Source organism: Zunongwangia atlantica 22II14-10F7 (assembly GCF_002094855.1).
Lineage (GTDB): Bacteria > Bacteroidota > Bacteroidia > Flavobacteriales > Flavobacteriaceae > Zunongwangia > Zunongwangia atlantica.
In genome coordinates, this window is the sequence record NZ_ARYN01000001.1 from 230,687 (window position 1) to 288,357 (window position 57,671).

Consider the following 57,671-nt stretch of genomic DNA (forward strand, 5'->3'; position numbering starts at 1 on the left):
AAAAAGTAGAAGAAATGCCAACAGAATCCTGTCAATTCTTTTATGAATGTGATAATTGCAAACAAATACTTAAACCAAAAGAAGGAGATTGCTGCGTATTCTGTTCTTACGGTACTGTGGCCTGCCCACCAATTCAAGAAAATAAAAGATGTAATAATTCAAGTTGTTGCTAAACATTATAATGGACAAATTATGAATATGGAACAGTACAAATTACCTACTGATTTAATCTTGGATATTAAATCCAGATTAAAAACTTTGAGTGGTCAAATAAACGGCATTGTTAAAATGCTTGATGAAGGAAAGGACCCCGAACAAATAAACATACAGTTCAGATCCATTGATAAGGGGATTCAAAAAGCACATTACTTACTGCTGGATGAAGTCTATCGAAAAGCACTTGCTATTGGAATTGTAAAGGCCGTGGACTCTTGCCCAGGAAATTGTGGCAATGAAGATAAAATTGAATATTTAAAAAGTGAATTCCCCAATTTGGAATTATCCGATTTGACCAATCGCTTAAAAGAAATCCAAACTATTGAAACCAGATTAAAAAACTACAACGAAAAAAAAGGTTAAAAAAAGTTTGGTGACCCCCTACCTCACGTTCTCATCTTTGTTCCATTATTAATTTAAACTTAAATAAGATGAAACGACAAATCGAGATTTTTACAGCAGGTTGCCCGGTATGCGAGCCTGTGGTGCAATTAGTAAAAGAGACAGCAGGAAAGGACTGCGAAATCACACTTCATAATCTGTCCGAGCAATGCGAAAGTAAAATCTGTGTTTCAAAAATGAAGGAATATGGGGTTACAAGAGTTCCCGCCATTGCTGTGGACGGAAAACTACTGAATTGCTGCACCAAAATCGAAATCACAAAAGAGGATTTGGTAAACGCGGGAATAGGATGTTGTTAGGTATGGCAATTACTAAATGGAACAAAAAAACATCTATGGGGACTGCTGTATTTTCAGCAGTTTCCCTTAAACTATGCTGCTGGGGTCCTTTGCTACTTACAAGTGTAGCTGGTATTAGTGGAAGTTCTGTCTATTTTTCTTGGCTTATTGCCTTGAAACCTTATCTGTTGGTTATAGCATTTTTGTCATTGGGACTGGCCTTTTATCAGGTTTATAAAAAAAAGAAGGTGGACGATTGTGGTAACTGTGATATGGCTAAGCCATCATTTTTTAAGTCGAAATTCTATTTGTGGTTGGTTACAGTGTTTGTTGTTGTAATGACATTGGTTTCTTATTATCCACAAATATTTCATTCAACGGAGAAAGTAGGAATTGTTGCAACAAACAATACCGATATTCAAACTGTAAAGTTGAATATTGAAGGGATGGTATGCTCGGGTTGTGAAGAAAACATCAACCATTCGGTAAACAAAATTGACGGGGTTACAAATGTATCTACGTCTTTTGAAGAAGGGACTTCAATTATAGAATTTGATACCACTAAAACGAATGTCGATGAGATAAAAAAGGTCATTCAATCAAAAGGGTATTTGATTACAAATAGTAGAGACTGATAGACACGTATCCATTGCGGTGATAAAAGATAAATTAAAAACGACTTATCCAATTGGTAGTAATAATTCGTGAAGAGTAAATTCTACAAATCATTCAGCATATAACGTAACACATTACAGTCTTTTAATCCTGAAATTTGTAACATACAAATAAGAACGGATTTATGGAGACAATCAACATATTTGAAACCAAAAAGAAGAATCATAAACAGGGTGTGAAAGAATCATTTCCAGTTACGGGAATGACCTGTGCCTCTTGTGCAGCGAGTGTTGAATCTGTATTAAAACACACAGAAGGTGTGTTTGATGCAAGTGTTAATTTTGCCAATAGTTCCGTTCTTGTGGAATATGACAAGGAGTTGAGTCCAAATCAACTTCAAAACGCGCTTCGTGAGGTCGGTTACGATATTATAATTGATGCCGAAGACCCTTCGGAAGTACAGCAAGAACTTCAGCAAAAGCATTATCAGGACATAAAAAACCGAACCATCTGGTCGGCGATACTTACGCTACCCATTTTTGTGTTGGGAATGTTCTATATGCAATGGGAACCAGGCAAATGGATTTCATTGGTATTGGTCTTTCCAATTCTTTTTTGGTTTGGGCGCAGTTTTTTCATCAATGCCTTCAAGCAGGCCAAACACGGTAAAGCAAATATGGATACCTTGGTGGCGTTGAGTACCGGAATCGCCTTCCTCTTTAGTGTATTCAATACCTTTTTTCCTGAATTTTGGTTAAGTCGTGGCATCGAGCCTCACGTATATTACGAAGCGGCTACCGTGATTATCACCTTTATTTCCTTGGGGAAACTATTGGAAGAAAAGGCAAAATCAAATACATCTTCAGCCATTAAAAAACTAATGGGGCTTCAGCCTAAAACCCTTAAAATTATTGAGAATGGGGAAGAGAGGGAAATCCCTATTTCATCCGTACAGGTTGGTCAGACCATTTTGGTGCGTCCCGGAGAAAAGATTCCCGTGGATGGCGAAGTTTCCAAGGGAAGCTCATATGTAGATGAAAGTATGATTACTGGAGAACCCGTTCCAGTTCAGAAATCCCAAGGGGAAAAGGTATTCGCTGGTACCGTTAATCAAAAAGGAAGTTTTCAATTTACCGCTGAAAAAGTAGGTGGAGAAACCCTGCTTTCCCAAATCATTAAAATGGTTCAGCAAGCGCAAGGGAGTAAGGCACCCGTTCAAAAACTGGTCGATAAGATTGCCGGTATTTTCGTTCCTGTGGTATTGGGTATTTCCATTGTAACCTTCATTGTCTGGATGTCAGTAGGAGGCGATAATGCCTTTTCACAAGCCTTATTGACCTCTGTAGCAGTATTGGTAATCGCCTGTCCTTGTGCTTTGGGATTGGCAACACCTACCGCCATTATGGTGGGAATTGGTAAAGGCGCAGAAAATAATATCCTTATAAAGGATGCCGAAAGTTTAGAACTCGGTCATAAAGTGAATGCTGTCATTCTTGATAAAACAGGTACAATTACAGAAGGAAAACCTTTAGTAACTGATATATTTTGGAAGGATAAACTCGAAGATATCAACGAATACAAAAAAGTTCTTCTAGCTATTGAAGCACAATCAGAACACCCTTTGGCGGAAGCTGTAGTCAATCACTTAAAAGATGAAAATATTGAAAAAGCAGAAATTACTTCCTTCGAAAGTATTACCGGAAAAGGTGTAAAGGCGCAACAGCAGAATGGTTCAAAATATTATGTGGGCAACCATAAACTAATGGTCGAAAAGGATATTCAAATCGACGCTACTTTAATGCAAACAGCAGAAAGTCTCGAAGAAAAAGCAAAAACAGTCATATTCTTTGGTAACGAAGATCAAGTGCTGGCGATACTCGCCATTGCAGACAAGATTAAGGAAACTTCAAAAATGGCCATAGCAACACTTCAAGAACGAGGCATTGAGGTCTATATGCTTACTGGAGATAACAATAAAACCGCATCTGCTGTCGCAAAACAAGTAGGAATAACAAATTACCAAGGAGAAGTGATGCCTTCGGACAAAGCGGCTTTTGTCGAAAAATTACAGGCGGACGGAAAGATAGTAGCAATGGTGGGCGATGGTATCAACGATTCGCACGCCCTGGCGCAAGCCAATGTGAGTATTGCTATGGGCAAAGGTTCGGATATCGCAATGGATGTAGCAAAAATGACCTTGATAACATCAGATTTACAATCTATCCCAAAAGCATTGGAACTATCAAAAAGAACCGTGTTGGGCATACGTCAGAACTTATTCTGGGCATTTATTTACAACATTATTGGCATTCCAATTGCAGCGGGAGTTCTTTATCCTGTAAATGGGTTTTTGTTGGATCCGATGATTGCAGGTGCAGCAATGGCATTCAGTAGTGTATCCGTAGTTGCAAATAGCTTAAGACTTAAACGAGTAAAACTTTAATAATAAATAAATTCAATACTATGAAAACTTTAAAATTTAAAACAAATATCAATTGTGGTGGGTGCGTATCAAAAGTCACCCCTTTTTTAAACAAACAAGAAGGTGTAGAAAGTTGGGAAGTAGATACCTCTAATCCTGATAAAATCCTAACCATTGAAAGCGATGGTGTAACCGAAGAAGATGTAAAGGCGACTTTGCAAAAAGTGGGATTTAAGGCCGAACCTGTAGATTAATACGTTTTTAATATGGCTTATATTTTTATTTCGGTTGTGATTGTTCTTTTTGCTGTTCATTTTTATAGAAAAGCAAAACGTCATAGTGTAAAGCCATTTCCAGAACATTGGCATAAATTATTGACGGATAATGTGCTGTTTTATAGAAATCTATCAAAAGACGCACAGCTAATTTTTCAGCAAAAAATGATGCTATTTTTAAGTGAGGTCTATATCGATGCTGTGCAGTTTGAACTGGAAGAGTTGGATAAGGTTTTAATTGCAGCAAGTGCCGTCATTCCAGTTTTTGGCTTCAAGGAATGGCACTACACAAATTTAAGTGGCATCCTTTTATATCCTGATAATTTTAATGAGGATATGCAATTTAGCAGTAAGGATAACTCCATATCTTATTTTCTGAATTAATGAAAGTAAATGATTATTTATATCCTGCAAAAGATAATGGTTGAGGGGTACCAAAAATTAATTGTAAAAATATACCTTTTTACGAAATACTCAACATCACAGAGCTGATTGTCGATTACTTTAAAAGACAAAACCTTCACCAGACAAGTCAATGCTCTTATATATTAAAGGACATGGTTCTATAAATAATGCAGAATACCAACAACTTGAGAATATATCAAAAAAAGTACGGTTACCCGTGATTTACAGTAACTGATAAATAGAGAGTTCATTGAAAGAAAAGGAACAACAGAGAAGGGAACTTCTTATAATGTCCGCTCCAAGACAGCATGGGATCATATATAGGCCAAATGGGTCATAAAGGTTTTCATACTTTTTCCTTTTATAAATAACCTATAAACTATCAGTTACTTTTAAAGACTTCATTACAGATTAAGCAGCCAGTATATCAGCCAAAAGTTTTAAATCCTCTATTAATTGGTTCGAGTTTTGTACCATAGGGGTCACTTTATTGATAACTCGAAACCGCATAATTCTACAGAATTATGCGGTTTTTTTATGTTCGCAATTTGATCTAAATAAGCCAAGCGCTGATATTAGAGGTTTTTTGTGTAAATTTTTAAATAAGATTATTTTATAAATTTAAAAATTTATAAAAGTTTGTTGTAATTGGTGAATTAATTATCTTGTTGGAGTAATTTTTCTTTGCATTCTAAAAGTTTGAATGTTAGAAATAGCGGTTTAGTAACAAAATAATTCTCAAAACCAATGCGAATTCTTCTAAAGTGCTTGATGTTTATTATGTTAAGCTTCAATTTATGCTTTTCTCAAGGCAATGAATCAAAAGTTTTTTATAAGCCACTAATTTATCCACAACCGGCTTCAGTAGAAATAACTCAGGGAGAGTTTTTAATTACTTCTTCTGTAACGCTTGTGAAATCAAGCGATCTTCCTTCAGAAATTGAGAGTTTAGTGGTGCAGGCATTAAAAAATTCAGGAGTAAAATCTATAAAATCGGCTACAGAATTACCAGATAATCTAGATCATACTTTTATCGTACTAGGATTGAATGAGTCTAAAATTATTCAGCAGGCTTTAAAGAAAAGCAATGCCGAGATTGTAGATAAGAAGGAGTCGTATACGCTATCCGGAGTTTCTATAGGGAGTGGAGAACTTATTACGCTTGCTGGACATGACGAAAATGGATTGTTTTATGCCGGACAAACTTTTAGCCAGTTAACAAAACTGGAAGCTGTTCCCAATCTTGTAATTCAGGATTATCCGGCAATGCCAATTCGAGGTACTATCGAAGGTTTTTACGGTAAGCCCTGGTCGATGCAAAGCAGGCAATCACATTTGGAATTCCTTGGTAGCGTAAAGGCGAATACTTATGTATATAGTCCTAAAGATGATCCTTATGCCAGAGATCAGTGGCGCGAAGCTTATCCAAAAGAAACCATCGACGAATTAGCGAAACTTGTTGAAGTTGCTCAAAGTAATCATGTGAATTTTGTTTACGCGATTTCTCCCGGGCCAACGATTTGTTTTTCAGATCCTACAGATCTTGAATCTCTAAAAAGTAAATTCAAGAATTTATATGCAATAGGTGTTAAGAATTTTTATGTGGCCCTGGATGATATTGAATACACGAAATGGAATTGTGATAAAGATGAAGCGTATTACGGCGAATCTGGAAAAAAAGCAGCCGGAATTGCCCAATCTGAACTTTTAAATAAGTTGCAGGCTATATTGGATGAATTAGATTCAAGTATGAGTCCGTTGATCATGGTGCCAACAGAATATTACGATGCAAAGGAAAGTGAATATAAAAATGCATTAATTGAGAATTTAGATCCAAAAATCATTATACAATGGACGGGAACAGATGTTGTGCCGCCAAGAATTTCTAATAATGATGCCAGCCAGGCCACCAAAGCTTTTGGTAGGAAAACTTTATTGTGGGATAATTATCCTGTGAATGATTTTGGACAAACAAAAGGTAGATTGTTAATGGCGCCATACCGTTTTAGAGAAGCTGGTTTGTCTAAAGAATTATCGGGGATTTTATCGAATCCTATGAATCAGGAAATGCCAAGTAGGGTGACGGTTACCGGTGTGGCTTCTTTTGCGTGGAATGATACTGCTTACGATCCAGATATCATTTGGTATAACGCTGCGCGAAACCTGGCAAAAGGCGATATAAAAGTAACTGAAGCTTTATTGAAGTTTTTTGATACGCAACATTTAGCGCCGACTTTTGGTAGCCAGCCGTGGCAGGAACAGGCGCCGCGTTTAAAAGCTTTACTGGATAAAGTAAAGATCGAAATAGCTTTTGGTGATGCTGAATCTAGAAAAAATGTGCTGGCTAAACTTATGCATTATGCAACCGAATTTAAAGAGGCTCCGGCACTTATTCGGTCTACTGTGGATCCTATTTTTATTGAAGAAACTAAACCCTGGTTGCAGGCAATGGAATTGTGGGGAGAGTCTCTTATGCTTACTACGGAAGGATTAAAAGCAGCAATGACTGAAAATGCAGAAGCAAATACTTATTTTGAAAAAGCTGATGAATTTGCTAAAAAAGCAGCTGAAATTGAAAGTATTCCCGGAGCTACAAGATTCGACGGAAAAATAAAAATAGCCGATGGCGTTTTAGATACATTCATAAAAGAAGCGCCAAGCTTAATCTCAGGTTTCTAATTCTGGAAATTTAAAACGAAAATTGAAAGCCATGCAAAGTTTAGAATTTGTATGGCTTTTTATCTGGAGTGGAATGAACTGCGAAAGTATCGATCGCCAATCTTCGAGATTCTTCCCATAGCGTCGTATTCAATATCTAAATCGCCAATTTCTTCTACGCGATTATTTAGGTTATATTCGATATTTTTAGAGCTAGTTTTATCGATTCTTCCTTTTAGATCGTATTCAATTTTGGTGTTGCCAATCTGGTCTATTTGGTTTTTAAAGTTGTAGGATATCCTCTTATTTCCGATTTTATCTACAAGATTTCTGAAGTTATAATCAATTTCTAAGTTTCCTACTTTCTCAATTTTTCCTTGAAAATTATAGGAAATCCCATACTTTCCAATTTTATCGATCTTATTTTTTAAGTTGTATTCAATCTTAATATTTCCAAGTTTGCTTATGCGATTTTGAAAATTATAATCGATCGAATAGCCGTTAAAATAACTGATCTCATTATTAAAGTTTAATTCAAAATCATTCCAAAGGCTTTTGGGTAAATTTTGCTGAAGTTGAAGATAGCTTCGTTTTTCTTCAAGAACAATTACAGGATCTTCTTCCAATTTTACTCCAATAGGAATATCTTCGATAAGATGCAGGTAAGTAATTTTTCCTTCAGTATTAATAATGATGCGGTCTACCTGAATAAAAACGCTTCCATCTAAACCTAAAACCGGCTCGATAGTTTGAGAAAAAAAATGTCGTGGTGTGACGATAAGGAACAGAAAAAATAGAAAATAGTGATGATATTTCATGTTCGCTTTTTGATTGGTTTAAAAAGCGAATACAAAATGCATGCCTGTTTTTTTATATTTCTACACTTTTACCATTACCGGTAATAGCTTTGCTTCCGTTTAAGTAAAAATCAACACGGCCAAGGTAAAGTCCGTAGCAACCAACCTGGTTAATCATCACATTTTTATCGGCTTTGTTTTTTACGATTGTTGGCTCATCTAAAAAAGTATGCGTATGGCCACCAATAATAAGGTCGATATTCTCGGTTTTTGAGGCTAATTTATGATCATCTACTTTTTCGCTGTCATATTTATACCCTAAATGCGAAAGGCAAATTACCAGATCACAGTTTTCTTCGTTTTTTAAGGTGTTGCTCATATCTGTCGCCATTTCGATAGGATCAAGATATTTTGTTTCCTTATAAAGTTTATCGTTTACCAAACCTTTAAGTTCAATTCCAACACCAAAAACGCCAATTCTAACTCCGTTTTTCGTAAAAACTTTGTAAGACTTGGTGTGGCCGTCCATAATGGTATTGCTGAAATCGTAATTCGAAATTAAAAAATCGAAATCGGCATGAGGAAGTTGTGCGTACAAACCATCAATTCCGTTATCAAAATCATGATTTCCTAAAGTTGAAGCATCATACTTTAGTTTACTCATTAATTTAAATTCTAATTCGCCGCCGTAAAAATTAAAATAAGGTGTACCCTGAAAAATATCTCCAGCATCTAACAAAAGCGTGTTAGGATTTTCTTTTCTAATCTTTTCTATAAGTACGGCTCTTTTGGCAACGCCGCCCATATTTGGATTACGGTGGTGATCTGGCCCAAAAGCTTCGATATGGCTGTGCACATCGTTTGTGTGCAAAATGGTAATATGTTTAGGAGCTTCAGAAAAACTAAGCGAAGATAATCCGCCTAATCCTACAAATGCTGAAGCTGCTGATGTTTGCTGAATAAAATTTCTTCTTTTCATGGGGAATCAATTCAGGTTAAGAGTTTGCTAGTAATCCTCAATGAGGCTAAGCTATTCTTTAATAAATCTGTCGTCTTGTTTTGCTTTTATCGTGTCGATCTTATGGAAATAATCGATAATCGCATTTCTAAGTTTATAATCGATATCATATAAATTAACCGGATCGCTAAAAAAGTACATGCTATCGCCGCCCTGCTGTAAATAATCTGATGTCGCTACAAAATAATTCTGCTCTGGATTTATCGATTTTCCGTTTACGCTGGCGCTGGTTATCTTAAAATCTTTATCCATTTTTATGTTGATACCACTAACCGGGTGTGCCGATTTTCCTTTTTCAAGATAAGTAAGCAGTTCCATTACTTTTTCTCCGCTTAATTCAGTCACCACGATTTGATTTTCAAAAGGCATCATGTTGTAAGCATCGCGAGTGGTAATTGCGCCTTTATTTAATTCAGCTCTAATTCCGCCGTAATTAAGCAACACAAAATCTATAGAATTTCCGGTGCGACTTTTAAAAATAGGATTAGCCTGTTCCATCACAATATCGGCCATTAAATTACCAATTCCGGTATTCATTCCTTTTTCGCCTTTGCTTAAAACGCTTGGATTGTAGGCCAAAGTGCTATCCAATGTTTTGTTTAGGTGTTCTTTAAAAGGAGCGATAAATTCTTCAATTTCAGGATCGCCGGTAATCGTACTGTCTATTGGGATTTCTTTGCCCTCAATAGTTTTTTGGGAAACTTCTGAATCAAATTTGCAGGAAATAAGACTTAAAAAGCAAAAGATGAGGGGAATCTGTTTAATAACTTTTTTCATAGTAACTTAATTGCGTGGCAAAGGTACGTAGATTACAAACGTAGGCGCCATTTCTTCAGAAGAAATTAAAGTAAAGCCAATATTGTGTAATTATTGTAACAAAAAAAACAAACCTGTTAAATATGAAAACTCAGCTTAAGATTGAAGGCTTCTCGCTAGGAAAATTTTATGAGAAATTATTTACATTTGCTGGCCAATATCACCGCAGTGTTTAAGAATTTTAAATATTTTTTAGCTGAAAAGAAGCTTTCGAAACAAGATTCGGAAGTTATTGCTGAAAAAAATGAGAAATTTATCACGAAAGTGGGCTTGGTAACTACCGCTGAAGCTTTCGAAGAGGTAAAGCCACTTTTACAACTTCAGCAGCAGTTAAAAATTGCGAAAAGCGATTTTAAAGTTCTTGTTTGTACTGCAAAACCAGCTTCTGTAGAAGATGAGCGAGCGATTTTCTTTGCTCCTTCAGAAATAAAAGCGGACGGAAATATCCAAAATGAAGATGTAAAGGATTTTCTTAAGTCGAAATTCGATGTTTTTATCTCTTTTTCTAAAAACGATAACAAACTAAAAAATCTGGTCTTTAAATGTGTAAAATCAGCTTTAAAGGTCGATCATAAAAAAGAAAGTCCATTTGCAGATCTTACGGTCGAGACAGAAGATGTTGCATTGTACCAACAGGAAATCCTGAAATACTTAAAAATACTAAAACAAATACGATAAATGAGCGCGTTTGTAGGCACGGGAGTAGCTTTGGTAACTCCGTTTAAAAATGATCTAAGCATAGATTTTGAAGCTTTAGAGCGATTGGTAGAAGACCAGATTGCTAATGGTATCGATTATCTTGTGGTTTTAGGAACTACAGGAGAATATTCTACGCTTAATAAACAGGAGAAGGAGCAGGTGATCGATTGTATCGTAAAGACAAACAGTAATCGTCTTCCTTTGGTTTTAGGAATAGGAGGTAATAATACCATGGCTGTTGTAGAGCAGTTAAAAACTACAGATCTTTCAGCTTTTCAGGCAGTATTATCGGTTTCTCCTTACTATAATAAACCATCTCAGGAAGGAATCTTTCAGCATTTTAAACTGGTAGCAGAAGCTTCACCGCTTCCTATCATTTTATACAATGTGCCTGGTAGAACAAGTTCTAATATTTTGCCAGAAACTATTGCCAGGATTGCGAATGAATGTGATAATGTAATTGGAGTAAAAGAAGCCGCCGGAGATATTGTGCAGGCCATGAAATTAATTAGCCTTGTACCTAAAGATTTTAAGGTGATCTCTGGTGACGATATGATTACCTTACCAATGACGCTTGCTGGTGGAGCTGGAGTAATTTCTGTAATTGGACAGGGATTTCCGGCAGAATTTTCACAAATGGTGAAATTGGGATTAGAAGGTAATGCCAAAGAAGCTTATCAATTACATTATAGAATAGCACCTTCTATAGATCTTATTTTTGCTGAAGGAAATCCGGTAGGAATTAAATCTTTATTAGAGAAAAAAGGAATCTGTTCTAAGAATGTGAGACTTCCATTAGTTAATGCTTCGGAAGGATTACAAGCTAAGATTGGAGATTTTGTACATAATTTGCAAGCTGAAGTAGTTTAAAGGCAACTTCAGATTTTAAAATTTTGATTAGTAAGAGCTGCTTTTGGGCAGCTTTTTTACATTTAAAAAGGATAATTTTTTTTCCGAAGAAAAATAAACCTCGCTTAGGTATAATAAATAAAGGCTTTTACAGTTATTCTTGTACGAGCGGAAAGTTTTTTTTATAATTCCAAAAACTGTACTTTTGCAAGATGTTTTTACAAATGATGAAAAAAGGATTACTATTATTAGGTTTACTTTTTGTACTTCAGTCGTGTGGTGACTACCAAAAGGTTTTAAAAAGCGAAAATGCAGGTGAGAAATACACCTTTGCAGAAAACCTTTACAACGAAGCTAAAGCTGAAGATAGTAACCGAAAATATAGAAAAGCGATTCGTCTTTTCGAACAAATTTTACCGCAGTATCGTGGTAAGCCTCAGGGAGAAAAACTAAGTTATCTTTTTGCTGATGCTTATTATCAGGTAGGGGATTATTATTTATCTAGTTTTGAGTTTGAGCGTTTTGTACAATCGTATCCAAATAGTGATAAAGTAGAGGAAGCTTCTTTTAAATCGGCTAAAAGTTATTTTGAAGAATCACCTCGTTTCGATTTAGATCAAACAGATACTAACAAAGCGGTTGAAGCTTTACAGAGCTACCTTAATAGATATCCTGAGGGAGAATATGCAGAGGAAGCAAACTTAATGGCAACAGAGCTTCGATTAAAATTAGAGAAAAAAGCGTTTGAAATTGCGAAGCAATATTGGAGAATTGGAGGGAACTATCGTGAAGGGAACTTTACGGCAGCAATTACTTCTTTCAACAATTTTATAGCAGATTATCCAGGTACACCGTATCGCGAAGAAGCGTTTTACCTAAGATTTGATGCTGCTTATTCTTATGCAATAAACAGTTATAGAAACTTAATGCAAGAACGTTTACAAGAGGCACAGGAATACTATCAGGCATACAAGAAAAGTTACCCTGAGGGTGAATATATTGCCAATGTAGACGAAGCATACGAAGATATACAAGCAAGGTTGAAAACTTTTAATTAGTTTAAGGAAAATGGATATTAAAAAAACTGAAGCAGCGGTTAACACGATTACACTCGATAAGAACCAGATTGATGCGCCTACAGATAATATTTACGAGGCAATTTCAATTATCGCTAAGAGAGCTAACCAGATCAATACAGAGATCAAAAAAGAGTTACTTGAAAAGCTAGACGAGTTTGCTACTTATAATGACAGTTTAGATGAAATCTTTGAAAACAAGGAACAAATCGAAGTTTCTAAGTTTTACGAAAGATTACCTAAACCACATGCACTTGCAGTAGAAGAGTGGTTAAGCGATAAGATCTATTATCGTAACACCAAAGAATCTGAAGATTCAATCTAAAAAGATTTAAATAGATTCTAAAGCATATGTCTGTACTACGAGGCAAAAAAATACTTTTGGGTATTACCGGCGGTATTGCTGCCTATAAAACCGCCTCGTTAGTTCGACTTTTTATTAAAGCCGGCGCTGAAGTCCGTGTGGTGATGACGCCGGCTGCAAAAGATTTTATTACTCCGCTTACTCTTTCTACCTTGTCCAAAAACGAAGTATATTCTTCTTTTACAGAAGATGAAAACGAAGTTTGGAACAATCATGTAGAACTTGGCTTATGGGCAGATCTTATGCTTATAGCCCCGGCAACTGCCAATACACTTTCTAAAATGGCAACCGGTAATAGTGATAATTTTTTACTGGCAACTTATGTTTCGGCTAAATGCCCGGTTTACTTTGCACCGGCGATGGATTTGGATATGTACAAGCATCCTTCCACAAAAAACAGTTTTGAAACTTTAAAAAATTACGGGAATTATATGATTCCTGCCGGGACGGGAGAACTTGCCAGTGGCTTAAGTGGCGAAGGCAGAATGGCCGAGCCCGAAGAAATTTTTCAGTTTTTAGAAGATCATTTAACTGCATCGCTTCCGTTAAAAGGAAAACATGTTATGATTACTGCAGGGCCAACTTACGAAGCTATAGATCCTGTGCGTTTTATTGGTAATCATAGCAGTGGTAAAATGGGATATGAAATTGCTAGAGTAGCTGCAAATCTAGGGGCACAGGTTACTTTAATTTCTGGTCCTACTCATTTACAAATTTCAGAAGATCATATAAATCTTATCAAAGTGGTGAGCGCGCAAAATATGTACGATGCAGCCATGGCAAATTTTGAAGCGGCAGATGTGGTAATCGCAGCTGCAGCAGTAGCAGATTATAAGCCAGAAAGTGTAGCCGATCAAAAAATTAAGAAGGCAGAAGAGACTTTAACAATACGACTTACTAAAAATCAGGATATTTTGCGTTCTTTAGGAGAACGCAAGCAGCATCAAAAATTAATTGGTTTTGCATTAGAAACCAATAATGAGCTGGAAAATGCAAAAGCAAAGCTTAAAAAGAAAAATTTAGACTTTGTAGTTTTAAATTCCCTTCAGGATAAAGGAGCAGGGTTTCAAAGCGAGACCAATAAAGTAAGTTTTGTTTTTCAGGACGAAGTAAAAAGTTTTGGTTTAAAGCCAAAATCTGAAGTAGCAAAAGATATCCTTAACGAAATAATTAGTCTGTTTGATGAATAAAATAATCGCAATATTTTTTTTACTTTTTTGCTTTCATCTAAAAGCACAGGAGCTTAATTGCGAGGTACAGATTAATGCTGAACAAACCGGGCAAGCCAATCTTAATGTATTTAAAACTTTAAAGAATTCGCTTCAGGAATTTATTAATAGTACTAGCTGGACGGGTAGAGAATTACCGCCAGAACAACGCATTAATTGTAGTATGTTTATTACTATAAGTGAATTTAGTGGTGAGAATTTTGCTGCAAATATCCAGGTGCAATCTTCACGGCCAGTTTACGGTTCAGATATGGTAACGCCTGTTTTTAATTATAGCGACGAAGATTTTAATTTTTCTTATCGCGAATATCAGCCACTAAATTATAATCAGAATTCATATAGTTCTAATTTGGTATCTGTAGTTAGTTTCTATGTGTATACTATTTTAGGATTAGATGCCGATTCTTTTCAGCAGAATGCCGGGACAGCATTTTTTGAAGAAGCTAAACAGATTGTAACTATTGCACAGCAAAGCAATAGTTCAGGCTGGCAGCCTAGCGGAAATACAAGATCCAGATTTAGGTTAAATGCAGATTTGCTTTCTAATTCATTTCAGGGATATCGTGATGCGCTTTATACTTATCATCGTAATGGTTTGGATAGGATGCATGAAGATATTTCTGAAGGAAAACAATCGATAGCAACAGCACTTGAAAGTTTACGAGAAATGAATTCAGTGCGTCTAAATTCTTTATTATTACGAATCTTTTTTGATGCAAAATCTGGTGAGATTATCGATATTTTTACCGGTGGGCCAGATGTTGGTACGCGTGGATTAGCCCAAAAACTTAGCAGTATGGCGCCTAGTTATGCACGCCAGTGGCGACAAATCCAGTAATTAGAATTCTTTTTTCAGGTAGTTGATTTGCGCCAATTTCTCCCTTATATTTAGCCTTAAATTCTAAGAAAAATTGCTTACATCTTTATCTATTAAAAATTACGCGTTGATCGAAGATATCAACATGAATTTAAAGCCTGGTTTTACCATTATTACTGGAGAAACTGGTGCTGGTAAATCTATTATGCTTGGGGCATTAGGCTTACTATTAGGAAATCGTGCCGATTATAGTTCGATTAAAAATCCAGATAAAAAGTGTGTAATAGAAGGTGTTTTTGATATTTCTAATTATGGACTGACCAATTTCTTCGAGAAAGAAGATCTGGATTATGAGCCAAAAACCATTATTAGAAGAGAGATTTTAGCCTCAGGGAAATCACGGGCTTTCGTAAATGATACGCCGGTTACTTTATCGAGTTTAAATAATCTAGGGAATTATTTGATCGATATTCATAGTCAGCATGAAACTTTGAGTTTGGGGAATAACGATTATCAATTTCAGGTAATCGATACCATTGCAGATAATGAAGCACTAAATTTAGAATATCGTGAGGCTTTAAAAGAACTTAGGGCACTGCAGAAACGAGAAGAAGCATTAAAAGAAGAGCAATCCCAGGCTACAAAAGAGTACGATTATAATGTGTTTTTGCTGAATGAGTTGGATGAAGCAAAATTGCAACCGGGAATGTTGGAGGAGCTTGAAACCCGATACGAAGAACTTAATAATGTTGAAGAATTAACCGAGCAATTAAATTCGGCTATTAATTTTATTTCCCAGGAAGAAATAGGAAGTTTAGGTACTTTAAAAGAAGTTCGTAATAATTTGTCTAAAATTTCACGATTTTCGGCTAATTATGAAAGTCTGCACGAGCGTGTACAAAGCGTGATCATCGAATTGGATGATATTAATGCTGAATTGGAAGCCGCTTTGGAAAACACTGAGGCCGATCCTTTAGAACTCGAAAAAACTAACGATCAGCTTCAACAAATCTATAATCTTCAGAAGAAACATAATGTTCTGGAGATCGAAGATCTATTAAATATTGCAGAAGATCTTAGAAAGCAGGTAGCTGTTAGTGAAAATGCAGACGAGGCTTTAGCTGAAATAGCTTCAGCAATAAAAAAACAGCGAGGTAAATTATCTAATATCGCCAAAAAGTTGCACGATCGTCGTGAGAAGATCATTCCGTCTTTTGTAAAAGAAACCGAAGAAATTTTAAGCGGATTGGGAATGCCTAATGCTCGATTAAAAATCAGTTTAGAGCAAGGTGATAAGTTTTTTGCTAACGGAAATGATACACTGGGTTGGTATTTAGCCGCTAATAAAGGAGGAAGCTTTAAAGAAATTAGAAAAGCCGCTTCTGGTGGAGAGTTATCCCGAATTATGCTGGCTGTTAAGAGTATTTTAGCCGCACAAAGTAACCTGCCTACTATTATTTTTGATGAGATCGACACCGGAGTATCTGGTGATATTGCACAAAAAATGGGTGAAATTTTACAGAAAATGGGCCATAGTATGCAGGTGCTTGCTATTACCCATTTACCACAAATTGCCGGGAAAGGTAGCGCGCACTTTAAGATTTTTAAAGAAGATACCGGGGATGTTACCAGTACCAAAATCAAACAATTAGCGCAGGAAGAGCGTATAGACGAACTGGCAATGATGCTTGGTGGGAATACCATAAGTGAATCTGCCAGAGCGCATGCCGTATCCCTGCTAGAGAATTAATAGATTTTAAAAAAACTTTGGCTGTATTGAATTTTACTATCTTTACCAGCTGAAAAGAATCTAAAAACTAATTTCGACATGTCATATAACCTTTTAAAAGGAAAAAAAGGAATCATTTTCGGAGCTTTAGACGAGAATTCTATTGCATGGAAAACCGCTGTGAAAGCACACGAAGAAGGTGCTGAAATTGTGCTTACAAACGCGCCAATCGCCATGAGAATGGGAAGTATTAAAACTTTAGCTGAACAAATTGGTGCTGAAATTGTTCCTGCAGATGCTACAAACGTTGAAGATTTAGAAAATCTTGTAGATAAAGCTACAGAAATCCTTGGAGGCAAAATTGATTTTGTACTTCACTCTATCGGGATGTCTGTTAATGTAAGAAAAGGAAAACATTATACAGATCAAAACTACGATTGGACTGCTAAAGGTTGGGATGTTTCTGCTGTTTCTTTCCACAAAACTATGCAGGCACTTTATAAAAAAGATGCTATGAGCGAGTGGGGAAGTATTGTTGCTTTATCATATATGGCAGCACAACGTGTATTCCCAGATTATAATGATATGGCCGATAATAAGGCGTATTTAGAAAGTATTGCCCGTAGTTTTGGATATTTCTTTGGGAAAGATAAAAAGGTAAGAGTAAATACGATTTCGCAATCTCCAACACCAACTACTGCAGGGCAGGGAGTAAAAGGATTTGATGGATTTATCGCTTACGCAGATAAAATGTCTCCACTTGGTAATGCAACAGCTCAGGATTGTGCAGATTATACGATCACACTTTTCTCTGATCTTACTAAAAAAGTTACTTTACAAAACTTATATCACGACGGAGGTTTCTCTAACGTAGGCGTTAGCCAGGAAGTTATGGAAGCTTTTGTTGAAAAGGAAAGCGAAAAATAATTTTTGCTGAACTTTAAAACTGAATTTACCTTCTAAAAAGAGCAAAGCTGGCATATCGTTAAGCTTAACTTAATTTAGAGTAAATTCAGTTTTTCTTTTTTAAATTCACTCCTAAAATAATAATGGCAAAGCTGTTATTCTTCTTAAAATGAGTAGAGAATATTCTTTTATTGTTCCTGTTTATAACCGTCCTGAAGAGACCAGGGAGCTGCTACAAAGTATGCTAGCCTTAAACTTCAGTAAAAGCTTTGAGGTTGTAATTGTAGAAGATGGTTCTAGCCGAACTTCAGAAGAAGTAATTAAAGATTTTGAAGGGAAGCTGGATATTAGCTATTATTTTAAGGACAACTCGGGTCCCGGCAAGTCACGCAATTTTGGAATGCAAAAGGCTAAGGGAAATTACTTTTTGATTTTAGATAGTGATGTTATCCTACCTGAAGATTACTTAGAGCAGGTGGATAAAGGTCTTAACGAAAATTACTGTGATTGTTTTGGAGGGCCAGATGGAGCACATAAAACGTTTAGCGATATTCAAAAGGCTATAGATTTTAGTATGACATCTCTTTTAACTACCGGCGGAATTCGTGGTGGTAAAAGGGCGGTTAACAAATTTCAGCCAAGAAGTTTTAATATGGGTCTTTCTAAAGAAGCTTTTCTGGCAACAGGAGGTTTTGGAAGTATCCATCCTGGCGAAGATCCAGATCTTTCATTACGTCTGGAAAAACAGGATTTTAAGACCTGTTTAATTCCTAAAGCAGTGGTTTTTCATAAAAGAAGGATCGATTGGGAAAAGTTTTATAATCAGGTTCATAAATTTGGGCTTACCCGCCCAATCTTAAATAAGTGGCATAAAGGAAGCGCTAAACTTACATATTGGTTTCCTTCAGTTTTTATGATAGGTTTTGTAATTTCTGTTTTGGTAATTCGTTTAGGGGTATGGTGGATGTTGGGTACATATATTTTGTATTTTGCAATTTTGTTTTTGCAGGCTGCTATAAAAACTAAAAGTCTTAAAATTGGGTTTTTAGCCATTATAGCCACAGTGATTCAGTTTTTTGGTTATGGCTACGGATTTTTAAAATCTTCGTGGTCTATACTTATTCTAAAAGAAAATCCGGAAGAAGCTTATCCGGGATTATTTTTTAAAGATGCGTAGTTACGGTAACATAGGGGGAAAACGAATAAAGAAGGCCAATGTACAGGTATTTGGTTTTTTTCTAATATTTTCTGCTATTATTTGGGTTTTGGTACAACTTTCTAAAGAATATAACCGTACTGTAGAAATTCCGCTTTCCTATGTAAATACGCCTTTAGATAAAAGTTTAGAGGATACACCTAAAACGCTCCGTTTTAATTTAGATGCCAAAGGATTTTTGCTTATATGGAAGTATAAATTTTTTAAGCCAGAACTAATAATAGATTTAAGCAATACCAGTGAAGTTGGTTCTCAATTGGTTTATAATATTCAGGATAATCGAAGCTCGATCGAAAATCAATTAGGTATCGATTTTGAAAATGCAGATTTTTTAAGAGATTCTCTGGTTATCGATTTTCAGCCAAGAAAAGAAAAAAGAGTGCTTATTTTACCCAAAACCAGCTTTAATTATGATGTTGGTTTTTCAGCAGTAGATAGAGTACAGCTTGCGCCAGATAGTGTGACCGTAAGCGGTCCTGAAAATATTATTGATACATTAAGCAGTGTTTCTACAACAGTAATTAGCGCCAGCAATGTAAGTAAAGATATATCTGGAACTGTAGCTATTGATACTTCTAACCTTGGCATGCTTAATTTTTATAGAAATACGGTAGATTATACCCAAAAAGTAGCAAAGTTTACAGAGGGGAATGTCGAAATTCCGGTAGAGGTTATTAATGTGCCTCGTGGAACAAATCTTACAATTTTCCCAAAGAATGTAATGGTATACTATCAGGTAAATCTAAAAAATTACGAGTTTGTTAAGGCAGATCAATTTAAAATTGTTTGCGATTTTAACGAAATTCAGGAAGGAGTAGATTATATGCTTGCCCAAATTAGCGAGATGCCAAGATTTGTAAATAACGTGAGGTTAAACGAGCGTAAAATACAGTTTATCATAAAAAGATAATCTATAATGATAAAAGTAGGGCTTACCGGCGGTATTGGAAGCGGCAAAACAACTATTTCTAAAATGTTTAAAGAAATAGGGGTTCCTGTTTACATTGCAGATGATGCGGGTAAAGAATTGATGGATACTTCAGCTAAGATTCGTGAAAAAATCGTTCAATTATTAGGCGAATCATCTTATTCTGGTAGCAAATCCAATCGCCCTTTTATAGCTTCAAAAGTCTTTAAAGATAAAGCATTGCTAGAACAGCTAAATGCTATTATTCATCCTGCTGTAGCCAGCCATTTTAAAAATTGGCTTTCTAAACAATCTTCAGTTTATATTATTTATGAGGCAGCTATTTTGTTTGAAAAAGGATCGCATAAAAATTTCGATTTTAGCATTTTAGTTACTGCACCAAAAGAAACCAGAATTCAACGTGTGTTAAAACGGGATAATACATCACGAGAGCAAATTGAAGCTCGAATGAATAACCAGTGGAGCGATGAAAAGAAGATAGAGCTTGCAGATTTTGTGATAAAAAATGAAGAAATCGAAGAATCTAAGAAGCAGGTTATACATTTAAACGATATTATCTTAAAGTCGGCTAAAAATTCCTAATTTCTCTGTTAACATTTGGTTAAACCGGTTAGGCTCTAAATGTTAAAATATTACTTTTGGAGGCATGAATAAGAAGTTGTTTGTACTACTCGTTGTCTTAATGAGTTTGTCCCTTATTGGTATTATTTTCGTACAGGGCTACTGGATTAAGAGCACAGTTGAAGACAGGGAGGAGCAGTTTTCTTACAACGCTAAACAGGTATTGATTGAGGTTTCTGAACAAATTCAGAATAGTGAATTTGAGCGATATATTTTTGAATACGAATCTCAGTTACAAAACTCAGAGCAAAAAATTGATCGAATAACTTTAACCGAGTATTTGATTGCTACAAGGGACGAGTTTAAGAATGAAGACGTTTTTAATTTTGGAACCATACAGGAAGCAGATTATAAAATATCATCAGACTTTCTTGGAGCCGAACAGCAAAGCGACAGCATTCAGATTAAAAAACTGATTAACCGTAAGGTTACCCAAATAGTAAAAGATAGAGGAGAAGATACGGGCTCTGCCCAATCTGCTTCAGATATCATGCAAAGGGTAATGCGTTTAGAGGATTATGAAAAGGAGATTTTACGGGATGTAATTTCTGAAGCGGCTGCTAGACAACCTTTAAGAAAACGAGTTTCTGAAAAAACCATAGAAAACTTGCTAAAAAGAGAATTAGCAAGTAGAGATCTCGATACCAAGTTTGAGTATGCGGTGTATAGTAATTCTATCAAGAATTCTATAGAAACTGGAGTACATTCAGATAATTTTGATTTATCCCATCCTGCTACCTACGGCGTTCCACTTTTTGTGGATAGAGAAGGAAATAGTGATTACCAATTACTGGTAAATTTTAAGGGCAAAAAAAGCGTTGTGCTATCTTCGGTAACTTTAATGGCTGTTTTGTCTATCGTTTTTACGTTAATTATTGTAATTGCATATTCTAGTGCCTTGTCTCAGTTAATAAGACAGCGTCAAATATCACAGATAAAGACCGATTTTATTAATAACATGACGCATGAGTTTAAAACTCCCATAGCGACCATAAACCTTGCTTTGGATGCCATTAAAAATCCTAAGATCATATCAGATCAAACAAAGGTTTTTAGATATCTGCAAATGATTAGGGACGAGAATAAAAGAATGCATGCGCAGGTAGAGAACGTTTTAAGAATATCGAAATTAGAAAAAAACGAGCTCGATTTAAAGAAAGAGCGTTTGCAATTGCACGATATTATTTTAGATGCCATTACTCATGTAGAGTTAATTGTAGAAGATCGTGGTGGTTATATACAAACCCATTTTGGAGCTTTAAAGTCTTCAATCTTGGCTAACGAAGATCATTTTACCAATGTAATTGTGAATATTCTTGATAACGCTATTAAATACAGTGAAGAAGAGCCAAGAATCGATATTTATACTGAAAACGTTAAGCATTACATTATTGTAAAAATTCGAGATCAGGGAGCAGGAATGAGTAGAGGCGTTCAGAAAAAAATATTTGAAAAATTTTATAGAGAACATACCGGTGACATCCATAATGTAAAAGGTCATGGTTTAGGATTGGCTTACGTAAAGCAGATCTTAGACGATCACCACGGGCAGATCACCGTTAACAGTGAAAAAGGAAAAGGAAGTACCTTTATAATTAAATTACCACTAATATCTTAATATATGGAAACTGAAAACAAGAAAATTTTACTAGTAGAAGACGATCCAAACTTTGGAACGGTACTTAAAGATTACCTTGCGATGAATGAGTACGAGGTAACTCACGCAAAAAACGGAATGGAGGGATTCGAAAAATTCAAAAAAGATGATTTCGATCTTTGTATTCTTGATGTGATGATGCCTTACAAAGATGGATTTACATTAGCGAAAGAGATTCGCGAAAAGAACGAAGAAATTCCAATTATCTTCTTAACAGCAAAAGCGATGAAAGAAGATGTTTTAAAAGGTTACAAAGTAGGAGCAGACGATTACCTAAACAAGCCTTTTGATAGTGAAGTATTGCTTATGAAAATTAAGGCTATCATGCAGCGTAAAGCTACAGATAGCGTAGCAGATAGTAAGCAATTTGAATTCGAAATTGGTGATTTTCACCTAAATTCTAAACTTAGATTCTTAACTTTTGGAGACGAGGAGCCACAAAAACTTTCTCCTAAAGAAAATGAATTACTACGTTTATTGGCACTTCACGAAAATGATTTAATGCCTAGAGAGTTAGCTTTAACCAAAATTTGGAGAGACGATAACTATTTTACCTCTAGAAGTATGGACGTTTATATCGCTAAATTACGTAAGTACCTTAAAAAGGATGAAAACGTAGAGATTTTAAACATTCACGGTGAAGGATTTAGACTTGTTGTAAAAAACAAGGAAGAAGAAAAAGCTTAAGCAAAAACAACAAATAGCAATTTTCAGTTTCAAAGGAAGGAATATGCTGCTCTACAAAGGGCAGGATATTCCATAACCTTTACTGATTTTAGATAAGTTCTTTACCTATTTTATTTTAGGGTTTTAATTTCTTCTGAAATAAATTGGTTTACCTTTTCAGGTTTGGTTTTATAATCAAACCAGTGAATCTTTTGATTTTTTCTAAACCACGTAAGCTGTCTTTTGGCAAAACGGCGGGTATTTTTTTTAATCTCTGAAACAGCGAAATCCAAATCTATTTCGTGATCTAAATAACTAAAAAGTTCTTTGTAACCAACCGTGTTAAGAGCGTTTAGGTGCTTTTTAGAATAAAGTTGACTGGCTTCTTCTAGCAAACCGGCCTGCATCATTAAATCTACTCTTAAATTAATACGATCGTAAATAATCTGGCGATCTGCCGTAAGTCCTATTTCAATAATATTGAAATTTCTTGTGTTTTTTTTCTGGTTTAAGAAGGAAGAAAATGTTTTCCCGGTGCCTAAACAAATCTCGAGTGCTCTAATTACTCGATGAGGGTTTTCTATATCTGCTTTAGAGAAATATGCAGGATCTAGATTCTTTAGTTTATCCTGTAATTTTTGCAAACCTTCTTTCTCAAATAATTCATTCAGATTTTGTCGAATTTCAGGTTTAATTTCAGGAAAATCATCGAGGCCTTCAGTAATACTTTTTACATACAATCCGCTGCCTCCAACCATGACGAGAATATCGTGATCCTGGAAAAGTTTATTGATCTTAGTCATGGCCTGTTTCTCAAAATCACCAACCGAGTATTGATCTTCTATCGATATATGCTGAATAAAATGATGTTTTGCAGCCGCTAATTCTTCAGCAGAAGGTACTGCAGTACCAATACTCATTTCTTTAAAAAATTGCCTAGAATCTGCTGAAATGATTTCAGTATTAAAAAAATTGGCAATATGTATTCCCATTGCTGTTTTGCCAATGGCGGTAGGACCAACAACACTAATAAGTACTTTGTTATTCATTTAGTTTATTTCCGCAGTTATGGCAAAATTCGGCATTGTCTAAATGTTTGCCTTCATGGCAATGTGGGCAAACCTGGGTGTTATTGGCAAGACTTTCGTCTGTAGCTCTACTATACTCAGCTCCTACAATTCCTGTTGGTACCGCTATGATTCCGTATCCCACGATCATTAATAAAGAGGCTAGTAAACGACCAAGCGGAGTAATTGGTGCAATATCACCAAAACCTACAGTGGTAAGCGTTACAATACACCAGTAAATGCTAATTGGGATATTATCAAAACCACCCGCTTCGCCTTCGATTAAATGCATTAGCGTACCTGTTATGATACAAATGATAAAAACGGCGAATAGAAAAACCAGAATTTTAGCTTTACTGTTTCTTAAGGCTACGGCAAGTTTATTTGATTCGCCTACATAACGTGTAATTTTTAGCACTCTAAAAACACGCAATAATCTAAGCGCTCTAATGGCAAAGAACAGGTTTTTGCCACCCATAAAAAAGCCAAGATAACTTGGTAAGGTAGACAACAAATCTACGATGCCATAAAAACTGAAAATATAGCTTTTTGGTCTTTTGATCACCAGAATCCTGGCGATATATTCAATTGTAAAAAATATGGTGATAGCCCATTCTGCAATAAAAAACTGCCAGTAATATTCTACATGAAGATGGGTAATGCTTTCTAACATTACCAAAACCACGCTAAAAACGATAAGAACTAGAAGTACAATATCAAATAACTTTCCCATGGGAGTATCGGCTTCGTAAATAATGTCGTAAAGCCGTTTTTTCCACTCAGGTCTGTCATCTGTTGTTTTCAATTCTTATTAATTTTCCGCTAAGTTATCTATTTTTTCTTTGAGTACAATTACAGATTGATTTTGGATGTTTACAAGCTTGTCCATAAATTCTTTTAGGTATGGGTAGTAGCCAGAAGGATACATAGCTTCAGAAAATATAACTCTAAGTCGCACAAATAAATGATTATCGTCTGCCTTTTGAGTAATGTATTGAATTTTAGCTGCGCCATTTGGTAATGCAAACATTTCCTGTTTAGGCATTTCTATAATTTCATAATTTTCTGGGACTTCAACCAAAATACTAGAGCTGTAAATGTCTTTATAACCAAAATCGATAGGATATTTTCGTTCCTCAAGTTTAAAAGGATTCTCTTTCCAAAACACAAAAGTGAATGGGTTAAGGTAGATCCTGTCATTTATTTTCTGAGAAATATTTTTTAGCTCATAATTCACCAAAAGCTCCTTACTGGTATCGTCCTCGTTTTCGTAACTTAAATCAATAAGCTGGTAAGAATCACGAACAAAGTTAAGACCCTTTAAAATTTGTTCGTCTTCAGAAGCTTCGCTTATTTTTCGGCGTGCACTAGATGCATGGTAACCATCAAAACTTTGAGAGGATTTTACGATAGATGTCCCATCTTCCTGAACAAACAGGCTATCGCGATAGGCAACTTTAGAAAACTCTTCAGGAGCAATGTCTATCCAGCTACTTTCGGTATCAAAATCCAGTTTTCTTCCGTATTGGTTAAGTGCTCTAAAAGGAAGTTGTCCAAATTTCACAAACTCGTCTGTAGCATCTAACATATATTCTTTCCCGTCGATTTCTAACAAAACAAACAGGTAGTTAAAATCTGATAGCACCGGGATAATTTTCTTCGGAAATCCAGCATTACGAGTAGCACTAATTACCGGATAAACGGTGTAGCCTGCGTTATTATAAAAATTATGAAGTAATACATTTACAGAAGAAATATTGCCGGTATGCTCGTCTAAAAGATCTTTAATATTCATTTCATCAAAAATCCCATAATTGCCGTTCCATTTATAATTATCTCGAACAAAACTATAAATAGCTTTTGCTTTATCAAGATCGTTATCCTGGCTTGCAATATCGACAGGTAATAATTCATCTACCAATCGATCTTTTTTAAGCTGCTTACCAATGCCTTTATCGGTTTTAAATTCTCTATCTACATCTTTCCATTCTTTGGTATATTTACGCTCATAACCATCTAGCATGGTGATTTGCTTTAATTCGTATTCTATTCTGGAAATATAGTTGTATTTAGAGGTAAGGTAATCTTCTTCAATAAAAGCTGGGATTTCCTGCATGGCATAAATAGTAGTTAGACAATCGCCGGCATTTTGTGATTGCCCGCCATAGAAGCAGTTCTTCTTGATATCGGCATCATTCTGGTCTAATTCTAATTCTCCTGTTTTAACGATGTTGTATTCGTAATTAGCAGGAATTTCAGTTTCGTAGCGGCTGTAAGCTTTTGGAATATCGTCCTGAAACCACCATGTGTGGAAATTAAAAAGATAAGGAGTCTCTATTTGATAGGAGTACACCAAAACCGAACCAGGTTTTACGTCTGGGAAAGTGAATTTTATATATTCATATTTGTCGTTTTCTTCAGTAAAAATTTTACTTTCAGAAAGCACGGTAGATTTAAGTGTAGATCCCTCTAAATAATAAGTAGTGGCTTTAAGATCATGAATTTTCTCTTTGTCGCTACCACCTTTGTAAAGCGGAATGGTAATATTTGCCTCGTCGTACCCCTCTTTATTTAAGATCTTGATTTTGGCTTCGTAATTGGTGAATAGATTAAATTCACGGCCATCTTCGATTTCACTGTAACCACTTTCATAAATATAAAAAGCGTTTGCTGTAGTATCTGGTAAATACGTATTAGCGTAAAGGTCTTCTTTTGTCACCCTAGTGCTACCAACATTAAAATTTTGCTGGTTGAATTGATGATCTTCTTCCTGAGCGAAAATGCTTATGCTAAAAACAAGCAAAAGCGGTAATAATAATTTATTCATTTTACTGAAATTGAACGATTTTAAGCTTCTTATTTCTTCTTAAGTAGCTTTGGATGATGTGTTGGGCATCTCTATCATTCGTCATAGGGGTGATGATAGATTTTATAATATCTAAGTTATTAATTTGATGATTTAAATTATAATAACCTACACCTTTAAATTTTCCATCTTCAATTAGTAACGCACTTTTTTCGTCTACATCGCGACCGCGATCTATCACCAACATATTTTGGTTAGTGTACGAGTATTTTTCTATAAGTTGCATTACTCTGGCATTATAATCTATAGGACTTTCTTTACCTATACAGGCACCATGGCAGCTCTTTATGGTGTAATTAAAACAACTACCAGAGCCTGGCTGTTCTCCAGAAATTCTTCCGCAAAGTTCGTATTCTTCAATCCACTTACTAAGCGTGTTCTTTGCTGAACGTAAGCTACTAAATGTTGTAATACAGTTTTTAGCAGATCTGGCTTTGCTTATTTTAAAATTGATATATCCGTCGTTGTCTGTATAGTGATAAAGACCGTGGGTAAATATATGTTTTTTTAGCGCCCTATTATATTTAGGCTTATTATTTTTTATTTCCTGATTTTCACGCAACAGCGCAATTAGCTCGTTACCGGTAGATTCGTAAGAAACTGAAGAAACTTTCTTTTGCATTTCTCTGGCCTTCGCGTGATCGTTGGTAAAATGCTGATTTATACGCTTTTTAATATTCTTGCTCTTGCCAATATAGATGATCTCGCCATCCTCATCATGCAAATAATAAATACCGGTTATGGCCGGTAAATCATCCAGAATATAAACCAGTTTGCTATCTAATTGCCGTTTTGGTTCTTGCCTAACGTTATCCTTTAAAATGTCTTTTTTTGTGTCTTTTGCCAATAACATTTTAAAAAGTTTTACCGTAGCCTGTGCATCACCATTAGCGCGATGGCGATCACTTAGCGGAATTCCCAAAGCTCTTACCAGTTTTCCTAAACTGTAAGAAGGCATATCTGGAATTAGCTTTTTAGAAAGTTCTACCGTGCATAAAGATTTTCGCTGAAATTCAAAACCAAGACGTTTAAATTCTGTTCTTAAAATTCGGTAATCAAATTTAGCATTATGGGCAACGATAATACAATCTTCAGTAATTTCTACAATACGTTTGGCAACCTCGTAAAATTTAGGAGCGTTGCGTAGCATTTCGTTATTAATACCGGTAAGGCCAACTACAAATGGTTGTATTGGGCGTTCTGGATTGATCAGGCTAATAAACTGATCGACTACCTTTTCGCCGTCAAATTTGTAAATAGCAATTTCGGTTATTCCTTCCTCATTATACTTACCACCGGTAGTTTCTATGTCTAAAATTGCGTACAAAAACTCTTCTTTCTTTTTTCTTAATTGTAATTACGAGCTCCAAAAATCGAACTTCCAATTCTTACCATGGTGCTTCCATGTTTTACAGCAATTTTATAATCACCGCTCATCCCCATAGAAAGCTCTTTAATTGCCGGGTATTTTACTCTGAAATCTTTAAAAACCGAATGCAGGTAATCAAACTCTTCCGCAACTTTATCATCATTTTCAGTGTTTGTTGCCATTCCCATTAAACCTACAACAGCTACATTTTCGAATGCTTTATATTCAGTAGATTGTAAAATTTCTTCAGCTTCACCAGCAGAAATACCGAATTTAGAATCTTCATCAGCAATTTTTATCTGCAGTAAACATCTAATCACGCGATCATGTTTCTTTGCCTGTTTATTGATTTCCTTTAAAAGTTTTAGGCTATCAACTGCATGAATCAGGCCAACATAAGGCGCCATATATTTCACCTTATTTCGCTGAACGTGACCAACCATATGCCATTCGATATCTTTTGGTAAAGCTTCCCATTTATCGGTCATATCCTGGATTTTGTTTTCACCAAATATGCGCTGTCCTACTTCATAAGCTTCCATGATATCTTCGTTAGGCTTGGTTTTGCTTATCGCTACAAGATCTACGGTATCAGGAAGTTCTTCAGTATATTTTTTGATATTTTCAGCAATACTCATTCTGCGTTGTTTCTTCGGTTAAGTAGGTTCTTCTTTAACTACTGCAAGATAATAATTAATAGAATCAAATAAGGTATTCCTGCTTAAAACTCGTAAATGGTAAGTCCGCTTCTTAATTTAGGTTCGATATAAGTGCTTTTAGGCGGCATTGTTAAACCTTCATCTGCAATTTTTTTAATTTCTGAAATAGTCGCCGGCATCATTCCAAAACCAACAGCAAAATCCCCGCTATCGATCATCTTCTTTAATTCCAGAACATCTTTTTTACCCGGAATATAACTGATGCGTTTGTCTTTGCGTAAATCTTTAATGCCTAAAATTGGCGCTAAAACACGCTCATATAAAATCTGGCTATCAAGCTGACTAAGCGTATCTGTAAAATTCATGCTGGTTTTACGTAAATACAGCGTATAAAATTCACCATCTAAATACATTTTAAATTGGTGTTTTTCTTCAGGGGTGTGAGCGTCTAGACTTCGATTTTCGATCCTGAAATGTTCATCGAGCTTAATTAAAAAGTCTTCTTTAGAAAATCCATTAAGATCGGTTACCAATCGCCGAAATTGATAGATTTTTAAATGCTCTTCAGGAATAAAATAGCTTAGAAAATGGTTGTAAGACTCTTTGCCAGTGTGATTTTCGTTATTTTCAGCCGATTCTTTAGAAAGCAGGAAAGAGGAAGCACAGCGGTGATGCCCATCAGCGATATAAATGCTGTTTAAGCCAGAAAAGAAGTGCTGAATTTGTTCAATTTCAGCTTTATCATCAACCTTCCATAAATAATGTGTTTCCCTTTGGCGAGTTGCAAACTCATATTCGGGATTTTGAAGCATTATTTTTTCTAAGATTTGCTGAATTTCAGGCTGGTTTTCATAAGTAAGTAACACCGGTTCTGTATTAAATCCAACCGTTTTTACATATTCTTTAAACATAACCTCGCGGCTGGCAATGGTCTCTTCATGTTTACGAATAATCCCATTTTTGTAATCTTCAGCACTGGCAGCAGCGATAATTCCGCAGCAGGAAAGATCACGAGTTTCCATTTTGTACACATAAAAACATGGATTTTCATCCTGAATAAAGGTGTCTTCCTCCTTAAATTCAAGATAACGATTCTTAATCAGCTGAAATTTCTGCGTTCCGCTTATGGTGTGCTGAAATTTATAGGCCGGATTCAAAATATGAAGAAATGAATACGGATTATAATCCAATCTGGCACGCATTTCAGCCTCATTGTACTCGCCATAAGGTCTGGAAGCAACAAGTCCCGCTCGCGCTCGCTGTGGTCGTACCGCTTTAAATGGAGTTATTTTTACCAACTTCTTTTGGTGTTTTAATCAGTGTTTTTTCATGTCATTTCGAGCGAAATGTAATGAAGTCGAGAAATCTCAAATTTTATATAGCTAAGATTTCTCCATTTCGCTACACTCCATCTGCCTGCCGGCTGGCAGGGTCGAAATGACTTTTTTATTTTTAATTTTGATCTGCTCGTCATCCCGGACTTGATCCGGGATCTCATCCACAACTTATGCAGGAATATTATGATTGCGAATTCTAATAAAATTCAAAAAATAAGACTCAATTTTATACAAACTGAGCTGATACTTTTTCAGCTTTTTTATTTTCAGCATAATCATAAAAACCTTCACCAGATTTCACACCCATTTTTCCGGCCTGCACCATATTTACCAGTAATGGACAAGGTGCGTATTTTGGATTTTTGAATCCGTTATACATCACCTCCAATATCGAAAGACAAACGTCTAAACCAATAAAGTCGGCTAGTTGTAAAGGTCCCATAGGATGCGCCATTCCCAACTTCATTACCGTATCGATCTCGTAAACACCGGCAACACCATTGTAAAGTGTTTCGATCGCTTCGTTGATCATTGGTATTAAAATTCTGTTAGCTACAAATCCCGGGTAATCATTTACTTCAACAGGAACTTTATTAAGTTTTTCTGAAAGTTTCATGATCTTTTCGGTCACTTCATCAGAGGTATTGTAGCCTCTAATAATTTCAACCAATTTCATGATCGGCACCGGATTCATAAAATGCATCCCAATAACACGTTGCTGATTTTTTACTACGGAAGCAATTTTAGTGATCGATATCGAAGAAGTATTCGACGCCAAAATCACATTCTCGTCGCAAATATCGTTTAACTGACTAAAGATCTTCAGTTTTAAATTCTCATTTTCAGTAGCCGCTTCAACAACAAGATCTACATTTTTTACTCCTGAAGGAATATCGATAAAACTAGAAATATTCGCTAAAGTTTGTTCTTTATCTTTTTCAGAAATCTTCTCTTTGGCCAACATACGATCTAAATTATTGATAATCGTATCGATTCCTTTTTGAAGATTTTCCTTAGAAATATCAATTAGGTTTACGTTAAATCCAAATTGGGCAAAAGTATGGGCAATTCCGTTTCCCATTGTTCCTGCACCAATCACAGCAATTGTGTTCATACTATATTCCGTTTTGTGTGGTTTAAAAATTAGCGATCACCTCTTTGGCGATCTTAAGCGCTTTTGCGCCCTGTTCTAAAGTCACGATCGGGGTAGTATCGTTGGTAATGGCATCGGCAAAAGTTTCTAGCTCATCCAGGATGGCGTTATTTGGGGAAACCGATGGGTTATCGTAATATATTTGTTTTTTAACTCCTTCAGCGTTTTGTAGGATCATGGCAAATTCATCTGGTTCAGCCGGAGCATCTTTCATTTTTACCACCTCACATTTTTTCTCCAGGAAGTCAACCGAGATATAAGCGTCTCTTTGGAAAAATCTAGATTTACGCATGTTTTTCATCGAAATTCGGCTAGCCGTTAAATTTGCAACACAGCCATTTTCGAATTCAATTCTTGCATTGGCAATATCTGGAGTATCACTAATTACAGAAACACCGCTGGCGTTAATGCTTTTTACTTCAGATTTTACAACGCTTAAAATAGCGTCGATATCGTGAATCATCAAATCTAAAACTACTGGAACATCTGTCCCGCGAGGATTAAATTCAGCAAGGCGATGCGCTTCAATAAACATAGGGTTTTCGATGCGATCTACCACAGATCTAAACGCCGGATTAAATCGCTCTACATGCCCAACCTGGCCTTTTACACCATTTTCTGAAGCCATTTTTATAAGCTCTTCGGCTTCCTCGAAAGTATTGGTAATTGGTTTCTCTATAAACAAATGTTTTTTTGCTGAAATTACCTTTTTTGCCACAACAAAATGAGCAAGCGTAGGCGTTACTACATCTATCACATCTACATCTGCAATTAATTGATCTAGATCATCGTAAGCAGTATAGCCAAATTCTGCAGCAACTTTTTCTGAATTCTCCTTGTCGGCATCATAGAAACCAACAAGTGTATATTTTGAAGATTGATTTAGTAATTTTAAATGGATTTTACCCAGGTGTCCCGCACCCAGTACCCCAACTTTAAGCATAAGCTTCGATTTTTCACAAAAATACTATTTTGATTGTAAACAGATTATATTTTTATCTTAATATCATGCCGGTTTTTGCTTGGAGCAATAGGTTTTGTTTCCCTATTTTTGCCCGGTAATTGTGATTTAAAATCTACGTTTTTAAGTCGAATTTCGATGTCGGAAAAGCTAATTTTTAGAAATAAATTCTTAGCTTTTAAACTTAATTTTAGGCGAAATAATCTATAAAAATTGCAGTAAAATTGTATAAAGATACTTTTAGACATAAAGGGAAAAGGCAACAACTGGTTGATGTTATCATCCAAAAAGGAATACAGGATCGCAAGGTTTTACAGGCGATTGGTAAAATTCCGCGTCATCTTTTTATGGATAGTAGTTTTGAAGATCATGCCTATCAGGATAAAGCATTTCCCATCGCTGCAGATCAAACAATTTCTCAACCTTATACAGTAGCTTTTCAGAGTGAACTTTTGGAAATTACTGAAGGCGAAAATGTTCTGGAAATAGGGACGGGTAGTGGCTACCAAACTGCTGTTTTATGTGAACTTGGCGCCCGGGTTTTTAGTATAGAACGTCAACGAGAATTGTATAAAAAAACAAAGGCATTTTTAAGTAAAATCGGTTATCGTCCCAAGCACTTAAGTTTTGGCGATGGCTACAAAGGTTTGCCAGCTTATGCACCTTTCGATAAAATTATTGTAACCGCGGGGGCACCTTATGTTCCTAAAGATCTATTAGGGCAATTAAAAGTAGGAGGAAGGTTGGTTATTCCTGTTGGGGAAGATGTACAGATCATGACTTTATTCGTTCGAAAATCTCCAACAGAATTCGATAAAACTGAATTTGGCGAGTTTCGCTTCGTTCCACTTTTGGAAGATAAGAACTAGTTTTCAGAGAGCAGTCTTCAGTAGTAGTAAGCAGTTTGCAGTAACAGTGTTCAGTAAGCAGTGCTCAATAAAACTTTAAAGAGATCTCTCCACAAGGTCCAGATGACTAGGGAATGAGTCTCCAATGATCAACGTACTCAAAATACCAATAACCAAAAGTCAAAAACCAAAAAAAAGCCTCATGAAACTCATGAGGCTTTTTAATGTTTTCCGCAGAAAAATTATTCTGCTTTATCTACTACTAAACGTTCGTCACGGTTAGCAATTTCCCATGCTGTTAAGAAAACAAGTCGGGTTCTTTTAGATAATGCTTCGTAGTTAATTTTATCTGGTGTATCTGTAATTTTATGATAATCGGCATGAACTCCGTTAAAATAAAATATTACAGGCACATTATTTTTAGCAAAGTTGTAATGGTCACTTCTATAATAAAAACGGTTAGGATCGTTTTCGTCATTGTAAGTGTAATCTAAATCCATATTCATGTATTTAGTATTTACATTTTCACTAAGTTCGTGAAGATCTGTACTTAATTTATCACTACCAATTAGGTAAACATAGTTATCGTTTCCTTCGTGATCTGGATCGATACGACCAATCATATCGATGTTAAGGTTTGCTACAATTTCTGCTAGAGGAAAGATTGGATTATCTGTGTAAAATTTAGATCCTACCAGTCCTTTTTCTTCACCAGTGTTGTTAAGGAAAAGAATAGAACGTTTTGGAGTGTAACCATCTTTTACGGCTTCAGAAAATGCCTGAGCAATTTCTACAACACCCATACTTCCAGAAGCATCATCATCTGCTCCGTTAAAAACGTTTCCGTCTTTATCCATTCCTACGTGATCGTAGTGCGAAGAAATTACTAAAATTTCTTCAGGTTTTTCACTTCCTTTAATAAAAGCAACTACATTTTCTGAAGCTTTTGTGTCTCCTCTAAAATAGCTTTTTGGAACTTCCTGAAAGTAATCGTCACCACCTAAAGCAGATGGGATATCAAACTTTTTATATTGTTCTTTTAAGTATTCAGCAGCTTTTTTCTGTCCTGGTTCTCCTGTCTCACGACCTTCAAACTCATCACTTGCAAAAATATAAACACGCTCCTTAAGGTCTGAAGGTGTAATGGTTTCAGCATATTTCATTGGATCGGCCTTGTCTACATCTTTTTGATGTGCGCCACATCCAACTAAACTAGCAGTTAGGGCAAATACTAATAATTTTTTCATTTTGGTTTTTTCGAATTTAAATACGGTTGCACAATATAGTAGTTTATCTCAAATTACGCACTTCTCCTTGTTTTTTTCTTCGGAATCCTCGCTAAAAGCGATATTGGTTAATTTTGAAGCTAATTATTTTAGCGCTTTCTCAATTGCTTCTTTCACTAAAGGCTGCATAACATCGTATCCTGCTGAAGTTGGGTGCACACCATCTGATGCATATTCTTTCTTCATTCCTTGTTGCTCGTTGGCCAAAGCCGGGAAATAATCCAGATAAATATGCCCATTTTCTTCAGCATAAGATTTTAACCAGTCGTTTACTTCGGCAATCTTAGCTACAGGTTCTAATCCCGGGCGCCAGGGATAATCGTAAACGGGAAGAATAGAGCTGAGCACTACTTTAATGTTATTTGCAGTCGCAAGCTGGGCCATAGCTTTAATATTATCGGTAATCATTTTAACTGAAGAAAACCCGGTATTTCCTGCAATATCATTGGTGCCGGCTAGGATTACTACTACTTTTGGTTGTAGATCGATCACGTCTGGAGTGAATCTAATTAGCATTTGCGGTGTTGTTTGCCCGCCAATACCACGACCTATATAATTATTTTCTGTGAAGAAGTCTGGATGTTGGTCGTACCATCCCTGAGTGATAGAATTTCCCATAAAGACGGCAGTAATCTCTTTATTTTCCTGTTTTACAGTTTCGTTAGCCTCTCGATAACGCTTTAAATTTGGCCAATCCTGACTCATAAGTTCTTTGTATTTTTCGTTTTGTGCAAAGACTCCGGTGCTTAAACATAGCAATCCTAGATAAAATAAATACTTTATTTTCATAATCTGGTTAGGTTTATAATTGTAAATGTAAATAAAAGCAGATATGTATTTTAATATTCGATAAAAACAGTGCTGTTTTTTATTGAATATCAGTCTTGTAAAAAATCGAATAAAAATTATTGAATTTTTATTGTGTAGAAAGGAAAAAGCTTTCTATATTTGCATCCGCTAAGGAGAAATGGCAGAGTGGTCGAATGCGGCGGTCTTGAAAACCGTTGAGGGTCACACCTCCGGGGGTTCGAATCCCTCTTTCTCCGCCACAAAAAAACCGCAGATTTTTCTGCGGTTTTTTTATTCCCAAAATTGCCATTTTGAAATCTCTTAAATGCAATGTCCAATTCTTAGAATGATTGATCTATTTTGATATTATATGTAAAAGCATATAATTTTCGTATTTCACCTTAAATTATATGGAATTACATATAATTTAGTCAATTTACTAAGTCCAATTCAAAATTCTTTTTTAAGTGAAGAGATGCAGGAGTCTTTTGTTGAACTATTGGAAAAAAGATATTTTATTCTGTTCAATATTTTAATTTAATCAGAATAATTTGTGATGTAAAGTCATTTCTTAATTAAGAAATTATTAGGCTATTTTTCTTTAAAGTTGGCCGCTACGTTTACCCATCATTGGTTCTAATTTATCCCATAAAGATTGCTCTAAGAGTTCCATAAGGTTTAAATGTTCTTTTTTATCATACTCAGGTATGTTTGGTTTAAATACTGAAATTTTAATTTGAATATTGTCTGGAATCCAATACTGCAAATTTAAGGCGTAGGTTGATTTCGATCCTGCTCCTAAATGTTCGCGCATTCGCTTTTGAAAACTTTTTTCCTGACTAATCCCTACATAAAGTGTTTTGCTGGAGCGCTTATTATATTTTGAATAACAGCGGCCTTCTATTTTATTTTTCTTCGCTATATCAAAAGCTTGACCTATTTCTTTTGAACAATTCTCATCAATTAACTGAATGCAATAAATGGGATCGAAATCAATTTTGCTAAAGGTATACTCAACTAATTCATTAATGTCACAGGAAGATTCTTTTAAACTTGTTGAATTTATTTCTAAGCTAAACGTAGTTGATTCAACTTCAATTTTATCAATTAATTTTATAGTGTTTTCTAGTAGTTTTTTACTGTATTCTTTTTGTTTCTTCCAATCGATCATAATTACATTTTTTTGATTCTTTTCCATTCCCTGTAAATTTTATATACAGTATAGGCAACCCAAATTAGTGGAATGAGAACTAACCATTGACTTTCAGAAAATAAAACTATAAGTATAAGTCCTAGGAAAATATGACCTAAATAATCGTTAGAACGCTTTTTAAGTAAAATTAATCTATATCGCAACAGTTCCTTGTTTTTTCGGTGATCCCTTAGAACATTTATTAATCTTCTTTCAAACGAAAATTCTATTATGCCAAGATTTTCTGGATAGATATAAACACATGGAATTTTATTTTCTCTAAAAACTTTCTTTTTTTCACGGTAATTATCACGATCTTTAGATGTGTTATTCCAACGTCCCAAAAACTCCATATAAACACCGTAATTAGGTAAATAAAAATCAGCCTTTCTGTATTGTTTTGAATCATTAAAAAGACCTACTACGGGTTTTTCCTGGATATAGCGGATATTTTCAAATTCAAGAAATTCAGCTAAGAATGCTTCTCCTTCAGATGGAGTATAATTGCTATTTATAACACCGCTATCTTTTTTAGCATTTATTTTTTTTATACTTTTTGTATCTATATATGAAATCATTTGTCTTTCTTTTTTTGATGTAACTTAAATTGTGATAAATATGCTAGTATGTCTTTTGAAACATCGTAGTAGAGAAGCTATATAAATATTATTTGATAAAACAATTTTAAATTATTTCTAATCTATCCGTTTTAAACTTTTTTCTTATTCTGTGCTCGATACAACACCTCATCCTGCTTTTTCAAATTTGCTTAGATCCTGAAATCGAAGATTCAACCTTTTTAATTAAGCCCGCCTGCCGGATGGGCAGGTTTAGGGTGACGGTATTTATGTTCTAAGCGTTTTCCACAATAGCAATTTCCTCTTCGGTTAGGCCGTAAAGCTCGTACACCATTTGGTCGATTTGATGGTCGAGTTGGTTAATTTGCGTTTGTAGCTCGACCGCTTTTTTCTTGTTGTCTTCAAAAAGCTCCATCCACTCAAACTCATCTTTTTTGGTAAGTTTTGGGATTTCTTCTTGCTTGTTTTTACAACGCTCACGGTTTTCCTTACTAATGGCTTTATTAAGTTCTTTGATAAACTCGCCAAAATCTAACTCGTGCCAGTTTTGGAGTTTTTTAGAGAGTTTTTCTATGGGAAATTGTGATAATAGATAGTTTTGGAATTTTGAACTGCTTTTATTTTTCAGTAATACTAAGTCTATCATTTTATTTGATAAAGATTCAAAATATTTTGAATTCTTTTGTACTACAAAAGGAAGTTCTAATAATTGAGACCGTTTTACTTTTGGAAATGTTTTTTTATTATCAGAAAAGGTGTTTTTAAAATAGAAAAATAAAAGTTTTGAATTCAGTATGCAAAGAAGAAAAAGGAGACCGTTATCGTCATTTATTTTATTTATAACATATGTAGTCTGATCTGTATACATTTTTGTATTATCAAAACAAGTCATAATTTTTTTTCCTAATATTTGACGAACAATTAGTTTGTCTTTTTCGAAGATATCAGGTGTCCTAAAAGCTTGATTTGAAAAAAGTTTTTCATTTTCAATTTTATAATCAATATAAATATTGTCGTAAGAATAATAATAAGAATCAATATTCTTACCTAAAAGGAAAGGCTTATGATTTATATCTTTCTTCTTATTATAAAGTAATTCCTTTCGAACCTTTATCCCATTTTTAACATTATAATGCTTTCCTACTCGAGAATGATTATTCATTTTAGAAATTATAGATAATGATTCAATTTTAAAATTTTCGTTTATCAAATAGTCTTGTTCCTTAAATGCACTCAAGGGCACTTTTTTTTGAGAGAAAAATTCATCATTATTTATAGTAATAAATTCAGTAATTTTAGAATCGAGATTGTTAGTAATTATAAAAATAACTGTTTTAACACTCGCATCTTCAAAAATATCTTTTTCACTAGATACTATTTTTTCTAATGAATGTTGATCTAATATAAATTTGCGTAGCGGCTTATCATAATCGTTAGTTAAAAATACGGAAGGGGTTATAAATGAAAGAACCCCCTTGAAATTTATTAAATTACAAGATTTCTCTATAAAGAGTTTATATAAATCTAATTGATAGGAAGTCGTTTTATAATGTTTTAAGTAATAATTTTTTTCTTGATCATTAAATAATTCACGGCTTCTAACATAAGGCGGATTTCCAATTACCACATCAAAACCTCCTTTTGCAAAAACTGCCGGAAATTCTTCTTCCCATTTAAAAGCCTTATCGCCGGCAACGCTTTTAGCATCGATCAAAGAATTACCACATTTAATATTGCTGCTTAGATCGTTTAACTTTCTACGGGGTTGCGCGGTACGTAACCAAAGCGAAAGTTTGGCAATTTCTACACTTTCTTCGTTAATATCTACACCGTAAATATTGTTTTCTAAAATGGTATTTTCAATATCACTAAACACGATCGCGCCACCCAAAACTTTGGCTTTAAGCTCGTCGATATACGCGTGTTCTGCAATAAGAAATTCTAAGGCTTGGTTTAAAAATGCACCCGAGCCACAGGCAGGATCGCAAATAGTAAGCTGTAATAACCAATCTCGATAAGTGTCGAGCGTGGCAATTAATTTCTTTTTGGTAGCGGTTCGTGTTCCTTTTTTTACTTCAAAATATTCTTCTTCCCGAAACTCGAGTTCTGTTTTCTTTTCTTCACAAAGCTTGCCTACGGTATTTTCAACAATATATTTAGTAATGTATTTAGGCGTGTAAAAAACACCGTCTTTTTTACGTTTACTCTTCTGCTTATCAAAATTATCACCTTCAATTTCAGCATTAACGCTTTCAATTTCATTTAGCGAATTTTCAAAAATATGCCCCAGAATATTTACATCAACCTGACTTTCAAAATCGTAAGCAGAAAGTTTTGCGGTGTGCTTGTAAAGCAATTCATCATTGATCTCTAAAAGATCTAAAATAGCATCAGGTTTAAAAAGTCCGCCATTATAAGCAAAGATCTCTGCTTTTTTATCGGTGCCTTTTCGGCCGGTGTCCAGATAACTAAAGTAAAGTTTAAAACGCTCGTACAACGGTTGGTTTACATCCAGGTCTTTAAGCTTGTTCCAATCTTCGATAATCTGTAAAATGGCGTTGGGCGGTAACAGTCCGCGATCTTCAGCAAAAAAGATAAACAGAAAACGATCTATTAATTTCTGCGACTTTTTAAATAAGGTGAGCTTTACGTTTTTTTCGAGGCGTTGTTGTTCCTGTAATTCTTCAGGAGATCTCTCGACTTCGCTCGAGATGACATTCGATGCACCAGCTTTTAATTTTTTAGCGTTATTTCTCACTAAATCGCGATACAATTCACGTTTAAAAACCGAATAATCTTTATAAAAACCTTTGGTGATCTGGCTTTCTTCTACCAACGACGCTTCTTTAATTTCTAAAGGCAAACCGCTTAAGAGATTCTCTTTTTGAAGACATAAGTAGAGTAGGGCAAAGCGGTCTTCGGTTAAACTAAACAAATCGAATTCTAAAAACTCGGTTGCATCGTTAATATAAAATCGAAGTTTTTCGAAATTAGAAGTAATTACATATACACAACCTTTTTGATTGGCTTTGTAATCGAACGCCTGTTGGCGAATCCCTTCTAAGTGTTTGGTGTTGGTGCCTTTAAGTTCGATAACGCCCAAGGCTATATTTTCTTTTAAAATGGCACCATCGGCCTTACGAGAGTTGGTTTGGTTTTTATATTCGGCTACCAGATTATAGTTCGCGTTAGGCTTCATGGTATAATCTAAAACCTTTACAAACAACTCGGTAAGAAAAATACCTTGATATTCTTCTTCTTTCGAGCTTTTTATGTTTTCCTGAATTTTAGGATCTAAAAAGTATTTGCTAAACTTTTTATACGCCTTAGAAATCTGGTTTTGGTCTTGGGCTTTAAGGTATTTTTTTAAAACCGAAGTTTGAAATAATGCCATTTGATCTTTTGAAATATCTTTGAAGCCTAAAAATAAACAAAAGAAAATTGTAGCCTAGTTTTAGTGCTGAGAAGTTTTCTTGATCGGGTAATATTATTCAATTTTAATAGTTAATTTTATGGGAAACCGTACTGGTTTTTGAAGGAATATAAGTACATTTATTTTCCCAAATCTATCATTTATGTACCGAGTTAACCCCTTTTTGCACAAAAATCGCTATATCATTATTTTTATCTTAAGTGTTCTAATTATGTGGCTATTATTAGATGGCTTATATAATAGTAAATTGTCTTAAGATCGCAGCGACAATTTTTTTGGCACCGCCAAAGGGTATAATACCCCGAGGCTTGCCTCAAAATTAAAAATTTGTTTTCAACGAATGTCTCGAGGGCTTGCCCCGAGGTGCTTTACTTGAAATAAAAAATGAACTTATTAAAGTCGATATTCGATATTTTCAGATCATTTTTTTAAAGGTTTGTATGTAAAATTTTGACTGTAAATTTCGAATCTTAGATTAAATTATCATCATTCAAACTTAACATTCATTTTAAGAATTTCAATTTAAATTCGCGGGCGCAAAACACCTGTAGTAATGACGAAAATTTTTAATCTGGAAATTAAGCAACCCATAGATTTTGAAAATCCTTTTATAATAGAAAATATTATTAAAAGTAAAATGCTAAATCATTTGGACGGAGAGTACACGATAAATAGTGTAAGTTTATCTCTAAACCGTAAAGATAATTATGTGTTAATCGTGGCGGTAAAACTTTTAGCTAGTTAGCATTCGCGATTCCGCCAAAATTTTCACTTCGTTTTACCTCGCTATTTTCGATGTCGTTTAAATTGATTTTAAAAACTCCGTTTTGAGGTGTTAGATTATGGTTATAGTCGTTTAAACCTCCAATAATATATAATTGATGATCATAAATATGCATTGTAGGTGCAAATCTATTTATCGAGATTGCATATTCTTTAAGCTCTTTTGTAATTACATTAAAAGTGCATAACTTTCCGTTTTCGTAGATGTATAAAAGATTATTTTTTGTAGCCAAGGCAGGTTGGGCCATTTCCTCAAAAAGCAAAGCTTCTCGTTTCCATTTTCGGGTTTTAACGTCATAAGATTCAATTCCTTTTAAAACCTGGCCATTATAACCACCAACCATGTAAAATTTTTGATGAACTAAAATACCCTGAGTTTCCTTAGATTCTGGCATATTTCCTAGATCATACCATAAGCCAGTTTTTAAATTCTGAAGATGTATTTTGTTGGAATACTCTTTGTCTTCAGTTTTAGCATCTTTTTTTACAGATCCCCCCATAATTACCAAACTATTTTTATAGATAAAAGACGCAGCGTTTACTGCCATGTGTGGGTTTGTTTCATCGATACTTATTTCTTTATTGGCAATGTTGTAAATCTCTATTGTGTTATCCAGATATTCGTAGCGGCGATTTCTGGAAAGTGTCTTACCACCAAAAGAATATATTTTACCTTCATAATTACCAGCCTGATGCATAGCGCGCCTAGAGAAATTGGTATGATCTTCTTTTGTCCATTTATTGTCTTTTATATCGTAAATAAGTAAAACTGAACTGTATTCTTTATGATTAATAGAGAAGGTATTTTGCGATAAAGCTTTCATGATATTATCAGGTTCTGCCATGTTTTGTGCTTCTTCTGCAGATAGTTTTCTTGCAAAACCATGACTTTCTAAAGATGTGTTTCCAGAAACTACGTAAATTTTATCTTCAATTAAAACAGATCCAAAATCGAATAAACCAAAGGGTAAATTTTCTACTTCTGTAAAAGGAACAGATTTAAAGTTTTTCTTATTGGAGCTTATACTTACTTCATCTAAACTTTCAGAAGCTTCTACCATTAATATTGGTGATTTTCTGGATAAAACTTCTCTAACGCTTAAGGATAATTTATTGTAATTCAGCATAGAGAAATAAATACTATCATTTAATGTAGCTTCCTCATAATTTATACTGAATTTACCTTCGCTATCGCTTACAACACCATTAATTTGATTGTTGTAATAGACATGAACACCTTGCAAAGGCGCTTTAGAAGCACTATCTAAGATTACTCCTTCAAGGCTTTGTGCAAATGACTGAATAGCAAATAGCATAACTATTCCTATTGCTAAAATATTTCTCATGTCTATAATTTTTGGGAAAGACTAATTTCTTTAAAGGTATAAAAACTAAGAGGCAAAATGCCCAATCTCATATTAAATTATTCTATACTTAACATTTAGAAATAGAAAAGGCTACTTGTGTAAAGCAGCCTTTTCATCTAAACAATTATAATGAAAATATATTCTCAAAGTAAACTGAGAATTTTTTAAAAATTATTCTTCCTTCTTTTTATAAAACCAGTAAAATATCTGCGGAAGTACGGTAAACGATAATAGCATACAGATCAATAATCCGCCTACGATCATAATGGCCAGTGGCTTTTGAACTTCAGAACCCATTCCGTTAGAAAGTGCTGCAGGTAAAAGTCCTAAAGAGCCCATTAAAGCGATCATAATTACCGGACGGATTCTACTATAAACTCCTTCTGAAATGGCCTGTTTTAAAGGCATATGCTCTAAGTTTTCTTTCATTACGGCAACCAGGATAATTCCGTCGATGGTACATACGCCAAACAGGATGATAAAACCAATTCCTGCCGAAATTCCAAAGATGGTTCCCGTAAGCCAAAGCGAGATAAAACCGCCAATAAAAGCAAACGAAAGCGTTGAAATACAAATAAGCGTGTCTTTTATATTTCCAAAATTCATATACAGTAAAAAGACGATCAGTAACAGCACGGCGGGTACAATATAACTCAGCTGTTTGGTAGCACGTTCTTTACTTTCAAACTCGCCGGCCCATTCCACTTTTGTATTTTCAGGAAACTTGATCTCTTCGTCTACCGCTTTTTGTGCATCTGCAATCGTGCTTCCCAAATCGCGCCCGTCGATACTAAAACCAATCCCGGTATAACGACTGCTACCTTCCCGATAAATAAATGCGGGGCCGGTTTTAAATTCAATATCGGCGATATTTTTTAGCGGAACTTTTTTACCATCTAACGTTGGTATCAAAATATTAGCAATCTCTTCTTCACTATCACGGTAAGCTTTTTCAAAACGAATTTGCAGATCAAATTTTCGCTCATCTTCGTAAAAATAAGAGGCTGTTTTTCCGCCAATAGCCATCTCGATCACGGCTTGTGCATCTTCGGTACTTACTGCGTATTGCGCCATTTTATTTTCCTGAAGACTAATGCGCAACTCGGGTAAGCCAATGTTTTTATAAACCAGCACATCGGTGATTCCTTCAATTTTACTAATGGTTTTGGCCACTTTATTGGCCTGTTCTTCCATCTGAAACAAATTGTTACCAAATATTTTGATCACCAGCGAGCTTTTTACGCCGGCAACAAATTCTTCCACATTATCTTGAATAGGCTGACTAAATCCAAAGGTGATTCCTTTAAATTCTGAAAGACTTTCTTTCATTTCGGCAATCAATTCGTCTTTATTTAAATCGCGATCCCATTCGTCTTGCGGTTTTAGCTGAATATGGAATTCATTATTGAAAAATCCCGTAGGATCTGTACCATCATTAGGTCTTCCGGTTTGGTTCAGCACAAATTTTACTTCGTCAAAACTGCGTAATTTGGCTTTGATCTCTTTTCCGGTTTTTACCGATTCTTCCAAACTCACACTATTGGGCAGCGTAGCTCTGATATATACCGCGCCTTCATTTAACTGCGGAATAAACTCCGTCCCATAATTCAGGATTTTAAAAATACAGAGTGCAAAAATTGCTGCAAAAACGCCCAAAGTGAGCTTTCTGTGTTTGGTGGTAAATGAAAATAGCCTGAAAATATTTCCGCGGAAAAAATTAACCACAGGATTATTTTTTGCTGAAACGTGCTTTTTCAATAAGACTTTACACATTGCCGGCACAAAAGTTAAACTGAGCAATAATGAGCCTAAAAGTGCATAACCTAAAGTGTACGCCAGCGGAGTAAACATTTTTCCTTCTACCTTCTGAAACGAGAAAATAGGGGAAAGCGCGATAATTAAAATCAGTTGCGCAAAGAAAATATGTGGGGCTACTTTGCTCACGTTTTCCCGAATTAGATCGGTTTTTGAGATTTTATTGTAGCGCGCTACTCCCAGTTCTGCAGATTTTTCTTCTAGTTTTACATAAACGGCTTCAACGATTACCAGCGTTCCTTCCAGCAATAATCCAAAATCTAGCGCGCCCATCGAGATCAGGTTGGCAGGCATTCCCTGAATGCGCAACAATGTAATACTGAATAAAAATGAAAGCGGAATAATTAAAGCTACCGTTATTGTGGTTCTCCAGTTAAATAGGAAAACCAAAACGATAAGCGAAACCAAAACGATGCCTTCTACCAGGTTTTTGCTTACGGTTTTTACAGTAGAATTTACCAGTTCGGTACGGTCGATAAAGGGTTTTATTTGTACATCTTTAGGCAGGATGCGTTCGTTTAATTCGGTGATCTTATCTTTTAAACGCTCGATAACTTCCGCAGGATTTTCACCACGAAGCATTACCACAATACCTTCTACCAGATCTTCATCATCATCTAAACTTACCTGGCCTAATCTTGGTTTTGCGGTAAGTTCAACTTGAGCGACATTTTTAACCAAAACCGGAGTCTGATTGTGTGTGGTGATAAGTGTATTTTCGATATCGGCGATGCTGGTTAACAATCCCACACCGCGCACTACGTAAGCTTGCTGACCTTTCTGAATAATATCGCCACCAACGTTGATGTTACTTTTAGTAATGGCCTCATAAATATCGAGCGGTGTAAGATCGTATTGCTCTAAAGCCGTTGGATTTACCTGAATTTGATAGGTTTTTTCTTCGCCTCCAAAACTTTGTACATCAGAAATTCCCGGAACGGCCAGAAGTTCGCGCTCGATTACCCATTCCTGAATGGCAGAAAGTTCTTTGATAGGTCGCTCACTCTCGATCACATACCTGAAAATCTCTCCCGTAGCGCCGTAAGGAGGATCGATCTCGGCATCGGTTCCTTCGGGTAAGTCTACGCCCTGCAATCGGTTGGCGGCGTATTGCTGCGCGTAAAAATCTTCAACATCATCTTCAAAAATAATGGTCACTACAGATAAACCGAAAAGTGAAATAGAACGAACATCAGACTTTTTAGGAATGGTGTTCATCTTTTTCATTATGGGGAGCGTGACAAATTTCTCGACTTCTTCAGCGCTTCGTCCCGGCCATTGCGTAATGATCCTTGCTCTGGTATTGGTCACATCAGGGAAGGCTTCAATAGGCGTGTGAATGTAACTGTATACGCCGATGACAGCGAGTAAACCGGTTAAGAAAAAAACAATAAGGCTGTTTTTTAACGAAAATGAAACCAGTGCATTGGTGAATTTTTCCATACTATTTTCTTTCCGGGGTTTTTAAAGTGAAGCACTACTTTCAAAAAGCAGTAGCGCGTTATGGGTAGCGATCTGGTCACCTTCGGTTAAACCTTCTTTGATATAGAAACTGTCTTCGTCTTGCGAAAGAATTTCTACTTCGCTTATTCTTGGCGTGCAGCGATCATCTAGCAAAACCGTGTAATACGCATTATTACTGAACACCACGGCCTTTGCAGGAATATGTGGAGCCTGTTCTTCTGTTTTATTTTTTACGATAGCTTCTACACGCAAGCCGGGTTTTAAGAAAAGCGCTTTGTTTTCAAGAACAATTCGGGCTTTAAGCACGTTATCTTCCGGAGCCAGCACATTAGAAATTCGGTCTATTTTTCCTTCAAAAGTTTTATCGGGATAACTGCTGCTTTTTATAGAAACCGGCATTCCTTCAGCAACCGCATCGATATCGGTAGCATAAATATTTACGTTGATCCAAACTTCATCCAGATCTGAAATCGTAAACAAAGGATCACCTTCGGCACCAATTTGCATTCCGGCGGCAATTTTATTGTCTACCACAAAACCACTTCTAGGTGCTTTTATTTGAAAAACGCCTTTCTCCGGGCTGGCGCTATACAGCTGAAGATTGGTTTGCAGCTTTTGTAAATCTGATTCTAAATTTGCTTTTTCACTTTGCGCGGCAATCAATTCTTTTTCTGAAGCAATCCCATCGTCATAGAAACTTTGGGTAGATTGCAATTGGCGTTTTGCCACCTCGAGATTGGCTTTTAGTTGTTTGATTTCAGCTTCTATCCCGTTGAGTTCGGTACTTTTTATTTCGGCTAAAACCTGATTTTTTTCTACTTTATCTCCTAGGGTGAAATAAGTGTTGGTGATAATCCCGCCCACCAGGCTCACATAGTTTACCACGGCGTTAGGATTGTAAGCTACAACACCATTAAGTCGCAGGCTGCGCACAACCTGATCGTTTGTGATCTTTAAAGGCTGCAAGGCACTAAATTCTTTTTCAGAAAGACATTGCTGTGCGGTTTCGGTTTTTTTAGGTTCTTCTTTGCAGCCTATGAAAAGCAGTGTGCTAAAGGCAAATACAAGTGGAAATTTTATGCGGTGTATACTGTTCATTAGTTCGGGGTTTTAAGTTCTAGTCCGGTGCTGTATTTTAATTCTTCTAAATCGTCAAAGTATTCCTGTTGATTTTCTAGGATGCTACGTTTGGTATCGATATACGATTCCAGAAAATCCATATACGTGATGATATTGATGTTTTGCAGCTTAAAATATTCGGTATAGGCATCCATCGTTTTATCTAAACCTGTTAGATAATCGGCGTCGATGCTATCAAAAAATGCAGCTGCTTGTAATACATTTTGGTAGTTTTTGCGCACTTCTTCGCGTACTTCCAGCAGCTTGTGTTGGTTGAGATAATTTTGTTGTTCTACGGCAAATTCAGCTTTTTTAATATTGCCTTTATTCCTATCGAAAAATGGAAGATCGATCGAAAAACCAACTCCAATAAAATCGCGCAGAATATTCCCGCCACGATCATAGCCCAAAGAAACCGCGACATCTGGTACAGCCTGCGCTTTTTCGTAGCTCAATTCGTTTTGCGTTTGTGTAATTTGCAATGCGCTAAGCGCCACATCTGGTCGGTTTTTTAAAGCTTCTTGCTGTAGATAATTCAACGTATACTGAAACGGAAGCTGGTAAGTTTCCTTAAGTTGAAAATTAGGCTGAAACGATAATTGCGTACTTTCAGTAAGGTTAAGCATCACAACCAGCTCTTCATTTTTTTCGTTAAGAATTTTTCGCTCTTCGATAAGATCGTCTTTAATGCCAAGCAGCGATGCCTGTAAGCGTATGAGTTCTGCTTTGTTTACATTGCCCTCGTCGTATTGCTTTTGATACGCTTTTACGATACTTTCTAGCGAAATTAGCTGGCGTTCCAGCATTAAAACATAGCCCTCGTGAAACCTAAACGCATAAATAGATTTCCTGAATTCGGTTTTAAGACTCAATAGAAAATCTTCCAGGTAAGCCTGAGCTTTTTCTTGCTCAACTTTTGCAAGTGCTACCCGTTTTTTACGCTTTCCGGCGGTTTCAATAACCTGTTCTAATTGGGCTGAAACCTGACGATAATTCCCAAAACTGTCACTGCCAAAAAGCGAAGGTTGAGCTTCACCGGTGCGCTGTTGATAAGCTGTCGCCCAAAGATTCATCTCATCTACCGTAAGCGTAGGATTGGGCCAAACTTTTGCCTGGATCACTTCAGCAGCTGCTTGATCTATAGAAAGACGCTCGGCCAACAGTGGTAAATTATTTTTTAAGAGTAGATTTTCAGCCTGCTCCAAATCGAGCACCAGTGTATCTTGCGTTTGCGCCTGTAATCCATTTAGGTAAGCGCAGAAAATCAATAATAGGGGATATAGACTTCTTTTTTTCATTCTTCAATTTCTTCGGAACAAAAGAAGAAATCAAAGCTTAGAGTAAAATTTGAAGGATATTAAAAACAGATTAAAGCAGATTAAAATTTTTTAATGTTGGGTGAAATGATAAGAATCACTGTGGGAACTGAAGCTGAATTTTAGTGAACTCCTGCGGTTTGCTGGTAATCGTGTATTCAATTTTATGCAGTTGAAAAACCTTAAGCGCAATGCTCATTCCTAATCCGTTGCCCTGAAATCCAGACGTATTATTTCCGCGGAAGAAAGGCTGATTGATGTATTTTAGGTCTTTTTCTAAAATCCCAATACCGTGATCTAAAATTTCAATTTGCAACTGATTTTTTTCTTTAAAAATCCTGATCGACACCGGTTTGGTTTCAGAAAATTTAGCGGCATTTTCGATACAATTAAAAAGCGCCATATACAGCAAGGTTTCATTTCCTTTAAACAGAAGCGCGCTAAAATCTTCAGGCAAAACCTCTAATTTCACCTGGAATTTTTCTTCAGGATAAACTTCAGAAAGCTTCTCGATAATTTGCCAGATAATTTCGTCGATTCTAAGCTTCTCTTTGTACTGTATTTTTCGGTTTAAATTAGAAAGTGTGAGCAAATGTTCCAAAATTTGCTGTAACTGCTGTGCTTCCTGTAAAACCCGTGCCGATGTTTGCTGATATTCGATATTTTCACGCTCTTTTTTTAAAGCGATCTCCAACTGATTGATAATACTTGCCAGCGGTGTTTTAAGTTCGTGCGAAGAAAAATCGACAAAGTTTTTTTGCTGTTCGTAACCGGTTTCAATTTCACTTAGAAGCGAATTAAACGCTTGGAATAACTCTTCTAGCTCGTCTTTAGAACTGTTGTAAGAAAGCTGCAGCGGTGTTTTGTTTAAATTAAGACGATTTACCTGTTTTATAATATCTCTAACGGGTTTGTAAGCCAGTTTAGAAAGATAGGAGGTAAGCACGATCAAAATCGTCATAGCGATTAAAAAACTAATCGCCAAAATACCAATTAACCTATTTTTTTGTCCTTGAATTAACGGATTTGTAGCCTTTACCAAAACCACAAAATCACCCTGATTATCCTGATAAAACAAGCCGTGATAATACGTATCGTCTTCCCTAAAATTGAGGTTGCCTTTTTCTTTAATTTGAGTGATTTTCTCACTCCAATCTTTTTCTAATTCTTTGGTATTAAAGGCGATGCTTCCGTTTTCGTTAAAAATACTTACTTCCTGGTCTGCACTTAGATTATAAAAAGCATCCTGGATGGGCTGAAATCCTTTTTGGCTAAGCTCATCACGCTCCAGGTAAAACATCGCAGAGATTTTAGCAGTTCGTGATAATTCCTGAAAATAGATGTTTTTTGAACTCTGATAAAAGGCAACATAAATGATCACAGAAGAAACCAGAAAAACAAGTCCAAAAAGTAAACTTGAAATTAGCGTTATTTTCTTCTGAATTTTCATTAATTCTCGGCAATCATATAGCCGCGGCCTTTTATGGTGTGGATAAGTTTAGTTTCGCCTTTGGTATCTATTTTACTTCGCAGATACGAAATATAAACGTCGATCACATTGGTATAAGTGTCTTGCTGGGTTTTCCAAACATTTTGTAAAATGGTTTGGCGGCTTACCACTTCGTTTTTATGTTCTAATAAAGTTTTTAGTAGTAGAAATTCTTTTTGTGACAGATCAATAGCAATGCCATTGCGTTCTACTTTATGCGCTTTGTAATTCAGTTTTAAGTTATTGCAAAATAAATCTTCCTGAAGCTGCTGCTGGTAGTTGTTAGTGCGGCGATTTAGTGCATTAATCCTGGAAATGAGTTCCTGAAAATGAAAAGGTTTTACCAGGTAATCGTCGGCACCTTTGTCTAGTGCTTTAATTTTATCTTCAGGCTCTCCTAAAGCGCTAAGAATGATAATTGGCGTAATTATTTTTTTAAACCGAATAAGTTCGCAAAGTTCGATTCCTGAAAGTCCGGGCAGCATTATATCAAAAATAAATAAGTCCCAGTCTTCCTGAAAAATTACATCGCGAGCTTTAAAACCATCCTGTTCTAAACGTACAGAAAAGCCTTCTTCCAATAGGCCTTTGCATAAAGATTCGCCCAGGTGTTTATTATCTTCGACTAATAAAGTTTTCATTTTTAATACTTAGGCTTTTCAGTAAAATTAAAGTTTAGAATATAAATTTTTTGAAAAACACATTCATTACTATTTTAAAATAATCCTTGAGGCGACCTCGTTTTATTGGCACCGCCAAAGTGTATAATACACCGAGGTAGTTTATTTCAATTAAAGCACAAAGGTAAACGATGTTTTTGGGATTGAATTTTAAAATAGCACTAAAAAAATGTTGCCGATTTTATATAAAATCGGAATCTATTTTTTAAAACTTTTAATGATTTTGCTGATTAGTTTAACCACAATCAAAACAATAATTCCAACAACTAAACCAATGCAAAATTCAGTAATAATGGAAGGGATTTTAGGAAAAATATCGTGAAGAAAATCTAAATTATGAACAAAAATCCCACCTGAAACCAGCATTAAAGCGATTGTTCCTATTACAGAAAGTCCTTTAATTACCTTTGGTAAGGCATTCACTAAAAATTTACCAATCTTATCTGAGAAGCTATCGTCTTCTTCGTTAAGGTTTATAAGTTTAGTGCCAAAATCGTCCATTCTTACAATTAGAGCAACAATCCCGTAAACACCAATAGTGGCTATAATTGCAATTAAAGAAACTACTACAATTTGAGTAGGAAGTTCAGCCTCTTCTACCGTTCCCAGGGCAATAATTACAATTTCTACAGATAAAATAAAGTCGGTTAAAATAGCCGATTTTACCTTGCCTTTTTCTCTTTCCAGGATTTCCTCTTTCGATAATTTTTCGGTAGTACTCACTTTTTTATGCTCTTTATGCGGAAAGAAAAACTCGTATACTTTCTCGGCACCTTCATAAGCCAGATAAAGTCCGCCAAAAAGCAATATGATATGAATGGCGGTAGGTACAAAAGCGCTAAGCAAAAACGCGAGTGGTAGGATAATTACTTTATTCAGTAAAGAGCCTTTGGTGATTTTCCATAAAACGGGCAGTTCTCTAGACGATACAAAACCAGAAGCTTTTTCAGCATTCACAGCAAGATCGTCACCTAAAATTCCGGCAGTTTTTTTTCCTGCAACTTTACTCATTACTGCAACATCGTCCATTAATGTTGCGATGTCATCTAACAAAGCGAAAAATCCAGAGGCCATAAAAATGTAAAATTTTTGGGAAGATAAGATTTATTTCTTTTCTGAAAGATTGAAATATGCGCTTAAGGCTAAGAATTAGAAGATTGATTTTTTATAGAAGCGCTTTTAACTATTTTGATAAAATGAATTAAAATAGCTGATGCGATATAGTTGAATTTGAGACTCTTTTTTTCTGAAGAAAAAGAAAAGCGGTTACTTCTATTGAAATAACCGCTTTTATAAATTTTATGAATCTCTTTTTAGAATACTCCTACAAAGTGATTTCCTGGCTCGTTGATTAACTGAGCACCTTCAGTAGCTTCCCCAGTTTCAGCATCGATAATATAAACATGTCCATCCTGCCCAACAGAAGAAATAGAAACATAAACATTACCCTCGTAAACTGCGAATCCCTGGTATTGTTGGAAATACATGTCGGCATCGTAAGGAAGGTCTACATTTTCAGCGGTCATAGCGCTTAAGTCTACTCTTGCAAGGAAACTTTGTGAACTACCACCATCGTTGAAGTTAGAAGGAGCAGAACCATCATGTCTATACATTACATAAGCGATGTTATTACCAACATATCTCCAGCTTTCTACGTAAGCTCCCTGAACACCTAACGCGCTATCTAAACTAAAATCGTAAGAATTGTCGTATTCGTTATCTGAATTTATTCTTAGGATATAAGAACCATTAGGATCTCTTTGTGTTGCCTGGTAAATATTACCATCTTCAGCTAAAAAGCTATTGAAACTTCTATATCCACTGGTATCACCATGTCCTAGAGTTGAAGTAATAACCTGAGGATTTTCTAGAGAAGGATAATCTAAAACAATAGCTTTAGAGCCTAATCTTTCAAAATCGTTAGTATCGTTTTCACCAGTGCTAGGATCTGTTTTACGCATCCAGGTACCAATTATTATTTTGTCTCCTGCCTCATTTAAAACCGGAGTGTCTAATCTAAAGATATGAAAACCCTGTGCTTCTTCTTCTTCAGATAAAGGCACTTCAAAATCGTTATTATTAGAGATTAGAGCATCCTGCAAATCGATAGTGATTGCAGTAGCTGTACCTCTTGTGTAAAGGTAATTGCCATCGTCATCTGTAGTTACCTGAGGAGAAGTTACATTCATAGCAACACCTGTTTGGTCACCATCAAAAAGTTTTACCCATCTTGGTGCAGTACCAGCGTACTGAGAGATGTTTACAACACCACCAGTAGGAACAAACTCGTCGCCTCCTTCTACAAGATATTTAGAGAATTCACCACCAGAATCACCACCATAAGCAATATTAAACATGGTGCTACCGTCTTCTGAAGCCTGTAATCTTGCTGTTCTTTGAGATCTTACCTGGTATCCATTTTCGAAAAGACGAATTTCGTGATTAGGATCTTCTATATCTTCTTTAGAAACCGAATAAATTACAGTTCCTCCATTCCCATTTCCAGGAGTTTCGTCCATGATTCCTCCGGCTACGGTAAACCATCTTTCGGTTTCAGAAGGAGGGTTTGGGTTTTCCCCCTGATCTCCTGGGGTGTCATCGTCACTACAACTTACGGTAAGAGCGCTAAATCCAACTATTGCTAGTCCAGAAAATAACTTGATAAAATTTCTTTTCATATTTAGGTAATTAAAAATTAGTGATTGTATAATTAAGTTTTAGAAAAAATGATCTTCCTGGTTTTTGAACGGCAAAATTGTCGTATGCCTGGCGGTCGAAGATGTTTTTTACATCTAAACTGGCTACCAGTTTTATATTAGGGAAGGCATAACTTACACCGGCATCCTGCACATATTGTTGAGGAACCTCAAACTCCTCGATTCCTCTACGTTCTCTTGGAACCCAGATATTGTAAAAAGAATCTACAAAGCTTAGGTTGTAATAAAAGTTCATTAAAGAATTCTTTTGGAAAATATTCTTTAGTGAATAGCGAACATTAGCATTGGCTGTAAAGAATGGCTCGTTTGGTATTTGTATATCATAAATACTTAATACGTTGCCATTACTATCTAATCTATTAGCAAATCTTGTATCGAATTTAGATACGTTAACCAGTACATTTAGATTGTTATCAAACATATAGTTTAGTTCTGCATCAAACCCAATAGACTCTGTTCTTCCAAGATTTTCGAATGGTGCAGTTTGTACAGCATCATTTAGGTTGGTTTGTGTTTGGCGAACTAATTTATCTTTAGTATCTCTTAAAAATCCATTGGCAGAAATAGAAATTTGATGTTTAAGATATTTATAAGGACCCAGTTTAAAACCAAGATTGAAGTTATCACTACGCTCTGGATTAAGATCTGAATTTCCAACAACATTCTCTCCAGGGGCACCAAAGGTTTCTCCTTCAGAAGGTAATCTAATCGCTTTTTCTGCAGATCCTAGAATAACTATTGCTGGGCTAAGCAAATAAGAAATGGCTCCACCGTAACCGGTTTCAGAAATACTTCTACTAAATTCATCAAACACGATTACATCGCTTCCGTTTTGCCGTTCTACAACAGGATCAATTTTTTTGATACGTTGTTGGTAAAATTTGGTGAAGACCGTAGGCTTTAACTTCTCGTCGAAGAAGCTTCCCTCATAGGTGAAAGAAGATATATTTTTGGTTAGGTAACGTCTTTCCATAAAATTTCTTTCCAGGCCACTACGCATAATATCATCCTGTGTACGGTCGATATCGGTATACATGTGGTTAAAAAGAATATTTTGTCCTTCTAGAACCTCGTATTTTAATCCGCCTCTAAAAGTATAAATATCGCGATCTATAGTTTCTATCGTTGGTTGCCCCTGTTGTGCACCATTTGGTCTTAAAATAGGATCACCATCCATATCAAGACTTCTTTCGCCATACCAGTTATAATTCCATCTTACGGTATCATTAATAACTCGTTCTCTTTGGCTGTAAATTCCTGTAAGATTAGCATCCAGTCCTTTTACGATATCTGTTTTTGTATAGTTAAGGTTAAAAACATTAGCGGCAGCTTCAGTAAATCTTCCTTTGTAGGGAATAGACATAAATGCCCCATGTTGGATTTCGTTGTATAAATCTGATCTGTTATAACCAATACTAATTTTATCTGCCCATTTAAGATCTGTAAAACCTAATTCGGTTACTGCTCCATAAGATTCAAAAGCATCATTAAATCTTTTAGCCCTTACATAATCGTATCTTCCGTTAGGTAGAATGTTTCTAACAAACTTTCCCCAAACTTCGTAGTCGTTGTCTGAGTAGTTATAAAAACCAGAAGCCTTAAAAAAGAAGTTTGAATTTTCAGCATTATAAATCCCATTAAAGTTTGCCTGGGTAGTATTAAAAGACCCGTAAGACAATGATGCATTTAAGTGATTATTGGTATCCTTTTTTAATACAACGTTTATTGCTCCGCCCAAAGCATCGTCAGACAAATGCCCGGGAACCACACCTTTATAAACTTCAATTCTCTCGATTAATGCTGGGGATAAACTGTTTAGGTCGAATGAAGAGCCATAGGTTGAAATAGGAATCCCGTCTATAAAAATTCTAACAGCATTGCCAGAAAGTCCGTTAATATTATAATCTACAGAAGATCCTAAACCTCCATTTTGTCTCACTTTTATACCAACTGTTCTATTTAAAAGTTCGTTGGTTTGAATATTTCTTAGCGAGGCATCTTCAGTTTCAATAACATTTACAGCAAAACCTTTTTTCTCGATTTCAGATTTAACAGAAGTGAACTTAAGTAGCACTTCATCTAAAGCGTTTTTACTTTCATCAATAATAAAATTCTTTTCCAGATTTTTATTAGAAAGTACAATTTGGTGATGCTCCAGATAAGAACCGGTATTTATTTCGATAATATAAACACCAGGTGTTAATCCCGCCTGAAAGTATTTACCATCTTTACCAGATTGTACATCGAAAGTATGCTTTGTACTACTAATATTGATATTCGCACCTTTTATGGGATCATTATTTTTGTCTTTTACATATCCTTGTATAGAATACTGATTTTCAGAGCTGTTCTGTCCCATTAGAACACTTACTGAAAAAATAAAGAGGAATATTATACTTTGATGTAATTTCAATTTTCTATTTTTATCTAAACCAATTATAAATAAGCGTCGCGAAAGTAAACTTATTTAAGCCTTAAATTGTTTCTGTTTTGGAAATAAAAATTACTGAAAACGAATTATGTATATTCAATCTAAATTAAAAGAGTCTTCAAAAAGCCTGTTTTCACTAGACTTATCGGATGGTGTAGTTTCAGAAAGTCCTGTTTTTGAGGAAATTGAATTGCGTAAAAAGTCAGTTTTCGTAAAGGGAAATATTAATTACAGTAATGATTTATTTATAGCCGATATTCAGCTTAAATCAGCAGAAAAAACAAATATTGCTTTAGAAACAAGCAATGACTGTATTTATGTGCTTCATTTAAAGCAGGGAAATACAAAAACCTATCTCACTTTTAACGAATCTAAACGTCTTTTAATTAAAAGTGATACCTCTATTTCCTGGGGATTTCTGCCTTCGATGCCAGATGATGTAAAACTTAATATAAAGGTTGAAGACGATAAGTATATTAATTTTAGTGTAGTGATGCTTTCTACTCAAAAATTTCTGGAACTTTTGGGTAATGAAAGATGGGCAAAAGAGTATAGTTTGTTTGAAAAAGTAAAAAGCGGTAATGTGTTTAGTTTTGGGAAATTAAAAAATCCGGTAGCTTACGATCTACATAATTTATTTATTCAGCTAACTCAAAATAATTCTAGTACTAATTTTAGTATCTATTTCCTGGAATTGCGCATAAAAGAGCTATTTTTAAAACTTTTATCTGAGGAAAACCAGCAAATTTCAGAAACATCAAAATTTGAGGCTCCTGCGCATGTAGATAAAATAAAGAAAGCCTATTATTACCTTTCAGAACATTTTATTAATCCACCAACTATTAAAAGCCTATCTCGTGAAGTAGTTTTAAACGAATTACAGTTAAAAAATGGTTTTAAACAGCTTTACGGGAAAACGATTAGGCAATATGTGATAGAACTTAAAATGAAAAAGGCCAAAACGCTACTCGGGGATTACACAGTAGCAGAAATGGCCGGAATTTTGGGTTACAAAAGTGTACCCCACTTTATAAATATGTACAAAAAATATTATGGTTGCACTCCTAGTAAATCTATTAGAAAGTAATTTTTATCCTAGTTTTAAAAAAAAGTGTTTCAAATTATATAATCTTGGGTTTAACAGATAGGTTTTATCCATTTACCTTCCCAGATTCTAAAGCATAATCTAAGTTTTTATCGACTTTTGTTTGCTGTTTTTTATTGTAATGCGCTGCAATATGACCAAGCTGAAAAACGATCTTTGCTGAATCTTTCATTGATAATTTAGATCCATCTGCATGTACCCATCTTTTTAAAGGCTGCTCGCAGATAAATGAGTTTGCTTTTTCAGCTCCAAAATGTTTTTTCATTCGCATAAAAATCTCTACATCAAAAAGCCATTTTGTAATGAATGGTTCATTAAAAGCGATCTTTATCACTTCTTTATCCATGATCTTAGCACCACATTGGGTGTCTTTAAAGTTCATTCTTAGAATTTTTCTAATAATGTAGTTTATTGTTAAGCTGATAATTTCTCTGGCCGATTCTTTCGCAATATTGGCACCCATTCTGGAAATTCGGCTACCACTTACAATTTTAAAATCTGAAGTTTCTATCGTTTTAACCAAATCATCAAAATCTGTAAGATCTGTAGATAAGTCGGCATCTAAAAATCCAATATAATCAAGGTCGGTATATTCGGCCATGTGTAGCATTCCTAATCGAACTGCTTCAGCTTTTCCTCCGTTCTTTTCACAATCGTAAACAGTGATGTAATCTTCTCTTCCTTTACGCAGGTCTTTTAAAACCTGTAGCGTATTGTCTTTACTTCCGTCGTTAACAAAACAAAGATGATATCCAGAGTGTTTTTCAACAAAATCTGTAAATTCTTTGCTTAGCAATCTATCCTCTTCATTATAGCATGGGATTACTGCGCCCACACATCTTTTCTGGATAATGGTATTGTGAGAAACAGTTTTTTGCTCCTTGTTTACAGCACCAATCAAACGGCGTACTCTGGCTGAAACTTCATCTAAACTTAATGGTTTTTTCATATAATCTTCAACCCCTAAATCGAAACTTTCAACAATTAAATTATCATCGGTGTTTCCAGATAAGACCATGATTGGCGTTTTACTATTTTTTGTGCCTCTTATGTATCTTATAATTTCGATTCCTGAAATTATAGGCATATTAATATCCACGATCACTAGATCTGGTTGAAAACTGTCGAAAGTAGCTTTAGCTTTTAAAGCATCAGTTTCTGTTTCTACTTCATATCCCAACTCATTTA

General features: G+C 35.4%; 50 protein-coding genes and 1 tRNA gene (2 of these 51 running past the window's edge). 25 read left to right on the forward strand and 26 right to left on the reverse strand.

Annotation, left to right across the window (positions count from 1 at the left end; all coding sequences use genetic code 11):
- The 8 genes from IIF7_RS21030 to IIF7_RS01010 form a co-directional block, all read left to right on the forward strand.
- Nucleotides 1-173: the 3' portion of a GDCCVxC domain-containing (seleno)protein gene (locus IIF7_RS21030; protein WP_072316382.1), read on the forward strand. It extends 49 nt beyond the left edge of the window; only the last 173 of its 222 coding nucleotides appear in the window; its start codon lies beyond the left edge, outside the window; its stop codon occupies nt 171-173.
- 25 nt (nt 174-198) lie between these two features.
- Complete coding sequence (locus IIF7_RS00980; protein WP_262507634.1) at nt 199-579, forward strand: metal-sensitive transcriptional regulator; 381 nt, start codon at nt 199-201, stop codon at nt 577-579.
- 68 nt (nt 580-647) lie between these two features.
- Nucleotides 648-917, forward strand: a complete 270-nt coding sequence (locus IIF7_RS00985) for a thioredoxin family protein (RefSeq protein ID WP_084839799.1) — start codon at nt 648-650, stop codon at nt 915-917.
- Nucleotides 918-952: 35 nt separating this feature from the next.
- On the forward strand, nt 953-1,531 hold the full coding sequence (gene merTP / locus IIF7_RS00990; RefSeq protein ID WP_240462945.1) for a mercuric transport protein MerTP: 579 nt from the start codon (nt 953-955) through the stop codon (nt 1,529-1,531).
- Nucleotides 1,532-1,695: 164 nt separating this feature from the next.
- Nucleotides 1,696-3,954 (forward strand): heavy metal translocating P-type ATPase, encoded by a 2,259-nt coding sequence (locus tag IIF7_RS00995; RefSeq protein WP_084839800.1) that lies wholly within the window; start codon nt 1,696-1,698, stop codon nt 3,952-3,954.
- Nucleotides 3,955-3,974: 20 nt separating this feature from the next.
- On the forward strand, nt 3,975-4,187 hold the full coding sequence (locus IIF7_RS01000; RefSeq protein WP_008616468.1) for a heavy-metal-associated domain-containing protein: 213 nt from the start codon (nt 3,975-3,977) through the stop codon (nt 4,185-4,187).
- Between the two features lie 12 nt (nt 4,188-4,199).
- Nucleotides 4,200-4,592, forward strand: a complete 393-nt coding sequence (locus IIF7_RS01005) for a zinc-dependent peptidase (RefSeq protein ID WP_245801465.1) — start codon at nt 4,200-4,202, stop codon at nt 4,590-4,592.
- 792 nt (nt 4,593-5,384) lie between these two features.
- Entirely contained in the window at nt 5,385-7,292 is a 1,908-nt protein-coding gene (locus tag IIF7_RS01010) for a beta-N-acetylhexosaminidase family protein (RefSeq protein WP_245801466.1), read from the forward strand.
- A gap of 59 nt (nt 7,293-7,351) precedes the next feature.
- Here IIF7_RS01010 and IIF7_RS01015 read toward each other — a convergent pair whose 3' ends face one another.
- From IIF7_RS01015 to IIF7_RS01025, 3 genes are read right to left on the reverse strand one after another with little or no spacing between them, the layout of a single operon-like run.
- Complete coding sequence (locus tag IIF7_RS01015; protein WP_084839802.1) at nt 7,352-8,089, reverse strand: hypothetical protein; 738 nt, start codon at nt 8,087-8,089, stop codon at nt 7,352-7,354.
- A gap of 52 nt (nt 8,090-8,141) precedes the next feature.
- On the reverse strand, nt 8,142-9,047 hold the full coding sequence (locus IIF7_RS01020) for a bifunctional metallophosphatase/5'-nucleotidase (RefSeq protein WP_084839803.1): 906 nt from the start codon (nt 9,045-9,047) through the stop codon (nt 8,142-8,144).
- 51 nt (nt 9,048-9,098) lie between these two features.
- Nucleotides 9,099-9,863 (reverse strand): 5'-nucleotidase C-terminal domain-containing protein, encoded by a 765-nt coding sequence (locus tag IIF7_RS01025; RefSeq protein ID WP_084839804.1) that lies wholly within the window; start codon nt 9,861-9,863, stop codon nt 9,099-9,101.
- Nucleotides 9,864-10,031: 168 nt separating this feature from the next.
- Here IIF7_RS01025 and IIF7_RS01030 point away from each other — a divergent pair, with 168 nt between their 5' ends.
- The 13 genes from IIF7_RS01030 (at nt 10,032) to IIF7_RS01090 (ending at nt 22,680) form a co-directional block, all read left to right on the forward strand.
- Nucleotides 10,032-10,580: a DUF6913 domain-containing protein gene (locus tag IIF7_RS01030; RefSeq protein WP_084839805.1), complete on the forward strand. Its 549-nt coding sequence runs from the start codon at nt 10,032-10,034 to the stop codon at nt 10,578-10,580.
- Nucleotides 10,581-11,471 (forward strand): 4-hydroxy-tetrahydrodipicolinate synthase, encoded by an 891-nt coding sequence (gene dapA / locus IIF7_RS01035; RefSeq protein WP_084839806.1) that lies wholly within the window; start codon nt 10,581-10,583, stop codon nt 11,469-11,471.
- Between the two features lie 203 nt (nt 11,472-11,674).
- Nucleotides 11,675-12,508 carry an outer membrane protein assembly factor BamD gene (locus tag IIF7_RS01040; protein ID WP_245801467.1) on the forward strand — a complete coding sequence of 278 codons (834 nt, stop codon included), beginning with the start codon at nt 11,675-11,677 and terminating at the stop codon, nt 12,506-12,508.
- Between the two features lie 10 nt (nt 12,509-12,518).
- Nucleotides 12,519-12,851, forward strand: a complete 333-nt coding sequence (locus IIF7_RS01045) for a DNA-directed RNA polymerase subunit omega (protein ID WP_084839808.1) — start codon at nt 12,519-12,521, stop codon at nt 12,849-12,851.
- A 26-nt stretch (nt 12,852-12,877) separates the two neighbouring features.
- Nucleotides 12,878-14,080: a bifunctional phosphopantothenoylcysteine decarboxylase/phosphopantothenate--cysteine ligase CoaBC gene (coaBC, locus tag IIF7_RS01050; protein WP_084839809.1), complete on the forward strand. Its 1,203-nt coding sequence runs from the start codon at nt 12,878-12,880 to the stop codon at nt 14,078-14,080.
- Entirely contained in the window at nt 14,073-14,957 is an 885-nt protein-coding gene (gene porD / locus IIF7_RS01055; protein ID WP_084839810.1) for a type IX secretion system protein PorD, read from the forward strand. Before coaBC ends, porD begins: the two co-directional genes overlap by 8 nt.
- A gap of 73 nt (nt 14,958-15,030) precedes the next feature.
- Nucleotides 15,031-16,686 carry a DNA repair protein RecN gene (recN, locus tag IIF7_RS01060; protein WP_084839811.1) on the forward strand — a complete coding sequence of 552 codons (1,656 nt, stop codon included), beginning with the start codon at nt 15,031-15,033 and terminating at the stop codon, nt 16,684-16,686.
- A gap of 78 nt (nt 16,687-16,764) precedes the next feature.
- A complete protein-coding gene (locus IIF7_RS01065; protein WP_084839812.1) occupies nt 16,765-17,592 on the forward strand; it encodes an enoyl-ACP reductase FabI in 828 nt (275 codons plus the stop codon).
- 148 nt (nt 17,593-17,740) lie between these two features.
- Entirely contained in the window at nt 17,741-18,748 is a 1,008-nt protein-coding gene (locus IIF7_RS01070; RefSeq protein ID WP_084839813.1) for a glycosyltransferase, read from the forward strand.
- The gene (locus IIF7_RS01075) at nt 18,741-19,697 is read left to right on the forward strand and encodes a CdaR family protein (protein ID WP_084839814.1); all 957 of its coding nucleotides are present in this window, start codon (nt 18,741-18,743) and stop codon (nt 19,695-19,697) included. The genes IIF7_RS01070 and IIF7_RS01075 overlap by 8 nt, the downstream gene beginning before the upstream one ends.
- Before the next feature lie 6 nt (nt 19,698-19,703).
- Nucleotides 19,704-20,297, forward strand: coding sequence for a dephospho-CoA kinase (gene coaE, locus IIF7_RS01080; RefSeq protein ID WP_084839815.1), 594 nt, complete (start codon nt 19,704-19,706; stop codon nt 20,295-20,297).
- 64 nt (nt 20,298-20,361) lie between these two features.
- Complete coding sequence (locus IIF7_RS01085; protein ID WP_084839816.1) at nt 20,362-21,954, forward strand: sensor histidine kinase; 1,593 nt, start codon at nt 20,362-20,364, stop codon at nt 21,952-21,954.
- A gap of 3 nt (nt 21,955-21,957) precedes the next feature.
- On the forward strand, nt 21,958-22,680 hold the full coding sequence (locus IIF7_RS01090; protein WP_084839817.1) for a response regulator transcription factor: 723 nt from the start codon (nt 21,958-21,960) through the stop codon (nt 22,678-22,680).
- Nucleotides 22,681-22,790: 110 nt separating this feature from the next.
- Here IIF7_RS01090 and miaA read toward each other — a convergent pair whose 3' ends face one another.
- The 8 genes from miaA to IIF7_RS01130 form a co-directional block, all read right to left on the reverse strand.
- Nucleotides 22,791-23,708 carry a tRNA (adenosine(37)-N6)-dimethylallyltransferase MiaA gene (gene miaA, locus IIF7_RS01095; RefSeq protein WP_084839818.1) on the reverse strand — a complete coding sequence of 306 codons (918 nt, stop codon included), beginning with the start codon at nt 23,706-23,708 and terminating at the stop codon, nt 22,791-22,793.
- Entirely contained in the window at nt 23,701-24,531 is an 831-nt protein-coding gene (locus IIF7_RS01100; RefSeq protein WP_084839819.1) for an ion transporter, read from the reverse strand. The genes miaA and IIF7_RS01100 overlap by 8 nt, the downstream gene beginning before the upstream one ends.
- A gap of 6 nt (nt 24,532-24,537) precedes the next feature.
- The gene (locus tag IIF7_RS01105; RefSeq protein WP_084839820.1) at nt 24,538-26,553 is read right to left on the reverse strand and encodes a DUF3857 domain-containing protein; all 2,016 of its coding nucleotides are present in this window, start codon (nt 26,551-26,553) and stop codon (nt 24,538-24,540) included.
- Nucleotide 26,554: 1 nt separating this feature from the next.
- The gene (locus IIF7_RS01110; RefSeq protein ID WP_084839821.1) at nt 26,555-27,919 is read right to left on the reverse strand and encodes an exonuclease domain-containing protein; all 1,365 of its coding nucleotides are present in this window, start codon (nt 27,917-27,919) and stop codon (nt 26,555-26,557) included.
- Nucleotides 27,920-27,939: 20 nt separating this feature from the next.
- Complete coding sequence (locus IIF7_RS01115; RefSeq protein WP_084839822.1) at nt 27,940-28,599, reverse strand: YggS family pyridoxal phosphate-dependent enzyme; 660 nt, start codon at nt 28,597-28,599, stop codon at nt 27,940-27,942.
- A gap of 83 nt (nt 28,600-28,682) precedes the next feature.
- Nucleotides 28,683-29,918: a DUF1015 domain-containing protein gene (locus tag IIF7_RS01120; protein ID WP_084839823.1), complete on the reverse strand. Its 1,236-nt coding sequence runs from the start codon at nt 29,916-29,918 to the stop codon at nt 28,683-28,685.
- A gap of 265 nt (nt 29,919-30,183) precedes the next feature.
- On the reverse strand, nt 30,184-31,071 hold the full coding sequence (locus IIF7_RS01125) for a 3-hydroxyacyl-CoA dehydrogenase family protein (protein WP_084839824.1): 888 nt from the start codon (nt 31,069-31,071) through the stop codon (nt 30,184-30,186).
- A gap of 22 nt (nt 31,072-31,093) precedes the next feature.
- Complete coding sequence (locus IIF7_RS01130; protein ID WP_084839825.1) at nt 31,094-32,053, reverse strand: Gfo/Idh/MocA family protein; 960 nt, start codon at nt 32,051-32,053, stop codon at nt 31,094-31,096.
- Between the two features lie 242 nt (nt 32,054-32,295).
- Here IIF7_RS01130 and IIF7_RS01140 point away from each other — a divergent pair, with 242 nt between their 5' ends.
- The gene (locus tag IIF7_RS01140) at nt 32,296-32,940 is read left to right on the forward strand and encodes a protein-L-isoaspartate(D-aspartate) O-methyltransferase (protein WP_084839827.1); all 645 of its coding nucleotides are present in this window, start codon (nt 32,296-32,298) and stop codon (nt 32,938-32,940) included.
- Nucleotides 32,941-33,161: 221 nt separating this feature from the next.
- On the opposite strand, the gene IIF7_RS01145 is transcribed toward IIF7_RS01140, so the two are convergent.
- Together IIF7_RS01145 and IIF7_RS01150 are read right to left on the reverse strand one after the other, a co-directional pair.
- A complete protein-coding gene (locus tag IIF7_RS01145; RefSeq protein ID WP_084839828.1) occupies nt 33,162-34,166 on the reverse strand; it encodes a M28 family metallopeptidase in 1,005 nt (334 codons plus the stop codon).
- Between the two features lie 123 nt (nt 34,167-34,289).
- On the reverse strand, nt 34,290-34,994 hold the full coding sequence (locus tag IIF7_RS01150; RefSeq protein WP_084839829.1) for an SGNH/GDSL hydrolase family protein: 705 nt from the start codon (nt 34,992-34,994) through the stop codon (nt 34,290-34,292).
- A 172-nt stretch (nt 34,995-35,166) separates the two neighbouring features.
- Here IIF7_RS01150 and IIF7_RS01155 point away from each other — a divergent pair.
- Nucleotides 35,167-35,254: transfer RNA gene (locus tag IIF7_RS01155), tRNA-Ser, on the forward strand.
- Nucleotides 35,255-35,595: 341 nt separating this feature from the next.
- On the opposite strand, the gene IIF7_RS01160 is transcribed toward IIF7_RS01155, so the two are convergent.
- From IIF7_RS01160 to IIF7_RS01170, 3 genes are all read right to left on the reverse strand, one after another.
- Nucleotides 35,596-36,192: a hypothetical protein gene (locus IIF7_RS01160; protein ID WP_084839830.1), complete on the reverse strand. Its 597-nt coding sequence runs from the start codon at nt 36,190-36,192 to the stop codon at nt 35,596-35,598.
- A complete protein-coding gene (locus tag IIF7_RS01165) occupies nt 36,168-36,764 on the reverse strand; it encodes a hypothetical protein (RefSeq protein WP_084839831.1) in 597 nt (198 codons plus the stop codon). The genes IIF7_RS01160 and IIF7_RS01165 overlap by 25 nt, the downstream gene beginning before the upstream one ends.
- A 274-nt stretch (nt 36,765-37,038) precedes the next feature.
- Nucleotides 37,039-40,158 (reverse strand): Eco57I restriction-modification methylase domain-containing protein, encoded by a 3,120-nt coding sequence (locus IIF7_RS01170; protein WP_084839832.1) that lies wholly within the window; start codon nt 40,156-40,158, stop codon nt 37,039-37,041.
- Between the two features lie 592 nt (nt 40,159-40,750).
- Between IIF7_RS01170 and IIF7_RS01175 the strand changes: the two genes are divergently transcribed.
- Nucleotides 40,751-40,942, forward strand: a complete 192-nt coding sequence (locus tag IIF7_RS01175) for a hypothetical protein (protein WP_084839833.1) — start codon at nt 40,751-40,753, stop codon at nt 40,940-40,942.
- Here the strand turns inward: IIF7_RS01175 and IIF7_RS01180 are convergent.
- From IIF7_RS01180 to IIF7_RS01220, 9 genes are all read right to left on the reverse strand, one after another.
- Nucleotides 40,935-42,326: a Kelch repeat-containing protein gene (locus IIF7_RS01180; protein ID WP_084839834.1), complete on the reverse strand. Its 1,392-nt coding sequence runs from the start codon at nt 42,324-42,326 to the stop codon at nt 40,935-40,937. The two genes, IIF7_RS01175 and IIF7_RS01180, sit on opposite strands and share 8 nt — an antisense overlap.
- A 192-nt stretch (nt 42,327-42,518) precedes the next feature.
- On the reverse strand, nt 42,519-45,605 hold the full coding sequence (locus IIF7_RS01185; RefSeq protein ID WP_084839835.1) for an efflux RND transporter permease subunit: 3,087 nt from the start codon (nt 45,603-45,605) through the stop codon (nt 42,519-42,521).
- A gap of 21 nt (nt 45,606-45,626) precedes the next feature.
- Nucleotides 45,627-46,724, reverse strand: a complete 1,098-nt coding sequence (locus tag IIF7_RS01190; protein ID WP_084839836.1) for an efflux RND transporter periplasmic adaptor subunit — start codon at nt 46,722-46,724, stop codon at nt 45,627-45,629.
- On the reverse strand, nt 46,724-48,043 hold the full coding sequence (locus IIF7_RS01195) for a TolC family protein (protein WP_084839837.1): 1,320 nt from the start codon (nt 48,041-48,043) through the stop codon (nt 46,724-46,726). Before IIF7_RS01195 ends, IIF7_RS01190 begins: the two co-directional genes overlap by 1 nt.
- A 115-nt stretch (nt 48,044-48,158) precedes the next feature.
- Nucleotides 48,159-49,511, reverse strand: coding sequence for a sensor histidine kinase (locus IIF7_RS01200; RefSeq protein ID WP_084839838.1), 1,353 nt, complete (start codon nt 49,509-49,511; stop codon nt 48,159-48,161).
- A complete protein-coding gene (locus IIF7_RS01205; protein WP_084839839.1) occupies nt 49,511-50,191 on the reverse strand; it encodes a response regulator transcription factor in 681 nt (226 codons plus the stop codon). Before IIF7_RS01205 ends, IIF7_RS01200 begins: the two co-directional genes overlap by 1 nt.
- A 237-nt stretch (nt 50,192-50,428) precedes the next feature.
- Nucleotides 50,429-51,304, reverse strand: a complete 876-nt coding sequence (locus IIF7_RS01210) for a DUF808 domain-containing protein (RefSeq protein WP_084839840.1) — start codon at nt 51,302-51,304, stop codon at nt 50,429-50,431.
- Between the two features lie 239 nt (nt 51,305-51,543).
- Nucleotides 51,544-52,908 (reverse strand): hypothetical protein, encoded by a 1,365-nt coding sequence (locus tag IIF7_RS01215; protein WP_084839841.1) that lies wholly within the window; start codon nt 52,906-52,908, stop codon nt 51,544-51,546.
- Between the two features lie 10 nt (nt 52,909-52,918).
- Nucleotides 52,919-55,306, reverse strand: a complete 2,388-nt coding sequence (locus tag IIF7_RS01220) for a TonB-dependent receptor (RefSeq protein WP_084839842.1) — start codon at nt 55,304-55,306, stop codon at nt 52,919-52,921.
- A gap of 160 nt (nt 55,307-55,466) precedes the next feature.
- Between IIF7_RS01220 and IIF7_RS01225 the strand changes: the two genes are divergently transcribed.
- On the forward strand, nt 55,467-56,465 hold the full coding sequence (locus IIF7_RS01225) for a helix-turn-helix transcriptional regulator (protein WP_084839843.1): 999 nt from the start codon (nt 55,467-55,469) through the stop codon (nt 56,463-56,465).
- 64 nt (nt 56,466-56,529) lie between these two features.
- Here the strand turns inward: IIF7_RS01225 and IIF7_RS01230 are convergent, their stop codons facing one another.
- A protein-coding gene (locus IIF7_RS01230) for a response regulator (protein ID WP_084839844.1) crosses the window boundary here: on the reverse strand, nt 56,530-57,671 show its 3' portion. The gene runs 58 nt beyond the window's last position; 1,142 of the gene's 1,200 nt are visible here — the last part of the coding sequence; the start codon falls outside the window, past its right edge; it ends in the stop codon at nt 56,530-56,532.

What these genes read in the sequence shown, in the direction of transcription:
- IIF7_RS01030 (WP_084839805.1), top strand. Translation starts at nt 10,032, where the DNA reads ATGAGAAATTATTTACATTTGCTGGCCAATATCACCGCAGTGTTTAAG.
- IIF7_RS00995 (WP_084839800.1), top strand. Translation starts at nt 1,696, where the DNA reads ATGGAGACAATCAACATATTTGAAACCAAAAAGAAGAATCATAAACAG.
- IIF7_RS01220 (WP_084839842.1), bottom strand. Translation starts at nt 55,306, where the DNA reads ATGGGACAGAACAGCTCTGAAAATCAGTATTCTATACAAGGATATGTA.
- IIF7_RS01145 (WP_084839828.1), bottom strand. Translation starts at nt 34,166, where the DNA reads ATGAAAAAATTATTAGTATTTGCCCTAACTGCTAGTTTAGTTGGATGT.
- IIF7_RS01045 (WP_084839808.1), top strand. Translation starts at nt 12,519, where the DNA reads ATGGATATTAAAAAAACTGAAGCAGCGGTTAACACGATTACACTCGAT.
- IIF7_RS01200 (WP_084839838.1), bottom strand. Translation starts at nt 49,511, where the DNA reads ATGAAAATTCAGAAGAAAATAACGCTAATTTCAAGTTTACTTTTTGGA.
- IIF7_RS01070 (WP_084839813.1), top strand. Translation starts at nt 17,741, where the DNA reads ATGAGTAGAGAATATTCTTTTATTGTTCCTGTTTATAACCGTCCTGAA.
- IIF7_RS01215 (WP_084839841.1), bottom strand. Translation starts at nt 52,908, where the DNA reads ATGAAAAGAAATTTTATCAAGTTATTTTCTGGACTAGCAATAGTTGGA.
- IIF7_RS01065 (WP_084839812.1), top strand. Translation starts at nt 16,765, where the DNA reads ATGTCATATAACCTTTTAAAAGGAAAAAAAGGAATCATTTTCGGAGCT.
- IIF7_RS01075 (WP_084839814.1), top strand. Translation starts at nt 18,741, where the DNA reads ATGCGTAGTTACGGTAACATAGGGGGAAAACGAATAAAGAAGGCCAAT.
- IIF7_RS00985 (WP_084839799.1), top strand. Translation starts at nt 648, where the DNA reads ATGAAACGACAAATCGAGATTTTTACAGCAGGTTGCCCGGTATGCGAG.
- IIF7_RS01015 (WP_084839802.1), bottom strand. Translation starts at nt 8,089, where the DNA reads ATGAAATATCATCACTATTTTCTATTTTTTCTGTTCCTTATCGTCACA.
- IIF7_RS01170 (WP_084839832.1), bottom strand. Translation starts at nt 40,158, where the DNA reads ATGGCATTATTTCAAACTTCGGTTTTAAAAAAATACCTTAAAGCCCAA.
- IIF7_RS01090 (WP_084839817.1), top strand. Translation starts at nt 21,958, where the DNA reads ATGGAAACTGAAAACAAGAAAATTTTACTAGTAGAAGACGATCCAAAC.
- IIF7_RS01185 (WP_084839835.1), bottom strand. Translation starts at nt 45,605, where the DNA reads ATGGAAAAATTCACCAATGCACTGGTTTCATTTTCGTTAAAAAACAGC.
- IIF7_RS01180 (WP_084839834.1), bottom strand. Translation starts at nt 42,326, where the DNA reads ATGAGAAATATTTTAGCAATAGGAATAGTTATGCTATTTGCTATTCAG.
- IIF7_RS01175 (WP_084839833.1), top strand. Translation starts at nt 40,751, where the DNA reads ATGACGAAAATTTTTAATCTGGAAATTAAGCAACCCATAGATTTTGAA.
- IIF7_RS01085 (WP_084839816.1), top strand. Translation starts at nt 20,362, where the DNA reads ATGAATAAGAAGTTGTTTGTACTACTCGTTGTCTTAATGAGTTTGTCC.
- coaE (WP_084839815.1), top strand. Translation starts at nt 19,704, where the DNA reads ATGATAAAAGTAGGGCTTACCGGCGGTATTGGAAGCGGCAAAACAACT.
- IIF7_RS01205 (WP_084839839.1), bottom strand. Translation starts at nt 50,191, where the DNA reads ATGAAAACTTTATTAGTCGAAGATAATAAACACCTGGGCGAATCTTTA.
- IIF7_RS01130 (WP_084839825.1), bottom strand. Translation starts at nt 32,053, where the DNA reads ATGCTTAAAGTTGGGGTACTGGGTGCGGGACACCTGGGTAAAATCCAT.
- miaA (WP_084839818.1), bottom strand. Translation starts at nt 23,708, where the DNA reads ATGAATAACAAAGTACTTATTAGTGTTGTTGGTCCTACCGCCATTGGC.
- IIF7_RS01010 (WP_245801466.1), top strand. Translation starts at nt 5,385, where the DNA reads ATGTTTATTATGTTAAGCTTCAATTTATGCTTTTCTCAAGGCAATGAA.
- coaBC (WP_084839809.1), top strand. Translation starts at nt 12,878, where the DNA reads ATGTCTGTACTACGAGGCAAAAAAATACTTTTGGGTATTACCGGCGGT.
- IIF7_RS01115 (WP_084839822.1), bottom strand. Translation starts at nt 28,599, where the DNA reads ATGAGTATTGCTGAAAATATCAAAAAATATACTGAAGAACTTCCTGAT.
- IIF7_RS01165 (WP_084839831.1), bottom strand. Translation starts at nt 36,764, where the DNA reads ATGATTTCATATATAGATACAAAAAGTATAAAAAAAATAAATGCTAAA.
- IIF7_RS01040 (WP_245801467.1), top strand. Translation starts at nt 11,675, where the DNA reads ATGATGAAAAAAGGATTACTATTATTAGGTTTACTTTTTGTACTTCAG.
- IIF7_RS01025 (WP_084839804.1), bottom strand. Translation starts at nt 9,863, where the DNA reads ATGAAAAAAGTTATTAAACAGATTCCCCTCATCTTTTGCTTTTTAAGT.
- IIF7_RS01160 (WP_084839830.1), bottom strand. Translation starts at nt 36,192, where the DNA reads ATGGAAAAGAATCAAAAAAATGTAATTATGATCGATTGGAAGAAACAA.
- IIF7_RS01150 (WP_084839829.1), bottom strand. Translation starts at nt 34,994, where the DNA reads ATGAAAATAAAGTATTTATTTTATCTAGGATTGCTATGTTTAAGCACC.
- IIF7_RS01125 (WP_084839824.1), bottom strand. Translation starts at nt 31,071, where the DNA reads ATGAACACAATTGCTGTGATTGGTGCAGGAACAATGGGAAACGGAATT.
- IIF7_RS01000 (WP_008616468.1), top strand. Translation starts at nt 3,975, where the DNA reads ATGAAAACTTTAAAATTTAAAACAAATATCAATTGTGGTGGGTGCGTA.
- IIF7_RS01190 (WP_084839836.1), bottom strand. Translation starts at nt 46,724, where the DNA reads ATGAACAGTATACACCGCATAAAATTTCCACTTGTATTTGCCTTTAGC.
- IIF7_RS01005 (WP_245801465.1), top strand. Translation starts at nt 4,200, where the DNA reads ATGGCTTATATTTTTATTTCGGTTGTGATTGTTCTTTTTGCTGTTCAT.
- dapA (WP_084839806.1), top strand. Translation starts at nt 10,581, where the DNA reads ATGAGCGCGTTTGTAGGCACGGGAGTAGCTTTGGTAACTCCGTTTAAA.
- merTP (WP_240462945.1), top strand. Translation starts at nt 953, where the DNA reads ATGGGGACTGCTGTATTTTCAGCAGTTTCCCTTAAACTATGCTGCTGG.
- IIF7_RS01225 (WP_084839843.1), top strand. Translation starts at nt 55,467, where the DNA reads ATGTATATTCAATCTAAATTAAAAGAGTCTTCAAAAAGCCTGTTTTCA.
- IIF7_RS01105 (WP_084839820.1), bottom strand. Translation starts at nt 26,553, where the DNA reads ATGAATAAATTATTATTACCGCTTTTGCTTGTTTTTAGCATAAGCATT.
- porD (WP_084839810.1), top strand. Translation starts at nt 14,073, where the DNA reads ATGAATAAAATAATCGCAATATTTTTTTTACTTTTTTGCTTTCATCTA.
- IIF7_RS01210 (WP_084839840.1), bottom strand. Translation starts at nt 51,304, where the DNA reads ATGGCCTCTGGATTTTTCGCTTTGTTAGATGACATCGCAACATTAATG.
- IIF7_RS01195 (WP_084839837.1), bottom strand. Translation starts at nt 48,043, where the DNA reads ATGAAAAAAAGAAGTCTATATCCCCTATTATTGATTTTCTGCGCTTAC.
- IIF7_RS00980 (WP_262507634.1), top strand. Translation starts at nt 199, where the DNA reads ATGGAACAGTACAAATTACCTACTGATTTAATCTTGGATATTAAATCC.
- IIF7_RS01020 (WP_084839803.1), bottom strand. Translation starts at nt 9,047, where the DNA reads ATGAAAAGAAGAAATTTTATTCAGCAAACATCAGCAGCTTCAGCATTT.